The following is a 41,654-nucleotide window of genomic DNA, read 5'->3' as shown; positions in this document are numbered from 1 at the left end:
CGCGGGCAATGAGTCTGCTGTGACGTCGAATAGCGCAGCCATTACCACTGATATGACGGTGGCGGCACCGACCTTTGCTCTGGCGAGCGACTCAGGCAGTTCATCGTCTGACAATCTGACCAATGACGCGACGATGAATGTGACTCTGGCCTCCGACGTCGCCAGCTGGCAATACTCGCTGGATGGCGGTGTAAACTGGACCACCGGTACAGGTACCAGCTTTGAGCTGGCGGATGATAGCAATTACGCCATTGGCGATATTCAGGTACGCCAAACCGATACCGCGGGTAATGTCTCAGCGGTGGCTTCCAGCACTTCAGCCATCACAACCGATATGACCGCGTTAGCAGCGCCAGGACTTGCATTGGCGTCGGACAGCGGTAGTTCGTCTTCTGACAATATCACCAATGATGCTACCGTAAACGTCACTATTGATGGTGCGGCAGCGAGTTGGGAATACTCGCTGGATGGTGGCAGCAACTGGACTACCGGCACAGGTAGTAGCTTTGAACTGGCTAACGATACCAGCTACGCCATTGGCGACATTCAGGTTCGCCAAAGTGATAGCGCGGGTAACGCATCAACGGTGGCTTCAAACACCTCAGCCATCACAACCGATATGACTGCGTTAGCAGCGCCAGGGCTTGCACTGGCGTCGGACAGCGGTAGTTCGTCTTCTGACAATATCACCAATGATGCTACTGTAAACGTCACTATTGATGGTACGGCAGCGAGTTGGGAATACTCGCTGGATGGTGGCAGCAACTGGACTACCGGTACGGGCAGCAGTTTTGAACTGGCCAACGATACCAGCTACACAATTGGCGATATTCAGGTACGTCAGAGTGATACCGCAGGTAACGTGTCTACAGCGTCTAACACCTCGGCCATCACAACCGATATGACTGTATTGTCGGCGCCTGGTCTTGCGCTGGCCTCGGACAGCGGCAGCTCGTCATCAGACAATATCACCAATGATGCTACTGTAAACGTTACTATTGATGGTGCGGCAGCGAGTTGGGAATACTCGCTTGATGGTGGCAGCAACTGGACCACTGGTACGGGCAGTAGCTTTGAATTGGCGGACGATACCAGCTACGCTATTGGCGACATTCAGGTACGTCAGACTGATACCGCAGGTAACGTCTCCAACGTGGCAAGTAACGCGGCAGCCATCACAACAGATATGACCGTGTTGGCAGCGCCAGGTTTGGCACTGGCCTCGGACAGCGGCAGTTCGTCTTCTGACAATATCACCAGTGATGCTACCGTGAACGTCACTATTGATGGTGCGGCAGCGAGTTGGGAATACTCGCTTGATGGTGGCAGCAACTGGACTACCGGTACGGGCAGCAGTTTTGAACTGACTAACGATACCAGCTACGCCATTGGCGATATTCAGGTACGTCAGACCGATAATGCTGGTAATGTCTCCAACGTGGCAAGCAACACGGCGGCCATCACAACCGATATGACTGCGTTGGCAGCGCCGGGTCTGGCGTTGGCCTCGGACAGCGGTAGCTCGTCATCTGATAATCTTACCAATGATGCTACCATGAACGTCACCATTGATGGCGCGGCGGCATATTGGGAATACTCGCTGGATGGCGGCAGTAGCTGGACCAGTGGAATGTTAACCAGCTTTGAGTTAGCCAATGATACCAGCTATGCTATTGGCCAAATTCAGGTGCGCCAGACCGATTTCGCCGGTAATGTCTCCAGCGTGACTAGTAATACAGCGGCTATCACAACCGATATGACCGCATTGGTGGGGCCATACTTTGAACTGGCCACTGACTCAGGCAGCTCGTCCTCTGACAGTATCACTAACGATGCGACTATCAATGTTGTCCTGGATGGGGCTGCAGCCAGTTGGGAGTACTCTACCAATGGCGGCATTAGTTGGACCACCGGCACGGGCACCAGTTTTGAATTAGCTGAGGGAACCTATGCCATTGGTACTGTGCAGGTACGCCAATATGATACCGCGGGCAATGCATCGGAGGCAGATTCGAACACCTCGGCCATTACTATCGATTTGACTGCGTTATCGGCACCTAGCCTGACGTTGGCGTCAGACACAGGGGCTTCTTCCAGTGATAACGTCACCAACGATACAACAATTAATGTGACTATTGATGCTGCCGCGGTAAGCTGGGAATACTCGCTGGATGGCGGCAGTAACTGGACAACCGGTACAGGCACCAGCTTTGAGCTGGATGGTGATAGCACTTATGCCGTTGGTGACATTCAAGTTCGTCAAACCGATACGGCCGGCAATGTATCAACCGCAATGAGTTCTACTGCAGCAATTACTACTGTTAGCACCTTCAGTCCAACCATTACTGATGCAGCCTATGATACTGCCAATAACACACTTACGTTAACGGGTAGTGGCTTTAGCGATATTCTATTAACTACGGAAACCAGTAGTTCTGATGTTAGCGATCGCGTTGATATATCCAAATTGATATGGAATATCAATGCAGATGATAGCAACAATCAAAGTTTTACCGACAGCGATATTGAATCGGTCACAGTGAATTCCGACAGCACGTTAACTGTAACCTTTACTTCAACTGCTGCGGCTATTCTGGAAGGCACAACTGACTTTGATGCGTTTACAGGATCAGATAATGATTCAATAGAAATCAGTGCAGGCTTCTTAACCGACTCAGCCGGCAATGTGGCCACCACAGATGACTTCGATAACGGCGTTGACACCTCAATTGTGGTGTTTGATTTGGTGGGTGGAAGTAGCTCATCGCATTCCAACAGAACCTTTGACGCCAATGTTACTTATACGATTTATATTCTGGTAGACGAAGATACTTCAGCAGCTAAAACCGACAATAACAATAATTCCTCGAGTGATTGGGGTCAGTGGTTAAATGCTTCAGCATTAGGCAGTGACGATACTATACTTTTCGTATCTGATGGCGGAAATTATGTCCCAAATGCTTACGTGACCTATTATGGTGACGGTGAGCCTGATTATTTCTATGCGAACGGCAACTATATACGAGCATATGAAAGCAAGTGGTACGCTGTCTATTTGCGAGGCAGTGGTAACTACTATATGAGTGGTTATGGCAATGTTGATCTATGGACAGGTACATGGAGTGCTAACCCGGATCAAGGAATGACCCTGAATCAGGCCTTACCGGGTGTGGCGATATCCAGTGGCATAATGAGTTCGCAAGGGTTGGTGCCTTAAGGTTACACTCTCGGTACAAACATGATGTCAATAAACGTTAGCAAGTCACCCGAAGGTGACTTGCTTGTTACCTCTAAATATCATTTTAAACGAATGACCCCCCAATCGTTTCCGGATGAAATGATTGTGTGGGCGAATACCTCTGATGTTATAAACGGGTTAAATGTATCCCCTAATCGGGCATTGACCCGTTTTGATATTGTCAGACGGGTAAAAAAATTTACTCAACCTGGCTTTTACATGTGGGAAATAGTGACTCAGGATGCTAAGCCAGTCGGTTACGCCACCATTACTCCGAGCACTAAAAAAGAATTCTGTAGTTTAGAGCTGGTTATCGGGGAGCCTAATTACTATGGCAAGCAAATTCCGGAACACTGTGCCTTAGCGGTATTTGAGTTTATGTTTAACTTTACTGCTTGCCTTAAAATTACGGCCCGAATTGTCGCTTATAATACACCCTCAATTGCAGCCGCTATGCGTATGGGCATGACGATTGAATCATTCGATAGGCAGTCTCAGCCAGATCACCAGGGTGGCTGGTATGACACTGTGGTCGTAGGCATATTAAAATCAGAATGGCCTGCCATAAAGCAGCAGGGAATGGGCTTTCGCGCAACATCTCACAGGCTAAAAAATCCGGCCTCATTAATAAAAACGGAACTGCTAAATCTACCATGGCTGAAATAGCACAATTACAGAGTCTACTTGCGCAAGAACGGTGGCAGGAGTTATTTACTCAGGCTACCGCCAGCGCGAAGCATTCTGGTAATGCGAATGCCCTGGCCTACGCTAGTTTGGCCGCTACTTTCTTAGGTGAAATCTCTGATTGCTATTATTGGTTGCAACGTGCTCAGCAAGTGGTTACAGCGTTAAATAATGATGCCAAACTTGCCTTGGCTGGTGCCTGCTTGCGACTCAACAAGTTCTCTGCAACGGATAAGCTTCTTGATCAAATTGCGGAGAACTACGCTGCGACTAGCGACGATTGGCAGACGCGCAAAGCATATTGCTACCAGTATCGAGGTGAACTGAAACAGGCGGAATATCATTATCAGCAAGCTTTATTTATAGCGCCAGCGAAAGAGAATGTGTGGTACCAATATCTACATTTTCTGATAAAAAACCAGCGATTTATCGAGGCTGAAAGTGCTTTGGAAAAAGCACTTAGCCAAATTCACGGTAGTGATGATAGGCAGTGTATCACCCGCTCACCGCTATTAGTTGAAATTCAATTGGGACTTTGGTTAGCTGAACAGCGTTTTGGCGACGTTGAAGCCTGGCTTGCTGATTTGTACGAGGTAGATACTCAACAGTTTATTGCAGCGAGTTTGCACTATGTTCGGTTGCTTTCGAATGCGGCTAAAACTAACCAAGCTAATGAGTTTCTGAGTCTCCTGTTAGAGATGTTGCCGGATAACACTGCCATTCTGCTGTGTCGGTTAGATTTGTTGTCACAACAAAAAAAATGGCAGCAGGTTATTCATCAGGCAGAAAAGCTATTGCAATCTCAGCCGCAAAGCTGGCCAGCCATAAGAGCAAAAATGCAAGCGTATGTGGAACTTGCACAGAGCCGGACGAACAGTGATTTTATTAAACAGGAAATTGATCAATTCAGAACATTCCTGAATGATTCGTCGTTAAACAATCAGCAAACTAAAAATGGACTTTGTTTAGTTGCGCAAGCCTATGCTTCAATTGGCGATTACGCACAAGCGAAGGCACTGCTTTCAGATCTGTTAGCACAAGATAGTTACTTTTTGCCAGCCAGAAAGCAATTGGCGGAGGTGTTAACGCTGACAGGTGATTTAGACGACGCGCTTACCCAGCAGAAGTATATTGCCGAGCAAGACGAAACCAATATAGCATTGCAATGGCGAATTAAAGCACCGGACGATCCTTCAGAATTGGCGAAGGCAGAAAATGTCATTTTAGCTAAAGCCGAATCGTCACAACGTGCGGCAGAAATGTTTTTACTTGCTTCCGCTTGGGAAAAGCTGGGTGAATATGATCGTGCATTCAAGCTTGCTGATGCCGCCAATAAATATAACCGTCCGCTTTTACCTTATAAAGCCATGCAGCACCGAAATCAGGTGGAGCGAATTCGCGTTGCGTTTTGTTCATCGTTGTTTGAACATCGCTGTGATATCGGCTTGAAAAACGCCACGCCTGTTTTTGTGGTAGGGATGCCTAGGTCAGGCACAACACTGGTAGAACAAATTCTGGCGAGCCATAGCAAAATATATGGCGCTGGCGAACTGGATATCGTTTCTGAGCGGATTCATCGGTTAGAACGATGGGAACGCCATTCAGGCAGTGGACGACATTACCCCGATTGTGTCGACGATATTACGCCCAAAGTTGCTCATGCTTTGGCGCAGAGTATCATGCAGGAATTGGAACAACTGGCATCAATAGCAAAGCCCTGTGCCAAATTCGTAGTTGATAAGCTGCCACATAATTTTGAAAATATTGGCTTTATTAAATTGATTTTTCCCGATGCAAAAATTATCTCGGTGCGTCGCGATCCGCGAGATATAGCATTATCTAACTATTTTATCGACTTCCATGCCAAACACGGCGGTCTGGGATTTGCGTACGATCTTACCGATATTGGTGAACAGCTCGCCGATCACAATTTATTAATGCACCACTGGCACCAACTCTTTGGTGACGACATATTAGAAGTTCAATACGAAGATGTGGTTGCTGACACCAAAGGCATGGCGCGTAAAATGTTGGATTACATTGGTGTAGAATGGGAGCCGCAGGTACTGAGTTTTAACGAACTTGACCGTCCGGTAAAAACCGCCAGTGTGTTACAGGTTCGTCAGCCCATTTATAAAACATCCACGGCAAAGTGGAAGCGTTACCAGCGCTACTTAAAGCCGCTAATTAAGGGCACAAACGCTAAAATCAATCCTGAGCCAATCGTTGATATGGTAACGCTACCTATTCCCGGCATATTTACCGACGCATTTGACGCTTATAAAGACGATAAGCTGGACGATGCAGAATATGGTGCTAAAAAAATGCTGCATCACAACCCTCAGCACGCTGGGTGTTATTATTTGATAGGTGAGATTTATTTGCGAAAAGGACATATTCAAGAAGGCGTGGAGTCAATTGAGAGATCATTGCAGTTGGCGCCTTGGAAATATCGAGAGTGGGCAACTAATTTACCTCAAGCTTACAGAATGCTTGGTCACGAATCGAAAGCTGTTGACATAGAAAGTAAGCTGAAATCCAAAAGCGCTGAAACGAGTGAAGCTCCCAACCCAATAGAAGAAAGCCCACTTACAAATATAATGATCACGACTGCCATGGAAGTTGAGTTTTAACATGAAGAGTTTTTTTGTGAGTCTGTGGGCTTTTTGGGCCATAGCGGGATACGCCCAAGAAGTTGATTTTGTTAAAGCATTACAGGCAACCACAGAACGCCACCCAGCGCTTTACAGTAAAGATGCAAATATCGAAGCCAAGCGTTTTGGGTTGAGTGCGGCGAAGGCACAGCGTTATCCGTCGTTAACGGCCTCTTACGGTCAAGACAATAACCGCGAAGACACCGGAATACTTTCGATAAAGCAGCCTCTGTGGGCATTTGGACGCATAGACAGCAATATTGCCTTCGCGAAGCAGGACGTTTCTGTTGAATACAGCGACAAGTCTCGGTTGTTACGCACTCTGGTTGAAGAAACTGCGGTGGCTTATGCCAGAGTGTGGGGAATTCAACGTCAACAAAATATCATCGCACAGAATATTGCTACGCATCAGTCCTTACTTGGTCAGGTAAAGCGGCGGCAAAAAGGCCACTTAGCGTCGGAAGCTGATGTAGCATTGGCGACGTCTCGCTTGATCCAGGCAAAGGGCCAAAATATAAAACTACAAGGTGAAAAGCGCAGCGCTTTATTAAGTCTACAAACGCTGACTCAAATGCCAATTAGTCAAGTATTACCAATTCCTGAACCTTTTTTGCTTCTACCTGCAGAAGAAGACATTACCAGTCATGTACTGAACGACAGCGCAGAAGTGGACTACCGCAACCAACTTGTTCGATTGGCTGAAAAAGAGGTGGTACGCAAACAGTCTGACTATATGCCAACTTTATATGTGCAACTCAGTCACGATTTCAGTGACCGTAGTTTCTATGCTGACGAAACCCGTGTTTCTTTGTTAGTAGAAGGTGGTTTGGATGGCTTAGGCATTGTCACTCGCCGTCAAGAACAGGCCTCACAATCTCGCCTAACAGCGGCGAAAAGAGATGTGCAAGTGGCGCGGTTTGAATTACAGAATCAGTTAAATGACTTACTTGCAGGCCGTCAAACCCAGCGTTATGTGATCACGAGTTTGCAGCAAGCTATTGAAGAATTGAATGCCACGTTGGATTCCTATCAGCGGCAATACCAGTCGGGTCGAAAGGCGTGGATGGATGTACTGAATATTCAACGGGAATTAACCGAACAGCAATTGGCATCGGTACAAGCAGAAAACAGTTTAATTGAATATACCTTGCGTCTTGCCGCCCTAACCGGCCAACTTGATGTGTGGCCAATAACAACAACTCAGCAGTAGTTTAAGCATATTATGACGGTAACCAACCTTCCTCAAGGTTTATTGAGGGACTATTTTGCTTCAGCAGATATAAAAGTTTCGGCCAAAAAATTTGACTCACTGTATTCGACAATCTGTAGTCAACAAAGTGACCAGCCGTTAGTTTGTCTGAATTTATTGTTTCAGCAATTGGATATGCCTGGATATCGTGCGGCATTAATCCCTTGGCAGCGTATCGATAGACGACTTTTACCAGCCCCTATGTTTTACGATAACCAATGGTGGTTGGCAGAAAATGGTGACGACGACAGCGTTTTGTTGAAGCGAGAAGAACACTCAGCTCAGCTAACAATGGAAGATGCTGACAAGCACGGTATGGTGCTTTGGATTAGGCAGCCGAAGAGTAAATCTTCTGCGGATACCCAAGGAGCAACCGCGGGGCAGCTAATTCGCTCTGTTATTTTTCAAAATAAGGCGTGGATCGGCAACGTTGCCATTGCCACTATTGTGATCAACGTTTTTGCGATATTTACGTCTTTATTTGCGATGCAGGTTTATGACCGGGTTGTTCCTACTCTCGCCTACGCTACTTTGGCCACTTTAGTAGCCGGAATGGGTATCGTAATAGCGCTAGATTGGGTATTAAAACGCATTAGAGCGAAAATTATTGATAGCTTGGCTGCGGATGTCGACAGCAAGGTGAGCCAGCAAATTTTTGAACACCTGCTTACACTCAGGCTCGACCGGCAGCCCGGCAGCATAGGTACGTTAAACGCACAAGTGAACAGTATGGAGTCTGTGCGTCAGTTCTTTACCTCGGGCATTATTTTTGGGTTGATAGATTTGCCTTTCGCATTTTTCTTTATTGCTGTTATCAGTGTTATTGGTGGGGCGATAGGCTGGGTTTATGGGTTGTTTTTCCCCATAGCATTACTGCTTGGATTGGTTGTTCAGCTGTTACTGTCAAAATTGATCAGAGAGCGCACCAATCGTTCGAATGAACGTCAGGGGTTACTAATAGATAGCGTTCGCGGAGCAGAGACGATTCGTTCAAATAACGCAGGATGGCGCTTTTCTCAAGAGTGGCATCGCGTAACTCAGTCTATTGCGAATTACAGCGTACGACAAAAATCGCTCAGTCATTTTGCTTCATCAACAACAGCGAGCTTGTCTACCGTTGCTTACATTACGGCTATTGTTGTTGGTGTAACGTTAATTGAAGCGGGTGACATGACCATGGGGGCATTGATCGCATGCAGTATTTTGGGGAGTCGCGTACTGAATCCGGTAGCGCAGAGTGTAAATAACCTTATTCAATGGCAGTCGGTGTCACATTCATTGGAAATGGTGAATGAGTTATTGGCGAAAGAACCAGAACGCCGCCCCCAACAGTCGTTGTTGTTTCTGGAAAAGCCGATTACGACGTTGTCGTTAGAAAAAGTCCGGTTTTCTTATGAAAACTCGCCTACACATCAATTTAAAACGAATGGACTCAGCTTCAAAGCAGGTGAGCGTGTACTGTTATTAGGCCCCGTTGGTTGTGGAAAATCGACACTGTTGAAATTGTTGGCTGGTTTATATCGTCCGAGTGAAGGGGTAGTAAAGGTAGACAATATTGATTTGTGGGAAGTTGACCCACGCTTGCTGAATACACAAATTAGCTATTTACCTCAACAAGTGCATTTGTTTAAAGGCTCATTGAAAGAGAACTTATCGTTGTCTGGTACAGTAAGTGACAACCACATTATGGGAGTCGCAAACGAATTGGGGGTTGATTCCTTTGCCCAAAATCATCCTCTTGGTATGGATATGCCCCTTGCCGAAGGTGGAGAAGGGCTGTCTGGCGGGCAACGTCAGTTGGTTGCGCTTAATCGCGTAATTGCGTCACAACCGCGTATTTGGTTGCTCGATGAGCCTACATCTTCATTGGATTTAGACACTGAGAAGTCGGTGTGGCAAGTTATTCAAAAACACCTGCGGCCCGACGATATTTTGATTGTATCTACTCATCGACCTATGCAGGCAGCAAATGTCGCTACACGTATCTTAATGATTAAAGATGGGGAAGTGTTACGCGATGGTAGCCCCGCCGAACTGTTCCCCAATCAGTTTTCTCCCCTTCAGACTCAAAGTGTAAATAAACATGTTATCTAATTTGAATCGCCAAGAAGAAGCCGACAACTCACAACATGCTAAAACATTGCTTCGCTATCATCAGCGATCATTAAATATTGTGGTGTGGCCTATCGCCTTTGCTTTTGTTGCTTTTGTTTTATGGGCGTTGGAATTTGAAATTGACGAAGTGGCACAAGCGAGAGGTGAAGTGATCGCGAGTAGTCGTGTACAAGTCATTCAGTCGGTTGATGGTGGTGTTATTGCCGCATTAAATGTGCAGGAAGGAGATCGAGTGAAGCCCGGCCAAGTACTGGCAACACTTGAACAAACACGAGTAGGCGCGGCGGTTGGTGAAATTGAAGCACGATATAACGCACTAATGATTAAAGCCACTCGTCTGCGTGCTGAAGTAATGGGTAATGAAGAGCCAACATTTCCAGTGGCTGCTAAACAACAATTCCCTGAAATTGTTGAGGTTGAACTGGCGTTGTTTAAACAACGTCAAATTGGCTTAAAAGAAGAGCTTCGTACTCTTCGCGTATCGGTAGAGTTGGCTGAAGAAAACGCTCAAATCGTGAAAGATTTGGTGATGAGCGGTGATGTCAGTAGCGTTGAAGTTTTAAAATCAAAAGAGGCGGTGAATGCCGCAGAGGCAAAATTAGTTAATCGTCGCAATCAGTATCTAGAAGAAGCGCGCGCAGAACTGGCTAAAACTGAAGATGAACTAGGGCAAACTGAACAAGTATTGCGCCGTCGTCGCCAGGAACAAGCCGATAGTGTGTTTATTGCTAAAGTACCGGGTATTGTAAAAAATATTCGCGTGACTACCGTTGGGGGCGTACTTCGCGCAGGGGAAGAGCTGATGCAAATCATTCCCGTTGATGATGAGTTGATTGTTGAAGTAAAAGTGCCACCGCAGGATATCGCAAGAGTGCATCCTGGGTTAGAGGCGGATATTCGCCTAGACCCTTTCGATTACACAATTTACGGCGGTGTGAATGCTAAAGTCACTTACGTTAGTGCAGATACGCTTAAAGAAGATACGCCACAAGGCGAAGAGATTTATTATCGGGTGCATGTTGTTCCAACGGCGCTACCTATAAAAACGACAATAGGAATTCAGGTTGATATGTTACCGGGCATGACTGCTGAGGTGTCGATTAAAACAGGCCAGCGCAGTTTGATGGACTTCCTTTTGAAGCCCATCAAAAAGACCTTGTCTCAGGCTTTTGGCGAAAAATAACGGCTTAACTCACCAACTGTGCTGCAACCGCGCGATGTCGCGCCATGAGGGCTTGGGTATCCAAGCCCACAATTTGGCCTTCTCTCACTCGCCATTTTCCTCCCACCATGACTTGTTCGGCCTTTTCTGCCCCGCACAGCAGTAATGCGGAGATGGGGTCATGACTGCCGCTAAAGCGCAATTCATCGAGTTTGAAGAACGCGAGATCAGCTTGTTTCCCCGGCGCAATTTCACCAATGTCTGAACGGCCAATAAGGCTGGCAGAACCTTTGGTTGCCCATCCTAGCACCAATTCTGGAGTGATCGCTTTTGCACCGTATTTCAGACGTTGTAAATACAAGGCTTGTCGTGCTTCGTACATCATATTAGATGCATCATTCGAGGCAGAGCCGTCTACCCCCAAGCCAATAGGCGCACCCGCTTCAATGAGTTCGAGTGTGGGGCACATGCCTGATGCTAAGCGCATGTTCGATACAGGGCAGTGGCATATCCCTGTTCCCGCTTGACCCAGGCGTTTTATTTCGTCTTCATTAAAATGAATACCATGAGCTAACCAAGTTCGGTTGCTGAGCCAGCCAACACTTTCCAGATAGTCGACGGTACGCATACCGAACATCTTTAAACAAAAGTCTTCTTCATCGAGCGTTTCAGCCAAATGGGTGTGTAAGCGCACATCTTCGCGCTCGGCCATTTTTGCGCTGTCGATCATAATTTCTTGAGTGACAGAAAACGGTGAGCAGGGCGCCAAGGCAATCTGAATCCACGCTCCGTCACCTCGCTCGTGATAAGTATTAATGAGTCGCTGGCTGTCTTTGAGAATTTCGTCGCCGGTTTGCACGGTGTGGCGAGGAGGTAGCCCTCCTTCGTCTTCGCCCAAACTCATTGAGCCTCGAGTGAGTAGCGCGCGCATCCCCATGCGTTTGACGGAGTCAACTTGCACATCAATGGCGTCTTCCATGCCGGTTGGGAATAAATAGTGATGATCGGTTGTGGTGGTACAGCCAGAGAGTAACAACTCTGCTAAGGCGACATCACAAGCTAACGATAGTGCACTGGGCGTAAGTTTAGCCCAAACGGGGTAAAGTGTTTTTAACCATGGAAACAGAGGCTCATTCACCACAGGCGCCCATGCCCTTGTGAGCGTTTGGTAAAAGTGATGGTGAGTGTTCACTAGCCCCGGAAGCATAACCAAGTTTGATGCATCTTCAATGCTATCGACGGGTTCTTTAGGCTTTTGTCCGGCGGCGATGAGTTCGACTATCTTGCCTTGGTGAATAACGACACCGCCTCGTGCATCGAGGTTGTTGGCGGTAAATACAGCTTGAGGGTTTTTGATCCAGAGTCTTTCCGACATAACTTGGCTCCATTGCGTAAAAGAAAATGATGAAAGCCAGCTCAGTTATGTCCTGTCTGCTGATCCAGGAGTTGCGAGGTGCAACACTGTGTACTCTAGTTGATTTGCGAGGGAAAAAAAAGGGCTGGCTAAACCGACGACGGTTTTCGCTCAGCCCCCAAGCGTGGGTCTAAGGGTTAAAATGTGTAGCTAACAGAGGCGCGGAGCATACGGGGGCGGCCAACACCAATAAACTCGTTTGAATTTATGTTGTCGTATATATCTTCTAACACTTCGTCGGCCTCACCGTAGGTACCGAAGGTATCAAAGGCTTTATTGAATAGGTTTTCTATTCGTAAAGACGCTTGCCAGCCATTGCCGCTGTTATAACTTATGTAAGAGTCGACCAGACCATACCCTGAGAGTTGACGATTCTCATTGGCTTCGTCACCGCGAAAATACTGTGATGAGGTCACGGAAATGTCTGTGCCTATACGCCAATGGTCATTGAGCTGATAACTGACTAATAAAGCCGCTTGTTGTCTGGGCTGCCCGGGAATATCGTCACCGCGCTGTACTGCGCGATCTGGGCCTAACGGATTTTGTGGGCTAAAAGACGTAAATGGCGATTCGAACGTGGCCTTTAAATAACTCGCATTAATGCCAACAGACAGTGCGTTAAAGGTGTACTGCCATGCGAGCTCTACGCCTTGTCGACGGGTTTCGTCTACATTCACAAAGTACCCTTGAGAGGGCAGACCGCCAGCTTGTTGGAAGATGATGTCGTTGGCTACTTTTGAATGAAATACGCCCGCAGAGATGTTGCCGTAAGCCGTATACCAGTTGGCGTCGATCGATGCCGTTGTCACCTCCACTTGTTCTAGTGGCGGGTCGGCAACAAACCCGTTGGGCAAGCGGCAAGGGTCATCTTCATCGGCGCAGCTCAACTCAGCTGGGCTAGGTGTGCGGCTGGATTGAGCAATACCCATTTGTACATTCATCGATTCAGATTGATAAATCAGACCGGCTGAGCCGTTAAATTGAACAAAGGTATGATCGCCATTTAATGACCCTTCCCCTTCGTCAATTTGGTCCCGCATAAGAATGTGATCATGCGTGTATTGCGCCGCAAGTGACAGCTGCCATGCAGGGCTAAGCGCTATATTATCGGAAATGAAAACCGACTGATGACGGGTATCTACTTTTAAGCGAACCACGGCATCGTTGTCGTATAGACCTGTGCCAGATACCCCTCTGTCATCTGTCGCTGTGTCGTTTCTTAAAATGGCGAATTCGGTATCGCTGGAAAAATGTGTGTAGGAGTCGGACCAATCGATACCAAATTGCCAAGCATGCTGCAAAGAACCAGTGTTAGCTTCACCAGAAAGCTGAGCGGTAAGTCCGTAGCTACGGTTTTTGGTGCGGCTCGTATTAATGGTGCCGTCGAGCTCTTCTGCATCATCAGCCCATGCGTCTGGTAACGGTGCGCCTTCGGCAAGACCAACAAAGTGAACAGGATTCTCAGCGTCTTCTAACTCATCTTCTTCGTCGGTATCGCTATCCGTGTCGTTGTGTTCATCGTCATCATCATCGTCTTCTTCTTCTTCGAAACAAAGCGTGACGGCACCATTGAGATCACACGGCTCGTAATCACTGTCGTCGCCATTAAAGGTCACAATTTCATTGCTCCGCGAATAAAGGTTTAACGCCAATACCATGTCATTGTCGAGTGTTTGTTCATGGGACAAACTCATGAGGAATAGCTGGGTTTCTGTTTGGTCTGGTTGGGTGTAAACAGCGCTTCGGCCTTCATATGGAATTAAATCGACGGGGACTGCACCATTGCCAATCATGGTGTTGTTGTTACCTGCAATGGTGAAATGGGTTTCACTCAGGTTGGTTTTATGACTGATAACACCCAGCCCTTGTAATATGTCGGTGGGAGAGTGGTCGCGCCATCCATCTTCTTCGTAATAATTGACGTTGCCGTAGTAAGCCCAATTGTCTGAATGACCACCGGTCTCAATATTAACGCCTTGTTGGCCGTAGTTACCTGCGTTGAGATGGAGTTGTTGTTGGGTAAAGTTAAAGCCGTTTTTTGATTCAAGCAGCAAGGCACCGCCTAATGTGTTCCTACCATAGCCAGGTTGAGAGCCAGATACTAAAGAGACCGATGAAAATGCAGACGCGGGTAGTAAATCCCAATTAACGGTGTCGCCGAAGGGCTCATTAAATCGCGTATTGTTAAAAAACACAGAGAGACCTTGGGGTAAACCCAATAAAGGCGAAGCGGTAAAACCGCGATATTGCACGTCGGGTTGGAACGGGTTGTTTTGTACGTCATTAATACTGACATTGAGCAGCTTGTCATCCATGATGTCGGTGAGTGTATTGCCCTGACTTCTATCGAGAGCTTTACTGTCAAGCCTTTGATAACTCGCGCTTTCGATTTGGTCGCTGTTATCAGTGAGTGGCGTTGTGCCATACACAGTAACGGTTTCCATGTGTGCGTATTCGGCGTCATTGGCAAAAGCATGATGAACACTCAAGGCAACGGTGCTGAGAATAAATACTTGGGTTTGTAGTGTGTGGAGTGTGCGGCCCATTTTCCAACAACCTTTATGTTAATAAATTGTTTATGAAAATATAGGGGGCTTGCTTATCGAGGTGTATTCAACCTCTAGAGGGAATCGATGGTACTTTAGTACTACACATAAACGCTATTGTGTTTGTGGGCGTAAAAAAGGGAGCAACCGCTCCCTTTCCTATCTCAGACCAATGGCTTGGCTAGCTCTTTACTGCTTAACACCTTCAATGTGAAGTGTTAGCTCCACATGAGTAGAGGCGGGACCAAGGTTATAATCAATACCGAAGTCTTTCATTGCGATTGATGTTGTTCCGCTAAAACCTGCGCGGTAACCACCCCATGGGTCTTCGCCTTCGCCAATTTTTTCAGCGTCGATAACGATAGGTTTAGTCACGCCGTGTAACGTGAGATCGCCGTGTACGGCTAATTGACCATCGCCCTTGTCGATGACCTTGGTACTGACAAATTTTGCCTCTGGGAAGTCTTCGACAGCTAAGAACTCGTCGCCTTTGAGGTGTTTGTCTCGTTCAGCATGGTTTGAGTCTAGGCTTGTTGTGTCTATGGTAACGGTAATCTTACTTGCTTCAGGTTTGGCTGGATCGTAACTAAACTTACCACCAAAATCGTTGAAGCGCCCCGTAAGCCACGAGTAACCTAGATGTTGAATTTTAAAGTTTACAGAGGCGTGTGCGCCCTGAGTATCTATTACATAGTCAGCGGCATTGGCAGCCATAGCTGACACAGAAAGTAGTGCTGCTAGCGTTAAACGTTTCATGGAAGCTCCTTTATATTTAACGAGGTTTAATCATTTGAACCAAGGTGTTGTCTTTATCTAAGATGTGATGCTTTATCGCCGCTAGGCTATGTAATACGGCTAGCGCTATTAGGCTCCAAGCCGCGTATTCATGAATTTCACCGGCAATATCTTCTTGTCGAGGGAAAAACTCGCCAATGCTAGGCAAAGTAAACCAATTGAACACATCAATACCGCGCCCGTCTGCCGTCGAAATTAAGTATCCGCTAACGAACATGACTAAAAGTAAAACATAGATAGCGAGATGACCGACATGTGATAAGGCGATAATCATTTTTGTACCGTAGGCCGGCGGTCGAGATTTTATGGCGCGTAAGCCAATACGTAGCAGGGTGACAGCCGCTAAAAGTAAACCAATGCTTTTATGCCAGTGCGGAGCAACCCGATACCATTCACTGTAATAGGTCAGTTCAACCATCCATACACCAACAGCAAATAACCCCACCACACAGAGAGCGGTGAGCCAATGAATAACAATAATTGATAAAGGCCAACGGCTACGCGTGTTGTTTGCCATGACGAAATAAACCGAACTTTTCTGATTTCATACGTACAAAGTAATACATGGTGAGAAAAGGTTAAAGTCGATATATTCGAGCGTTTGATTCTATTTATTGGAATGAAACAAGGGTTAATCGAAATAATTTATCGGTACAATCGAATTTTTTGTCTCTAAAGCCAGTTGAAAATCCGTTCAGTAGGCGTAAATTAGAGATAAACGAGCATCAAAATATTTTTCTCGCTCGTATACTGAATATGAACATTACGTTACAGAGAGCCGTCTCAATGAGATATTTGTTGTTATTAGTCATTATGCTGAACCTGGTGCCCGCTAGCGCCAGTGAGCAAGATATGGCTGTTAGCATCAAATCTGGCCAGCGTGCGTTACTCGCGTTTGATTCAATTGCAACTGTTATTGAACAGGATGCAGTGGCTGACGAAGAGCAAGATGCACCAGACGGCATCACCACTTCAGTTACGCCGATTGGCGAAACCTACAATACCGAACTTTGCGTTCAACACATTGCTGTCGAGACTCAGCGAGTTTACAGCAGCGATACCATTCGTGGTCCGCCCTCTAACAACACCTTCTTAATCTAAACGTTTTTAATTGTTTTATTGATTGCCACACGCTGACGCAGCGGAGGCTAAGAAAGTGTTTTATGAGGAGTGCATCATGCATACTTTACCTTTATTCAAAACTGAATCTGTAGATAAATTAGTTTGGCCAGATGCTGAGGAATCAGTCAACCTTCGTTCACCTGCAATGAGCATATTCACTGATTTCAAAGAGCATATGCCTCTTGTGATTGACTGTCATGTGAAAGCCGTTGAGCTAGAGCGTTTGATGAAACAGTCACATGTGAAAATGAAGATTGTTTTGGATTACAACGCCCAGTTTTGTGGCATTGTGACATTGGCTGACCTTGATGAGCAGCATGTGCTTCAAAAAGTCGTACAGACAGGCGTGCCTCGTTCAGAGCTTACAGTGATGGACTTCATGCAGCCAAAATCTTCATTGCAATCTTTTGATTACCAACACCTTGCAGGTGCCACCGTCGGCGATATTGTCGAAACACTGAAAGACAATGGCAAAATGCATTGTTTGGTGATTGATAGAAACAACCATGAAATTCGTGGTGTGATAAGTGTGAGTGATATTGCTCGCGTACTTCGTGCTCCACTAGACATTCAAGCGCAGCCTTCATTCTCTGCCTTGTCTAGTGTGATTGCGGCGTAAAATCTCAAATCTGTTCCCTACCAGTTGAGTGTGATAGCCATTATGGCTATATGTTGTTTGGCGCTGTTTAACTTGGGTGGCAGCGCCCTTTTTCATACTATTGACTAATATTCTTATACCTATCTATCAACTACTTTTATAGTGGTTTGAGAGAGTGTAGAGGTTTTGTCATGGTTGAAGGACAAAATACTATTCATGGTGAGTTTTCCGTTAACATCAATCAAGATATTGTGGTTGTTGGCGCAAAAGGGCCATGGAATTTAGAATGTGTTGTTGAGTTCGGCAAAGAGTACGCTGCAAAAGCGAGCTCGTTGTTTGGTCAGAACTGGGCAGACATTGTCTTATACGGCGGCGAAAGCTTGTTCGTTCCCGATGCAGAAAGCCTGCTCAAATCTAAAATCGAAATTGCTATTCAGGCAGGGCTAACCCACGTAGCCATTGTCGTTGGTAAATCAACCGTGAAAACCATTGCACGCATGCAGATCAACCAGATTTATCGAGATTTGAATATTCATTATCAAATTTTCGACAGCGTTGAAGACGCCGCTACCTGGATTGGCGAGTTGGGCTTAAAGTTCGATAAAGGCATCGTAGAAAACGCCTTGAATACCATCGATGTACTGCAGATGGAAAGCTACTAACTGGTTATTTTATTTCGGCCGACTGCATCAGGCGAAGTGTTTCGTGTTTAACTTCGTCTAGCCCAGATTCCATCCACGGCTGTACAATAAACCAATAGGCGTATTTTTGCCCTAATACCAGACCGATAAGTTGGGTGTATTCCTCACCATCTTCTTGCCAGCTAAGTACTTTGAATGTTGAGTGACCGTGGTAATCATTAGTGAAGTTTTGCGCTTGTGAAATAGTTAAGTTTTGCTCGGGCACCATGGCTTGGTATTCTCGAATTAGCCCTTGCCAATATTGTTCAGAAGAATAACCCGATGGCTGTTCATCTACTGTCATCATGTACTCAAGTACATCGCCGTTCCAACCCAATAGTACTTCTTCGTTAGGATCGAATTCTTCGAAAATCTGAAATGTCACATCCATATCATCGCTTGGGCTAACAGTAACATGTTTACCAATTTTCCACTCGATTGCGTGGACGTGCGCGCTGCACAAAAACACCAACGCTAACCCGAATAACCACTTCATTTGAATTCCTTTTTCTCAATCACCTCACCACTGTATGTCTATCATGCCAGAATCGATGTTCTTGACAATTCTTTTCACAAATAAGGGGCTTTCGCCCCCTCTCTATTTATTGTGCTGACACCTTAATTTTTTCATGCCCTGTACTGGCTTGAAGCTCATCTTGGGTTAGGCGAAAATCGAGTTGTACCAGCAGAGCGGTTTGGCGTTGAGCTACACCGCCTTGAATACGTGGTTTGTATTGCCATTTTTTCAGAGCGTCGATTGCACTGGCGTCAAATGTGCCTTTGGGGAATGACTCGACAATTTTTATATTGTCTGTCGCGCCACTCTCAGTAATATCAAATTGTAAAACCACAGAGCCTTCAATGCCTTTTTTCGCTGCATCTTTCGGGTAAACGGGGTCAACACGCATGGTCGGTGCTGCTAGGTTTGCTTCTTGTTTTGGCGGCGGTGGTGGAACTAAATTGGCTAACGCGGTGTTGGCGGTTAATACACTGCCGAGCATTAACACGGCGACGCCAAGCATTTTGCTTTTGGCTACGGGCTGCTTGATTAAATTAATACGTTTTATCATTGTCGATTTATCTCCAAAGGTAGGGTACAGCGTGATGTTACGTAGTGAATGCTCAGCGCACTGCACAAGCGCCGTAGCATAGAGAACTTTTTCTGTTTTGGTTTTGTTTTGCAGCACCTTTGCATCGCAGGCTAACTCTTGGTTTATTCTGAATGCGCGCAAGGCCATCCACACCAAGGGGTTAAACCAAAATAGCAATGCTAAAACGAGCGCGAGTAAATTCCACAGGTGGTCGCGGTGTTGGTAGTGCACATACTCATGCTCCAAAATCATCGATTGCTGCAAGGCAGTAAATTGGCGCTCGAAGCCTATGGGTAACAGAATTCGCGGAGCGGCAAAGCCAAATAGCATGGGTGTAGTGGCAACACTCGATGTATAAGCGTTTTTATCGGCAAATTGAAAAGACGGTGTATGGGCAATCGAGGTAAACAATTTAAAATAATGGAATGCCACAAAAACAAAAATGATGGCGGCTCCTGTTCCCCACACAGTCAATAACAGATTTAATGAAGACACTTCCTTTACTGGGCTTACATTGACGATATAACGGGTGAAGCTTTCAGAGACAACCGGCAATAGGGTATGCGGTAGGTTATTGACTACTAAAACCAAAGGCACGAAAAGCCAGAGCTGATAAGCGAGCTTTGCGCCTAATTTTTCGGTCAGCATGCGCTCTGAAATCAAAGTTAAAATCAGTGTGATAGACAACACGGCCTGTTGTTGGATCAGCCAATCAATCATTGTCTTTTTCCCATTGTTGAATGAGTGCTTTGAGTTCTTCCACATCTTGTTTCGACAAGGCGTTTTGATTAGCAAAGCCCGCCACCATCGGGGCAATCTTGCCTTTGAAAAGACGACTTACAAAGCTGCTAGCTTCTTTCTTGGTGTATTCTTCACGAGCGATTAACGGGCTGTATAGGTATTGGCGTTGTTGTTTTTCAAACCCGAGTACTTCTTTCTTTACCAAGCGACCCAGCAGTGTTTTCACTGTTTTTTCGTGCCATTCTTTGCGTTGATTTAATCGTGCAATCACGTCGTTTGCCGTTGCGGGGAAGTCGTCCCAAATCACATCAAGAACGTCAAACTCTGCATTAGAAATATCGGGTCTTTGCTTTGTCACTTTGCTCACTCTTATATTGATTACAGTTGTAGTCTTTATTTAGATTACATATGTAATCATATATTGCAAGTGTTTATTTTTTCAACGTCGAAAGCGCAGGATGCCTGTGATGTGCGGTTCAGCTTTTTGGTGCTTTTGGGGGAAGGGAGAGGGCAAAATCAAGGCACCGATTAAGCCATTGTCGTAAGTCTTCTGTTTCTGCAATGCCTTCGCTATCAACAATAACAAAACCAGTTAGGGGTTTGCCCGTTATGTCCATTTCAGAGGTAAATGACTCTGTTAAAGCTTGTTCGTAGGCGTCAGCGCCTACTCTTGCCATCAAGTTTTCTCGAATAATACCGCAGCACATATTGCCAAATACCATAAAGCAAAGCCCCCCAAACATGCGCTTTTCGGTTAAATATGGGAGAGGGCCCAACACGTCTCGAATACGCTCGGCAAGCTCGAGATCAAAGGCCATTTGTCGGCCCCGTTGAAGCGCGTTGCTCCATGTCATCGATAAGAGCTACGCATTGGTCGACGGCAGTAATCGGGATCATATGCCCCCGATTTGGAATAAGGTGATGTACCGATGAAGGTAATTCAGACTTCAAAGCATTCATGTGGGTAGCAGGGTCTAAAATGGCATCATCTGCGCCATAAGCAATGCTAACAGGCACCTTAATCATGTGATATTGCAAGTACTGCTTATTAATACTGGGTTGCGACGTCAATATGTCTGCCGCCGCGCCAGCAAAGCTGCGGGTGTGCATTGAGTGAGCGCCGCCGTATGTTGTCGCGAAATCGACAGGCGTGGGATCGGGCGCAAAGATAGCAGTCATAATCTCAGCGCTTGTACGCATACGTACGGGTGTTGAAAATGTATGGGTAATAAAATATCGCAGCAAGGGGTTGGGAATATACAGTTTTCCCAATGGGCCTGGGGGCTTGTCTACAGGGGCAACTAATGGGCACAGCAAGGCAATCGCCCGACATACATGGGGGTATCGAGTGGCGAGATTGAGCGCAATGGCACCTCCCATGGAATGACCTACCAACAAGGCGTTATCAATACCTATTTTGGTCATCCATTCGTTGAGCATATCGGCTTGGGTATCAAAGTCAGCCGTCGTGCCTTTGTGTCGCAATGAATAACCACTGCCGGGGCGATCCACTGATATCACTCGATAAGTTTCGGCCAAGGTTTTTGCCAGTTTAGCAAAGTTTTGTAGATTACCAGACAAGCCGTGGATGAGTACGACTACTGGCCCATTCCCTTGTTCAGCCCAGTGAATTTCACCGCCTTTTACCGGTGTGATTTGCCCTATTGCGGGAAATTGTTTATCCAGCGTTTTGTTGGTTTTGGCGCTAAAAACGGCTGCTGCTAAGGGAATGAGTATCATCATTCCAACCACAATGACTATCCATAACATGGTGATTCTCCTGTTGTTACGTACAACACGTTTTCTTCAATAAGTGCGATGAATACCCGCACATTCCATATCAAAATTATTCAGGCTATACCGCTCTGCGATACATTATTTTCACTAGTTGAAAAAAGTGTCTTTGATTTCACGCCAACAATCAACACAAGAATTGAGGAGCCGAGGGTGAAAAGTCAACAATTTGAGCAATACGGTGAAGCGCTATCTTCACACGAGTATGCCATACCCACACCAAATGCGGGAGAAGTGATTATTGGGATCCATGCCTGCGGTGTGTGCCATAGTGACGTGCATGTTTGGGAGGGCTATTTCGACTTGGGCGGCGGCCATAAAGTTGATATGCGAGGTAGCCATCAATTGCCCTTTACCCTGGGTCACGAGATTGCCGGAGAAGTGGTTGCCGTGGGCGAAGGCGTCTCCCACGTAAAACCCGGTGAGCGTTATGTGGTTTATCCTTGGATTGGTTGTGGCACTTGCCCACTTTGTGCATCCGAGCAAGAACACTTGTGTCAGCGTCCTCGCTCTTTGGGCGTTGCCGTAGATGGTGGTTTCAGTAGTCATGTGGTGGTGCCAGATGAAAAATACTTGTTTCCATTAGGCGATTTGCCAGCAGAGCTTGCTTGTACCTACGCCTGTTCAGGTGTTACCGCATTCAGCGCAATTAATCGAGTGAAACCTGTTGTACAGCAACGTGAATTATTAATTGTAGGCGCTGGCGGCGTGGGACTATCGGGATTAGCAATGGCTAAAGCCCTACTCGACTGCACGATTATCGTAGCTGATATCGACCCAGAAAAACGTGAATTAGCGTTAAAAGAAGGGGCCGATGAAGTAATTGATCCGACTGACAGAGATGCCATTAAAGCGTTGCAAAAAGTGACCAAAGGTGGCGTTGCAGCCGCTGTCGATTTTGTTGGTTCAGACAAGAGCGCGGGCTTTGCGATGGGTTTGCTAAACAAAGGCGGCCACATGGTGGTGGTAGGGCTTTTTGGTGGTGCGATGCCGCTGTCTATTCCTATGTTACCACTCAAAGCACTGACAATTTCAGGCTCTTTTGTGGGCAGTTTGCAAGATATGAAAGCCATGATGGCACTGGTACACGAGGGCAAAATCAAGCCAATAAAAATCACTGAAAAGCCCATGTCTTGCGCCCATCAAACCCTCACCGATTTGCGCGACGGCAATATTGTCGGCCGTGTTGTACTAAAGCCTGAGTAAGGAGTCGAGCATGGACTTTTCCTACAGTGAGCGCGTAGAGGCGCTACGTGACCAACTACAACATTTTTTCGACCAATATATTTTGCCTCGCACCCAAGCCTATAGCAAAGAGGTAAAACAGGGGCAGTACCCTGTTTCTTTTATGGAAGACTTAAAAGCCCTTGCCCGAGAAGAAGGCTTGTGGAACTTGTTTCTACCGGGTCTGAAAGAGGATGAGCCGGGAACTAGGCTCACCAATTTAGAGTATGCGCCATTAGCTGAAATGATGGGGCAAGTGTCGTGGAGCGCCGAGGCCTTTAACTGTAATGCGCCCGATACGGGCAATATGGAATTGCTGCATATGTTTGCCACGCCTGAGCAGCGTGAGCAATGGTTGAACCCCTTGCTCGACGGCAAGATCCGCTCCTCCTTTGCGATGACGGAGCCTGATGTGGGCTCGTCTGACGCCACCAATATTCAAACTCTTATTCAAGATCGAGGTGACCATTACCTAGTGAATGGCCGCAAATGGTATATCTCCAATGCTGCTCACCCTAACTGCAAGCTGTTTATTCTCATGGGGAAAAGCGACCCAAACAACCCTAATGTGCATCGACAGCAGAGCATGATACTGATCCCGAAAGACACTCCGGGCGTTGAGGTGGTGCGTAATTTGTCGGTGATGAATCACACCAACCCCCACGGTCATTGCGAAGTGGTGTTCAAACAAGTACGCGTGCCCAAGTCGAATTTGCTCGGAGAGGAAGGTGCAGGCTTTGCTATGGCGCAGGCTCGCTTGGGCCCAGGGCGTATTCACCACTGTATGCGCAGCATAGGTCAAGCCGAACTGGCGTTGAAATTAATGATATCGCGAAGCCAAGAACGCAAAACCAACGGTAAATTTTTGTATCAACACGGTGCTGTCAGTGATTGGATTGCCCGTTCGCGTATTGAAATTGATCAGGCACGCTTGTTGGTATTGCGTGCGGCGTGGAAGATCGATCAAGTTGGTGCCAAAGGCGCTGCTGATGAAATTTCTCTGATCAAAGCCCAAATTCCAACTTTGCATACCACGGTTGTCGACCGCGCCATGCAAACCTTCGGGGCTATGGGTACAGGGCCTGATTTACCACTGGCAGATATGTGGACGCAAGGGCGCGCCTTGCGCTATGCCGATGGCCCTGATGAGGTGCACTTGCGCAAAATTGCGCGATTGGAGTTAAACAAAAGCCGTGAGCGTGGGGAGGATTTGTCTCCGTACTACTATCACGAAAATGAATTAATATGACTAAATATTGATTTGTTGATTTCGCATAGTGAAACAATATACTGATTTCAATGGTTTGTTTCGGGGGCGTTTCCCCCGCTATGCAGGATACAACAGCGATGAATATTAATTTTACCGAACAAGAGCTGGCGTTTCGTGATGAAGTGCGCGCCTTTTTTGACAATGAGCTGCCTGAAGCGGTTACCCTGCGCATTGAAAAAGGGCTGCGGATGGATAAAGACTCCCAGGTACTTTATCAACAAGCGCTACATGCCAAAGGCTGGGCAGGAGTTAACTGGCCGGTGGAATACGGCGGTACGGGGTGGTCTGCCACTCAGCGCTATATCTTCTTTAATGAAGCGGCGCGCGCAAAAGCGCCTCGAATCATACCTTTTGGCCTTAACATGGTGGGGCCAGTCATTTATTCCTTTGGTAATGAAGAACAGAAACAACGTTTTCTGCCCGATATTCTCGCCAGCAAAGTGTGGTGGTGCCAAGGTTATTCCGAACCCAACGCAGGCTCAGACCTCGCCGGATTGAAAACCCGCGCAGTACGTGACGGTGATCACTACGTCGTGAATGGGGTAAAAACCTGGACTACGTTAGGTCACTATGCCGAGTGGATTTTCTGCCTAGTAAGAACCAGCGACGAAGAGCGTAAACAGCAGGGGATCAGCTTTCTATTGATTGATATGGCGTCGCCGGGGATTACGGTAAAGCCGATTATCACCCTTGATGGTCGTCGCGAAGTCAATGAAGTGTTTTTTGAAGATGTACGCGTGCCAGTAGAAAACCTCGTTGGTGAAGAAGGCAAAGGCTGGACTTACGGCAAAGTGTTGCTTACTCATGAGCGAAGCAATATTGCCGGCGTGGCTTCCAGTAAACAGCGTTTGGCCGATATCAAAAAACTCATCGATACACCGCCAGCAGGCATTCCTAGCTTGAAACAAAATAGCGTTTTTATGCAGCGCGTGATGCAAACCGAAATTGAGCTTACCGCATTGGAATACACCGAGCTACGAGTCTTGTCGTCGGTGAGCACGGGCAAAGCACCTGGGCCTGAGTCCTCCATTCTGAAAATTAAAGGCACGGAAGTGCAGCAAGCGCTTGACGAGTTGCAACTCGAATTAGCGGGCATTTACGGCCTACCTTTTGTGCCTGACCAATACGACACCGATACTCCGGATGTGAGTATTGAACCGCGCTTTGCGCCGAATGCGGCACCGCACTACTACAACAACCGCAAAGTAACCATTTACGGCGGTACTAACGAAATTCAGAAAAACATTATCGCCAAGCAAGTGCTTGGTGTGTAGGAGGAGCAGACGATGGATTTTGCCTTTAACGATATTCAACAGATGCTCGAAGATAGCGCGAGCAAGTTTGTTCAAAATGATTATGGGTTTGAGACGCGCCAAAAGTTGGCTGAATCAGAACTTGGATACAGCAATGACAATTGGGCTTTGTTCGCTGAACTCGGTTGGCTGGCCTTGCCGTTCGAAGAACAGTACGGCGGCCTCGACGGCACACCGGTAGACATCATGGTACTGATGCAAACACTGGGTAAAGGCTTATTGCTCGAACCTTATGTTCCAACCGTGGTATTAGGTGGCAACCTGATCCAACGATTGGGCACAAACGAGCAAAAAGAAGCCCTGTTGCCTGCGATTGCTGGCGGCGAATTGAAGCTAGCTTTCGCGGGTTGTGAATCTCACAGTAATGATGTGGCAGATATTACCACGCACGTTGAATCAGCGGGTGATGGCTATGTTCTTTCGGGTAATAAACAAGTGGTACTACACGCTCAAAGTGCTGACAAATGGCTGGTTGCAGCTAAACAAAGCACTGGTGATGTTAGTGTGTTTTTGGTCGACCCCGCTGCGCCGGGTGTAACTATAAAAGCTTACCCCACCAACGATGGTGGTCGCGCCGCAGATATTGAATTTCATCGCGTGGAATTAGGCAACGATGCGCTGTTGGGAAGTACTGATGATGCTCAAGCTGCGATTAATGCGGTAGTGAATGACGGCATTATTGCGGTGTGTGCTGAAGCGGTAGGCTTAATGGAAAAACTGCAGGCCGCTACCGTGGAATACACCCGTGTGCGCAAGCAATTTGATGTGCCCATTGCGCGTTTTCAAGTGTTGCAGCACCGCATGGTCGATATGTTTGTTGAAGTAGAACAAGCCCGTTCTATGTTGTATTTCGGCGCCATTGCTCTGTCTGATACGACCCGCGAAGATCAAGCTAAAGCGCTGTCGATGCTAAAAGTGAAAATGGGCAGTGCGACGCGTTTAGTCGGCCAAACCGCGGTGCAATTACACGGTGGTATGGGCGTAACAGAAGAGCTAGACGTGGGCCACATGTTCAAACGGATCACCATGATCAACACCTTGTTTGGCTCTCACGATTGTCACTTAGACGCCTTAATTAAAGCCGAACAAGCCGCGTAGTAAGGGTTTGCTCAGTCCGCGCTTTTAAGGACGAAAGCGCGGCGTTTTCGCCCTTTTAATACTGACCTAAAGCCAATAAAAAAATAACCAGAGGTTGCCAATGACCAGAGAATGCATGGAGTTTGATGTAGTGATTGTGGGCGCTGGCCCTGCCGGTCTTAGTGCGGCTTATCACCTCAAGAAAAACGCCGACGACCAAGGCAAAGATATTGCCGTATGCGTGATAGAGAAAGGCTCAGAAGTGGGCGCGCACATATTATCCGGTGCCATCTTCGACCCCAAAGCCTTAAATGAATTAATTCCTGATTGGCAAGAAAAGGGTGCGCCCCTTAATACCGCGGTCACCAAAGATGAAGTCGTATTGTTGAAAAATGCGCAGGCCGCGACCCAAATCCCCAATTTTCTGATTCCCAAGCCCATGCACAACGAAGGTAACTACATCGTGAGTTTGGGCAATGTGTGCCGTTGGTTAGCTGAACAGGCTGAAGCCATTGGCGTTGAAATCTTCCCTGGTTTTGCCGCTGCTGATGTGTTGTACAACGACGATGGCAGTGTAAAAGGCGTACTTACCGGTGACATGGGCGTTGACCACGAAGGCAACCCGAAAGACGGTTATATGCCGGGTATGGAGCTGGTGGGTAAATACACTTTATTCGCTGAAGGGAGTCGCGGGCACTTGGGCAAACGCCTTATCGAGCAGTTTTCATTAGACGCTAACAGTGATCCTCAACACTATGGCATCGGCCTTAAAGAGTTATGGGACATCGACCCAGCGCTTCATCAACCCGGATTAGTGGTGCATGGTTCAGGCTGGCCCTTATCTGATGGCACTAGCGGTGGCTTCTTTTTATATCACGGCGACAATCACCAAGTGATGGTGGGTTTGATTATCGATTTGAATTATCAAAACCCTTATTTAAGCCCCTTTGATGAGCTACAGCAGCTCAAGCACCACCCTGACATTGCCAAATATCTCAATGGTGGCAAGCGCGTCGCCTACGGAGCCAGAGCCATTACCAAGGGCGGGTTAAACGCCTTGCCTAAAATGACATTCCCCGGTGGTTTACTGATCGGCTGTGATGCAGGCACATTAAACTTCGCTAAAATCAAAGGCTCTCATACGGCCATGAAGTCGGGCATGCTGGCGGCAGAATCCGTGCTTGAGGCACTGAATGCTGAACAGTCAAACACTGAGCTTCACGATTTCACTGCGCGCTTCGAAGGCAGTTGGCTATATGACGAACTCCGTCGCAGTCGTAATTACGGCCCAGCGATGCACAAGTTCGGCACCCTTGGTGGCGGCGCATTTAACTACATTGAGCAGAATTGGTTTAACGGCGCGCTGCCCATTCACCTTCGAGACAAAACTCAGGATTTTGCGCAGCTCCACAAAGCCGCTGACGCTAAACCAATTAACTACCCTAAACCCGATGGCAAGTTGAGTTTCGACAAACTGTCTTCGGTGTTTTTATCAAACACCAACCATGAAGAAGACCAGCCTTGTCATCTCACGTTAAAAGACGCCAGCATTCCTGTTGCGACAAACTTGCCGGATTACCAAGAGCCTGCTCAGCGTTATTGCCCTGCTGGGGTGTATGAAATAGTGGAAGAGGAAAGCGGGCCGAAACTACAGATAAATAGCCAGAACTGTGTGCACTGCAAAACCTGTGACATTAAAGACCCCAGTCAAAATATCACTTGGGTTGTTCCCGAGGGCGGTGGTGGCCCTAACTACCCGAATATGTAAGGCGTGATGATGAAAGACATAACACATATTGGCGTAGTGGGCGCAGGTGCAATGGGCAGAGGGATTGCCCAACTCGCAGTACAAAGTGGGTTAACGGTAACCTTGTTAGATCAAATGCCCGCCGCACTTGAGCAAGCACGAGAACAAATTCATGCCTAATGATATAGATACTGCTGTGAACCTTGGTTTGGGTTATCCCAAAGGCCCTTTGGCATGGGGCGATGAGTTAGGGCCGCAGCGCCTACTGAAATTACTTACCGGGTTGCTTGAGCAAACCGGCGACCCGCGATATCGGCCGTCACTGTGGTTAAAACGCCGCGCTTTGTTGGGCCTTTCACTCCTCGCACCCAATGCGTAAGCATGAATAATTAAAAGGAAACCGCTTATGTTAAACGCCTATATTTATGACGGCTTGCGCACTCCTATTGGTCGTTATGGTGGTGCTTTATCTTCCGTCCGACCTGATGATTTGTTGGCCACCTGTATGAGTACTTTATTGTCGCGTTCGCCTTTAGATCCTGCAAAGCTTGAAGACATTGTGATTGGTTGTACAAACCAAGCGGGTGAAGATGCGCGTAACGTGGCGAGACATGCCGCGCTTGTTGCAGGTATTCCGGTTAACGTGGCGGCGCAAACGCAAAACCGTTTGTGTGGTAGTGGCTTGTCGGCGTTAATTGAAGCCGCCCGAGCTGTAACCTGTAACGAAGGCGATTGGTTTATCGCAGGGGGCGTTGAGAGTATGTCTCGCGCGCCTTTTGTGATGGCGAAAGCTGAGCAAGCCTTCAGTCGGAGTCACACGGTATTCGACAGCACCATAGGTGCGCGCTTCCCCAATCCGCAAGTAGAGAGCTTATTTGGCGCTGATACCATGCCCCAAACTGCCGACAATGTGGCAAAACAGCTGGGCATTTCTCGCCAACACAGTGATGAGTTCGCGTATCGTTCACAACAAAAATACGCACAAGCAAAGGATGCGGGATTTTTTGAAGATGAAGTCATCGGCGTGCGCGTGCCGGTAGGTCGTAAAGGCGAAACTCTACTAGTCGAAGCGGATGAACATCCTCGACCTACCACCTCATTGGATAAGCTGGCGTCGCTCAAACCATTAAATCCAGAAGGTGTAGTGACTGCGGGTAATGCGTCGGGGGTGAATGACGCCGCAGCCAGTTTACTGTTGGGCTCAAAAGCTGCTGGAGAGCAATTCGGTATGGTGCCGCGAGGCAAGATTGTTTGCGCTGCGGTTGCTGGGGTAGAGCCAAGAGTGATGGGGCTTGGGCCGGTGGATGCCATACACAAAGTGCTTAAACGTACCGGCCTGAGTTTACATGATATCGACGTGATTGAAATTAACGAAGCCTTTGCCACCCAAGTGTTGGGCTGCTTGCATCAACTCGATATCGCTTTCGACGATAAGCGCGTGAACCCCAATGGTGGGGCGATTGCGGTTGGTCACCCGCTAGGTGCATCTGGCGCCCGCCTTGCGCTCACTGCATTACGACAGTTAGAAGCAACAGGCGGGCGGTATGCTTTAGTCAGCTTGTGTATTGGCTTAGGCCAAGGTGTGGCTGTGTTGATTGAGCGTAGCGCCTCTTAGTAAACTCAATCACAAATTACACCAAAGTAATTATCGTCATCACTAACTTGCATCAACGGGAATTGTTTAACTAATTCCTCATAATTCCATTCAGACGTGAGCTTTTTGTTGAAAAGTGCGCGCATATGATGAGGAGCTAGTTGAACACCTTCTGCTTGAAAGTATTCAATAAAACCTTGATTATCAGCGGGTGTGAAGTGCAGTACTTGACCACCATTTAAGTGAAACCTACCGAAGCCTTGAATGAAAAAATAAAGCGGATCAAGTTGAGGGTGTTCATCAATATTGAGAAGCTCTTTTACCGCTTGATATCGCTGAAAATTACCTGTTTTAGCGATGTCGTTCAGTATTCGGTAATCATTCTCGTCAGGCGTTAGAGGCATATGATTCATCCACACATCAGCTACCTCTGAAATAAGGAACTGCTTCTTTATTTCGAAGCTATCTGGCTGTGGTACCAAGCTGGCGTCAGACAATAGCGCCGTAATTTCTTCATTCGACAAACTGTTCGTATCCATCAAGCCTCTTGTCAACGCTAATATGACCACAGCTCTTTCATCTTTGGTCAGTTCTGGAATGTCCAGTTCTGATAGATTTAAGTCTTGGATTTCCGTGATATCGAATGAAATTTGCTTAGATAGGTCACTGACCACTTTCTTGACTTTCTGCATCCGGTTGAGTAGTGATGACGTATCTGGGGCAGTCATACAGTACTGATATTCGTAGGATTGTTTGATTTGAGAAACAAAATCCGATTCTTCATATGATTGCCACTCCGAGACAGGCTTTTGTCTAGATTCAAGCCACAATTCTCGACTTTGACATTGCTTGTATTGCGCCGAGCTCGTTTCAAAATCAGAAGTGCTATAAGGCAACGATAATTCAGAACTCGGTGGCTCTATGTCGTTGATAATTTGATATTGCACAGGTGTGTTGGTTTTTTCTAGCAGCTGAAGGCTTTGCTCTACTCTTAAACGACTCATATAGAATGGAAGTTTGAAAAAAACGAATGGTTCGCTACTTTGATTGAGATAAGCAACAAGTGATGCGATAGAAGGTGTTTGCTTGTTTCCATAGAGTTGCAGGTAGAGCGCATCCAATAATTGTTTTGCGAACTGATTGTCATACTCGTTTTCTTGCACAGTCAGAGATGGATAACGAGACATTAATGCGAGTGCGATTTCATTGCGCTCTAGTTTTACCGCAGACGTGATTATCGGCCCTATTGGCGATAGCTCGAGGTTTGATAATAAATCATCTGGGATAGATGCTAACACAGAGTCTATCTGCGCCAATATTGTTTCATCTGAAGCCTGGTCTTTAATCGATTGTTGAATACCTTTCAGATCAATAAAAGACCATACTCCACTGATTTTTTTAGAAAAGTCTGGTATTTCTTTGATATCACCAGCGGTTTTATCTCGAGTTTCAAAGTTTTCAAAAGATTCAGAAAAGTCTCTCGGTAAAGCAAATTGACGTAAACTAGCCAGGTGCTGTTTTACTGCTTCGTAGTATTTTACTCGTTGATACCACTTACGGGCGTCATACCAAGTGGTTTGTTGCCATAATGAATTGGCAATTTTATGTTTATCTTCCCCTAGAAAATAGGCTTGATTGGCAATGCGATTTGCATCATCAACTTTCGCTGACCACTGCCTCTGGACTTGTTGTTCGAGATCTAGGCATTCAGCATTAGTCAATGAATTAGTAGGTATTGGCGTCCAATCAAAGGAGGGTTTAGCTTCTGATGAGTTGGGATTAGCCGCATCAGTATTGCTTTTGGAGGAGGCATCATTTGCCTCTTTAACAGATAACACTGTAGACGACTCTTTGGGATCATAGACCAATAAAGCGACAATAGCGGCTAAGACTACTAAACCGATGAGTAGCGACGCACCCTTAAATACTCCCGACATTACAACACTTCCATTTGTTTAATGTGAACGAATAATCCTAACCTGATCAATGGTATAAATGCAAATTGACGTTTTTAGGTGAGGCTTTTATTCGAGCTGGAAAGGGGACTTTCTTTTCCTTTTGATGTCTGCTGGTGTACAAAACCAGCGAATATGTGTAGATTGAAAGTTATATTCCACTGTGTGAAACAGCTGTATTAAAAATCAACAATACAAACCACAACTGTTATGAATGATATTTTCGATTTACCCAGAAAAAAGCCCGAAGAAAAAGACCGTAAGTTTGTGGAAGCACTTGCCCGAGGCTTAGATGTACTGCGTGCATTTAGCCAACAAGGGGGAGTATTAGGCAATCAGGAAATTGCCAAGATCACAGGCCTGCCTAAACCGACGATTTCTCGTATGACCTATACCCTCAGCCAATTAGGGTATTTGTCTTATTCAACACAGCTGGAAAAGTATCAGCTTGATTCAGGCGTGCTAGCGCTGGGTTATGCTTACACGTCTAACCTGCAAGTACGGCGCATAGCAAAACCCATTATGGAAAAATTTGCTACACGAGCGAATTTATCAGTTGGGCTAACGATTCGTGAACGCTTGTCGATGTTGTACGTGGAGAATTGCCGTGGTGATGACTCTCAGGCTCTGCGCATGGAAGTGGGTTCAAGCCTGCCGATCGCCACTTCTGCTGCGGGTCGCGCCTATTTGGTCGGTTTGCCACAAGACGAACGCGACATTGTGCTGAAAGAAATTCAGGAACGCACTGAAGCGTCTCGTTGGGAAAGTATCAAAGCGGGTATTGATAAAGCCTTGGCGCAATATGAAGAGTTCGGCTTTGTCACGTCTTTAGGTGAATGGGATCGTGCCGTGAACAGTGTGGGTGTGCCACTGCAACTGCAAGATGGGCGTGTATTAGCTCTAAACTGTGGTGGCCCTGCTTACTTGGTAAGCGAAGAGCTTGCTAGTTCGACTCTGGGGCATCAGTTGGTGCATGTTGCCCGTGATATCGTGGCGACAGGGGTGTAAACCATCTCTAATAAGGGGCTACTCGCCCCTTATTGATTATTAGGAGCCTTCAAAGGCTTCCATGTCTTTGCGTTTGTCTATTTTGTGTTGATCTTCCGAACGCCCTTCGCGCCAATAGCTGCTGATATATAGTTTGTCTCTCGCCACATCGCGCTCTTGGGTGAAGTAGGTGCGCAAAGCTCGCATCGATGAGAATTCACACGCCGCCCACACTCCGGGTGTACCTTGTTGCCAAGGTACCGCTTTTACCACATCCACTAGATTCTGACCCTCATCTTCAATCGCATAGTGGATTTTCACGCCTTCTGGTTTGGTGTACTCAATGGCGTCGTCGGCGGTCAGCACCGACAAAACAACATGACCTTGGGTGTGTGCTGGCAAGGTTTCTAAATAGCTGGCAATTGCAGGTGTTGATGTCATATCACCGGCGAATAATACCCAGTCATATTCACTTGTCAGTGGTTTTGAACCGCCTGGACCACCTAATAGAATACTGTCACCCGGCTTAGCCGTTTGTGCCCAATGGGAAGCCGGGCCGGCCTCGGCACCTTCGCCGTGTAAAACCATATCCACCACGAGCGTGCGGGTCGCTTTGGTATACTCACGCACCGTATAAGTTCGCAATAGAATGGGGTTATCATCATCGGGTTTCGCGGTGAGTGGTTCGCCGTAATGATTAAACATAAATTTGATGTACGCACCAGGCTTTATGTCTGGGAAGTCTTCGAGGGCGTCACCACTCAGTGTCAGGCGTTGCATATTGGGTGAGCGTTGTTCTTTGCTGACAATGGTGACTAATCTAGGATTGATTTTACCTTTTGCGCCTCGTTGGGGCGCGGTGTTGACTTGATTCATAGTCTCACCTTTTTCTCTTTTCATTTAATATTCACGATAAATTTTAAATGATAATTATTATCAAATAAAATTCCTAAAATAAGATAATGAATCCCCAATTATTCTATTCAGTAGAATGTATTTGGTTTTTAATGAGACTATTTATCGATTCTATGGGATTAAATGTGTTTCTCACGATCAGACAACATACGGTTTCGTTGTTGAAGTAATGTCTCTAACCAGTCAATAAATACACTCAGGCGTTGATTGGTTTGCTTTCTTGAAGGGTATAGCAAAGAGACAGCCATAGGTGCAGCTTCATACTCGCTGAGAAAACTCACTAACTCTCCTGAGCGCAAATAAGGCTCGATACCAATAAGCGGAATTTGCGCGATGCCCAACCCGTGCAAGCATGCTTGTAAATAGTTGTCTGTGCCACTAACGGTTAAGTCACTCTTCATAGCGAGGCGCTTTTCTTGTCCGTGTTCTTCATACTCAAAATACGCAGTTTGGCTTTGCATATTCGGTAAATAATCGATGAGTTTATGGCGCGACAAACTGTCCAATGTGTCGGGGAGGCCATATTGGTCTACATAGCTCTGACTGACACAGTTGACAATGCGATAACGGGTTAAGGGTTTCATCAACAAATTACTGTCTTGCACTTGTCCGACTCTAACTACAGCGTCGACCCCCTCTTTGACAGGATCTATGCGGTAATCGGCGTGACTAATTTTGAGTTTGATATTGGGATATCGGTTAAACCAATCTGCTAGTGCTGGGATCACCAAAGTACTGGCGAAACGACTCGGCATATCAAGGCGTAGTTCTCCCGCTAACTTGGTTTGTTGATGCTGGTAATGGCTTTCCAATGCGTCGATTTCGGCCAGAATGTCGCGACTAGCCCGTAGGTAGTGTTCGCCATCAGAAGTAAGAGAAATACGCCGGGTACTGCGATGAAATAGGCGTATACCCAGCTGTTTTTCTAGCTGCTGTACCGCTTCAGATACGCTGGATTTAGGCAGGCCCAATTGCTCCGCAGCCCGGGTGAAACTGCCTGATTGCGCAACGGCGATAAAACGTGTCATTGCGGTAAACTTATCCATTGTGACTGCCTATTGTTCGTTAATTCCAAACAATCATAGCGGATTTGGCGTGTTTATCTAAGCTAATGTGTTCACTACTCTTGTTGTCGTGTTTTCAATCAGCAAAAAGTGAGACAAATCATGAATCAAGTAGTGTTAGTGACAGGGGGCAGTCGAGGCTTAGGGGCGAACACCGCATTGGCGTTGGCTAAACAAGGTTTTGATGTTGTTATTACTTATCAAGCCAACGAACAGGCGGCGTTGAAAGTGGTTGAGGAAATTCGCAATATCGGCCAAAAGGCCGAGGCAATGGTACTGGATGTGGGGATTGCTAATGCATTCGGCGCCTTTGCTCAAGAGCTACAAACTCTGTTAGCCACGCGTTTTGATACTACGCAGTTACACGGCTTGGTGAATAATGCAGGCATGGGTATGAATCATCTGGTTGCTGATATGGAGGAAGAGGTTTTTGATGAACTCTACCGAGTGCATGTAAAAGGCAGCTATTTTCTTACTCAAGCCTTGTTGCCCTTATTTTCCGAAGGCAGCAGTATTGTGAATATTTCGAGTGGTTTAGCGCGCTTCAGTTTTCCCGGATACAGCGCTTACGCCATGATGAAGGGGGCTGTAGAAGTGATGACGCGATATATGGCGAAAGAGTTTGGTAGCCAAGGCATTCGCGTGAACACCTTAGCGCCAGGCGCGATTGAAACCGATTTTAGAGGCGGTGAAGTGCGCGACAACAAGCAGGTTAATCAACTCATTGCGTCGGTGACTGCGCTAGGACGAGCAGGTGTACCTGATGACATTGGTGGCGCGATTGCGTTTTTAATGACCGACGCCTCGCGTTGGGTGAATGCACAGCGAATTGAAGCGTCGGGCGGTATGTTTGTTTAACGCACGTTCAAATATTGAGGGAGTGTAACGGTTCGCCGTCGCTCCCCACACTGGAACTGCGCAATCGGAAAGTACCTTCACCAAAGGCGAGTAGGTTGCCTTTATCATCAAACACTTCGCCGGTGGCGTTGTAAATACGACTGCCACGGGCTTTAACTTTACCTATAGCACGTAAAGTTCCGCTGGTGGCTTGCCCGGTAAATGTAGTGGTCAGTGATAGAGTGATGGCTTTTTTTATGCGATACGGATCTTCGCAAAAAGTGCCAGATTGAGCGCAGCAGATATCCAACAAGCTTGCTAATACACCGCCGTGAACTACGCCGCCTAAATTTAAATGATGAGGGGCAAGAGGCAGGATAATTTCTGTCATATCATGGGTCCAGGCGACTTTTTGGTAGCCCAGTAACGCATGGTAACCTGCCCGTTCTAACATCTCTGCAGCGGTTAGTGTTGAGTTATCCGTTGTTGGCATTCACACCTCCTAGCACCGCTTTGGTTTCGAGGAAGTCCTCTAAACCAAACTCGCCCCACTCCCTGCCATTACCAGACTGTTTATAACCACCAAAAGGCGCGAATAAGTCGGGTTTGGCGCCATTGATATGAACCATGCCGGTACGCATACGCGCCGCGACTTGATTGGCCCGCTCTACTGAAGCCGACGACACATAGCCAGACAAACCATAAGGGCTGTCATTGGCAATACGGATAGCGTCGTCTTCGTCTTGATAACTGAGAATGCACAATACTGGGCCAAAAATTTCTTCTTGGGCAATCTGCATTTTGTTGTCTACATCAACAAAGATAGTGGGTTTGACATAAAATCCTTCTTCTAAACCGTCGGGTTTCCCCAAACCGCCAGATAATAAGGTGGCACCTTCATCAATGCCTTGGGCAATCATCGACTGGATTTTTTCAAACTGACGTTGGTTGGCAACAGGCCCTATCTTGGTGTCGCGATTATCTGGGTGGCCAACGCCTGTTTGTGCTGCTTCTCCTACCTGTTTGGCAATCTCAATCACTTCAGCGTAGTGGGAACTAGGCACTAACATGCGGGTTGGCGCAGTGCAGGTTTGGCCTGAATTAGCAAACACAGATTGAATACCGCTTTTTACCGCGCGAGGTAAATCTGCATCGTCGAGTAAAATATTGGCAGATTTACCACCCAGCTCTAACGATACACGCTTAATTGTTGGAGCGGCCGATGTACTCACTTGCGCCCCTGCTTGGGTTGAACCTGTAAATGACACCATATCAACGTCTGGGTGAGAGCTTAGTGCATGACCAATTTTACTTCCCGACCCTTGAACTAAATTAAACACACCAGCAGGAACACCGGCTTCGTCCATAATACGAGCCAGTAACATGGCGCTCAGCGGTGACTCCTGACTAGGCTTGAGCACAATGGTACAGCCCGCAGCAAGTGCAGGAGCAACCTTACATACCACCTGATTCATGGGCCAGTTCCAAGGTGTGATCAAACCCACCACGCCGATGGGTTCTTTGCGAATAAGCGTAGAGCCTTTTGCGCTCTCGAACTCAAATTCGCTCAATACCTTAAGCGTTGATGAAAAATGCCCAATCCCCATGGCAGCTTGCACGTCTGAGGATAAGGTCACAGGCGCGCCCATTTCTAACGTAATAGCCTGTACCACTTCAGCGTAATACTTTTTGTAGGTGGCGATAATGTTTTCAAGCAATTTAATACGCGTGGATACGGGTGTGGCAGACCATGTCGGAAAAGCGTCCTTTGCAGCGGCGACAGCAAGATTAATATCGTTATCATTGCCCATGGCAATTACACCGTAAGGCTTTTCATTGGCTGGGTTAATTAACTCGCGTTGCTCGGTTGAACATGGCGTTTGCCATTTCCCGTTAATGTAAAACTCAGTGCATTGTGTATTCATAATAAGCCTTATAGTTGCGTTGAGGCTGGGCCGCTAGGACAGAGGATCACGCGTTGATGGGGCGCAGACTGATACAGAAGAGCGACGTCGCTCGCGCGTTTTTCAAGTACGGCGCGTTGATTAATATAGCGTTTATCTGAAATCTCGCCGGCGTCTGGATCAGGTGGCGTGGTTAATATCAGCATTCGGCTGATACGAGTCGATGCGCCAGCATGAGCGCCGTTGTAATCACCAATCTTTTGTTTTAGCAGACCTATCACATCGGCGTTTTCCGCCAGCTCTCGGATAGGCACTCCTAACAGTTTGGTTACCGCAGCTTCGTTGAGCCACACCATTGCGCCTAAGTATTCTTTATCTTGCCCCGTTATCACTGCGTCACTTACTAGAGGAGTCAGCGCCGACAGCAATGACACGCGTAATGCTGACGTATGCACCCATGTACCGTTAAGTAGTTTAAAGTCTTCACTCACTCTACCTGCGAAGCGTAGCCCTTTTTCAGGGGTTTGCTCATCAATCCACTTCACCGCATCGCCGGTACATAAAAAACCTTCATCGTCGAAGCTCTGTTTGGTTTTTTCCGGGTCGCCTAAATAGCCATTACACATTTGAGGGCCTTTAATGCGTAGCTCGAACTTTTCTCCCACAGGCGCCAGTTTTACCTGAGTGCCGGGAATCGGTAGACCAATCGACCCCATTTGTTCAGTAGACCAGTGAACAAAGGTCATAATGGCTGCACTTTCTGTTGAGCCTAATGCGTTGATCATGGTGATACGCTGGCCGGTTTGCTCGATGGCCATTTGTTGAAAGCGGTCAAAAGTAGACTGAGGCATATCTGAGCCGCCATAACTACACCATTCCAAGTGCTTAAAGAATTGGGTGCGCAGTTCTTCGTCCTGCTCCATCGCATCAAGTAATAGGGCATACACGGCGGGAACGGTGGAATAGCTGTTAATATTGACACGTTTAAGATTCGCCAGTGTCTTGGTAAAGAGACCGGGCACCGGTTTACCGTCATCAATGTACAAGGTACCTGCATTATGCATGACACGGTGAATGTTCTGGTTGCCGCCATAGGTATGATGCCACGGCATCCAGTCGAGCATAATCGGTGGGTTTTCAGATTCATCAACATGCACAACGGTGGTTAACGCTGCTTGGGTGTAACACAAGGCATGATGTGTGTTAACCACACCTTTGGGTTCGCCAGTGGAGCCTGAGGTAAACAATATCTTGGCTGCGTCGCAGGGTTGTAGTTCCTGTATGACGTGGTGAACCTGTGACGTTACCTGAGTGTTGAGCAATGCGGAAAATGGCACGTAATTACGGCATTCCGATGTACCGTCTACATAAACAACTTTCGCGTCGGTGAGTGGTAATGCATTCAACGCTCGTTGATACAGTGCCAACGACTGTACAAAGACGACACCGGGCTTCACCTTATCGAAAATACTCTTAATTTTTCCGCAGTCTTTACTGAGCAATGAATAATTCGGTGAAACGGGCGCTAAAGGTAGGCGCGATTTGTAACCTGCTAGCATAAGTAGCGCATGTTCAAGACTGTTTTCAGACAACACCATGATCGCGGTACCTGGCGCTAGCCCTTGATCGAGCAACCATTGAGCAATAGCATCCGATTGCTCATCTGCTTTAGCATAGGAAAGTTGATCCCATGCGCTGTCGTCGGCGTTGCGTCTCGCCATAAAAATACGCTCTGGGTAGCGCTCACTTGCTTCATGAAACATGGCAACGAGATTGGCGTGAACGGGCTGACACGGGTAACCACTTTCTACGAGAATATTTCCGTTTTCTAGTGGGCTAACAACCGCCTTTGCTGGCTCCCAAGGATTGGGGCGAAATGGGGGCAGAGTAGAAACTGGCATCCTAACCTCATGACGTTGAAATCGAACGAAGAAAGCGACAGGTTCTGTTACACCACATGTCGCTCGTATTTGATTTCATGCTGACATGAAAAAAGGTTTAATTGAAATCACAATCCGCTGTGCGAAACTATAAGTTAAATTTATGTTAGCAAAAGGCTATAGCTAGCAAAGTTAAAATTTCATGCCCGGCATATTGTGTGAGGCTGTATTTCCCCCATCCACAGCAATTGCTTGCCCTGTAACAAAACTGGCATCCTGGCTCGCCAAAAATGCAATAACCGCAGCAATTTCTTGAGGCTGGCCGGGGCGCAATAGCTCACAGCGTTCACCAAGTCGATGGGTCATATTCTTCTCTTTTGCTTTAGCGAAAAACGGTGCTGTCATATTGGTTTCGACTAATCCGGGGCAAACCGCATTCACGCGTATCTGGTATTTTCCTAGGTCGCACGCTGTGGTTTGGGTCAGGCTGATCACAGCGGCTTTTGAGGCACTGTATGCGTTGCCGCCTGCGCCTGAGCGAATACCTGCAATAGACGCTGTGTTTACTATCGCGCCACTTTGTTGGGCAATCATCACCTTGGCTGCGGCTTGTGTTCCATGCACCGTGCCCATTACATTCACTTGCCACACTTTTTGCCAGTCTTCTAAGCCTTGCTCTTGAACTGGGAAGCGATTACACACAACGCCAGCGTTGTTACACATCACATCGAGTTTTCCGTGTTGGTTAACGGTTTGCTCTACCAATGAAGATACTGCCTGTGGGTCAGTCACATCAACGACACTAGTAGTGAGGTGTTGGGCATAAGACGTATTTTCTATTTCGCTTTGAAGTTGCTGCAAACCCGGCTCATCTCTATCGGCTGCCACAACGCAAGCGCCTTCTTCCAGTAAGCGATGTACGGTGGCTTTACCAATGCCGTTGGCAGACCCTGTCACAATTGCCACTTTGTTGGTGAATCTTTTCATGTTCGCTCCTTTTAAGTCTTGCTGTTGCAAATGTAGAATTGTTTATTTATTCTGCAATGCGAAATGTGATTTCAAAATAATCAATAAGAGGTGTTGTATGCAACAAATTGCGTTAACTTCATTGCCCACTCTCGTCGGGGAGTCACTGGGTGTCAGTGACTGGTGGGAGATTGATCAGTCACTTATTAATCAATTCGCCGATGTGACCAACGACCACCAATGGATCCATCTCGATACTGAACGTGCAGAGAAAGAGTCGCCTTTTAAAACCACCATTGCCCACGGGTTTTTAACCTTGTCTTTGCTGCCGGGAATGACAGAACAAACGTATGCCATTACTGGTGCCAGTAGCCGTATTAACTATGGCTTAAATCAGCTACGTTTTCTTGCACCTGTTCCCGTAAACAGTCGTGTACGTGGGCATTTCACATTACAAGATGTCGACGTAGACCCTAAAAAAGGCGTGAAAGTCACCACCGATGTGTCTGTGGAAATCGAAGGCAATGACAAACCCGCACTAGTTGCGCAATCGCTAACATTACTCATTCCCTAAACTGCACAAATAAGCAAAAGCGCCAATAAGTTTGGCGCTTTAACTTAGGCGTTAAAAAGGTTTTAATAGAAGTGATAGCTCACTTCAACTCCCAAAACACGGCCTTTCGCTAATGGTGAGAAGGTACCGAAAGACAACTGAGTATCGCCACCGTGTTTCACGTCATTGAACAAGTTTTTACCAAACACAGAGAACACCCAAGAGTCATCACCCGCGCGGAAGTCGATGCCCGCGTTTAGGATCTTCTGGTCGTCGATATACCCTAAATTGTTGTCGGTATAATAGGTTTTATCTCGGTACGAATAGCTTGCACGAGATGTCATGTACCCCCAATCGCCCAACTCTAAATCGTGGGTTAAACCTACGCTGTAAGTCACTTCTGGCACGCGTGGGATATCCAGTTCTTCGTCTTCGTTGTCGATCATACCGTCGCCATTCAGGTCGTATAACACCTTGGTGTAATC

37 protein-coding genes (1 of these 37 running past the window's edge) are annotated in these 41,654 nt (G+C 47.0%); 20 read left to right on the top strand and 17 right to left on the bottom strand.

The window, feature by feature from the left end; genetic code table 11:
* The 6 genes from ACXAH6_RS03880 to ACXAH6_RS03855 all read left to right on the top strand — a co-directional run.
* Positions 1 to 3,217 (top strand): beta strand repeat-containing protein (locus ACXAH6_RS03880; RefSeq protein ID WP_474875323.1); only part of this gene is annotated, 3,217 nt, incomplete at its 5' end.
* Positions 3,218 to 3,238: 21 nt separating this feature from the next.
* The gene (locus ACXAH6_RS03875) at positions 3,239 to 3,904 is read left to right on the top strand and encodes a GNAT family N-acetyltransferase (RefSeq protein ID WP_474875322.1); all 666 of its coding nucleotides are present in this window, start codon (positions 3,239 to 3,241) and stop codon (positions 3,902 to 3,904) included.
* The gene (locus ACXAH6_RS03870; RefSeq protein ID WP_474875321.1) at positions 3,892 to 6,555 is read left to right on the top strand and encodes a tetratricopeptide repeat-containing sulfotransferase family protein; all 2,664 of its coding nucleotides are present in this window, start codon (positions 3,892 to 3,894) and stop codon (positions 6,553 to 6,555) included. The genes ACXAH6_RS03875 and ACXAH6_RS03870 overlap by 13 nt, the downstream gene beginning before the upstream one ends.
* Position 6,556: 1 nt before the next feature.
* Positions 6,557 to 7,786: a TolC family protein gene (locus tag ACXAH6_RS03865; protein WP_474875320.1), complete on the top strand. Its 1,230-nt coding sequence runs from the start codon at positions 6,557 to 6,559 to the stop codon at positions 7,784 to 7,786.
* 174 nt (positions 7,787 to 7,960) lie between these two features.
* Positions 7,961 to 9,919 (top strand): peptidase domain-containing ABC transporter, encoded by a 1,959-nt coding sequence (locus tag ACXAH6_RS03860; RefSeq protein ID WP_474875319.1) that lies wholly within the window; start codon positions 7,961 to 7,963, stop codon positions 9,917 to 9,919.
* Positions 9,909 to 11,123: a beta-barrel domain-containing protein gene (locus ACXAH6_RS03855; protein ID WP_474875318.1), complete on the top strand. Its 1,215-nt coding sequence runs from the start codon at positions 9,909 to 9,911 to the stop codon at positions 11,121 to 11,123. The genes ACXAH6_RS03860 and ACXAH6_RS03855 overlap by 11 nt, the downstream gene beginning before the upstream one ends.
* A gap of 4 nt (positions 11,124 to 11,127) precedes the next feature.
* Here ACXAH6_RS03855 and ACXAH6_RS03850 read toward each other — a convergent pair whose 3' ends face one another.
* The 4 genes from ACXAH6_RS03850 to ACXAH6_RS03835 all read right to left on the bottom strand — a co-directional run bounded on the left by ACXAH6_RS03850 (position 11,128) and on the right by ACXAH6_RS03835 (position 16,374).
* Complete coding sequence (locus ACXAH6_RS03850) at positions 11,128 to 12,477, bottom strand: 8-oxoguanine deaminase (RefSeq protein ID WP_474875317.1); 1,350 nt, start codon at positions 12,475 to 12,477, stop codon at positions 11,128 to 11,130.
* A 176-nt stretch (positions 12,478 to 12,653) separates the two neighbouring features.
* Complete coding sequence (locus tag ACXAH6_RS03845) at positions 12,654 to 15,062, bottom strand: TonB-dependent receptor (RefSeq protein ID WP_474875316.1); 2,409 nt, start codon at positions 15,060 to 15,062, stop codon at positions 12,654 to 12,656.
* 189 nt (positions 15,063 to 15,251) lie between these two features.
* A complete protein-coding gene (locus tag ACXAH6_RS03840) occupies positions 15,252 to 15,818 on the bottom strand; it encodes a YceI family protein (protein WP_474875315.1) in 567 nt (188 codons plus the stop codon).
* Positions 15,819 to 15,834: 16 nt separating this feature from the next.
* The gene (locus ACXAH6_RS03835) at positions 15,835 to 16,374 is read right to left on the bottom strand and encodes a cytochrome b (protein WP_474875314.1); all 540 of its coding nucleotides are present in this window, start codon (positions 16,372 to 16,374) and stop codon (positions 15,835 to 15,837) included.
* Between the two features lie 269 nt (positions 16,375 to 16,643).
* On the opposite strand from ACXAH6_RS03835, the gene ACXAH6_RS03830 reads away from it, so the two are divergent.
* From ACXAH6_RS03830 to ACXAH6_RS03820, 3 genes are all read left to right on the top strand, one after another.
* Entirely contained in the window at positions 16,644 to 16,958 is a 315-nt protein-coding gene (locus tag ACXAH6_RS03830; protein WP_474875313.1) for a hypothetical protein, read from the top strand.
* A gap of 76 nt (positions 16,959 to 17,034) precedes the next feature.
* On the top strand, positions 17,035 to 17,598 hold the full coding sequence (locus tag ACXAH6_RS03825; protein ID WP_474875312.1) for a CBS domain-containing protein: 564 nt from the start codon (positions 17,035 to 17,037) through the stop codon (positions 17,596 to 17,598).
* A 170-nt stretch (positions 17,599 to 17,768) separates the two neighbouring features.
* Positions 17,769 to 18,239, top strand: coding sequence for a hypothetical protein (locus ACXAH6_RS03820; protein WP_474875311.1), 471 nt, complete (start codon positions 17,769 to 17,771; stop codon positions 18,237 to 18,239).
* 4 nt (positions 18,240 to 18,243) lie between these two features.
* Here the strand turns inward: ACXAH6_RS03820 and ACXAH6_RS03815 are convergent, their stop codons facing one another.
* From ACXAH6_RS03815 to ACXAH6_RS03795, 5 genes are all read right to left on the bottom strand, one after another.
* Positions 18,244 to 18,753, bottom strand: a complete 510-nt coding sequence (locus ACXAH6_RS03815; protein ID WP_474875310.1) for a hypothetical protein — start codon at positions 18,751 to 18,753, stop codon at positions 18,244 to 18,246.
* 106 nt (positions 18,754 to 18,859) lie between these two features.
* The gene (locus ACXAH6_RS03810; RefSeq protein WP_474875309.1) at positions 18,860 to 20,068 is read right to left on the bottom strand and encodes a M56 family metallopeptidase; all 1,209 of its coding nucleotides are present in this window, start codon (positions 20,066 to 20,068) and stop codon (positions 18,860 to 18,862) included.
* The gene (locus tag ACXAH6_RS03805; protein WP_474875308.1) at positions 20,061 to 20,447 is read right to left on the bottom strand and encodes a BlaI/MecI/CopY family transcriptional regulator; all 387 of its coding nucleotides are present in this window, start codon (positions 20,445 to 20,447) and stop codon (positions 20,061 to 20,063) included. The genes ACXAH6_RS03810 and ACXAH6_RS03805 overlap by 8 nt, the downstream gene beginning before the upstream one ends.
* 118 nt (positions 20,448 to 20,565) lie before the next feature.
* A complete protein-coding gene (locus tag ACXAH6_RS03800; protein WP_474875307.1) occupies positions 20,566 to 20,907 on the bottom strand; it encodes a TfoX/Sxy family protein in 342 nt (113 codons plus the stop codon).
* On the bottom strand, positions 20,897 to 21,859 hold the full coding sequence (locus tag ACXAH6_RS03795; RefSeq protein ID WP_474875306.1) for an alpha/beta fold hydrolase: 963 nt from the start codon (positions 21,857 to 21,859) through the stop codon (positions 20,897 to 20,899). Before ACXAH6_RS03795 ends, ACXAH6_RS03800 begins: the two co-directional genes overlap by 11 nt.
* A 177-nt stretch (positions 21,860 to 22,036) precedes the next feature.
* Here ACXAH6_RS03795 and ACXAH6_RS03790 point away from each other — a divergent pair, with 177 nt between their 5' ends.
* The 8 genes from ACXAH6_RS03790 to ACXAH6_RS03755 all read left to right on the top strand — a co-directional run bounded on the left by ACXAH6_RS03790 (position 22,037) and on the right by ACXAH6_RS03755 (position 30,129).
* Complete coding sequence (locus ACXAH6_RS03790) at positions 22,037 to 23,089, top strand: alcohol dehydrogenase (RefSeq protein ID WP_474875305.1); 1,053 nt, start codon at positions 22,037 to 22,039, stop codon at positions 23,087 to 23,089.
* A gap of 10 nt (positions 23,090 to 23,099) precedes the next feature.
* A complete protein-coding gene (locus ACXAH6_RS03785; protein ID WP_474875304.1) occupies positions 23,100 to 24,356 on the top strand; it encodes an acyl-CoA dehydrogenase family protein in 1,257 nt (418 codons plus the stop codon).
* Between the two features lie 98 nt (positions 24,357 to 24,454).
* Positions 24,455 to 25,651, top strand: a complete 1,197-nt coding sequence (locus ACXAH6_RS03780; protein ID WP_474875303.1) for an acyl-CoA dehydrogenase family protein — start codon at positions 24,455 to 24,457, stop codon at positions 25,649 to 25,651.
* Between the two features lie 12 nt (positions 25,652 to 25,663).
* The gene (locus ACXAH6_RS03775; RefSeq protein ID WP_474875302.1) at positions 25,664 to 26,788 is read left to right on the top strand and encodes an acyl-CoA dehydrogenase family protein; all 1,125 of its coding nucleotides are present in this window, start codon (positions 25,664 to 25,666) and stop codon (positions 26,786 to 26,788) included.
* Between the two features lie 100 nt (positions 26,789 to 26,888).
* Positions 26,889 to 28,535, top strand: coding sequence for an electron transfer flavoprotein-ubiquinone oxidoreductase (locus tag ACXAH6_RS03770; RefSeq protein ID WP_474875301.1), 1,647 nt, complete (start codon positions 26,889 to 26,891; stop codon positions 28,533 to 28,535).
* 6 nt (positions 28,536 to 28,541) lie between these two features.
* On the top strand, positions 28,542 to 28,694 hold the full coding sequence (locus ACXAH6_RS03765) for a 3-hydroxyacyl-CoA dehydrogenase NAD-binding domain-containing protein (protein WP_474875300.1): 153 nt from the start codon (positions 28,542 to 28,544) through the stop codon (positions 28,692 to 28,694).
* Positions 28,687 to 28,893, top strand: coding sequence for a 3-hydroxyacyl-CoA dehydrogenase family protein (locus tag ACXAH6_RS03760; protein WP_474875299.1), 207 nt, complete (start codon positions 28,687 to 28,689; stop codon positions 28,891 to 28,893). Before ACXAH6_RS03765 ends, ACXAH6_RS03760 begins: the two co-directional genes overlap by 8 nt.
* 27 nt (positions 28,894 to 28,920) lie before the next feature.
* Positions 28,921 to 30,129, top strand: coding sequence for a 3-oxoadipyl-CoA thiolase (locus ACXAH6_RS03755; RefSeq protein WP_474875298.1), 1,209 nt, complete (start codon positions 28,921 to 28,923; stop codon positions 30,127 to 30,129).
* 5 nt (positions 30,130 to 30,134) lie between these two features.
* On the opposite strand, the gene ACXAH6_RS03750 is transcribed toward ACXAH6_RS03755, so the two are convergent.
* Positions 30,135 to 32,045 (bottom strand): hypothetical protein, encoded by a 1,911-nt coding sequence (locus tag ACXAH6_RS03750; RefSeq protein ID WP_474875297.1) that lies wholly within the window; start codon positions 32,043 to 32,045, stop codon positions 30,135 to 30,137.
* 228 nt (positions 32,046 to 32,273) lie between these two features.
* Here ACXAH6_RS03750 and ACXAH6_RS03745 point away from each other — a divergent pair, with 228 nt between their 5' ends.
* Complete coding sequence (locus ACXAH6_RS03745; protein ID WP_474875296.1) at positions 32,274 to 33,071, top strand: IclR family transcriptional regulator; 798 nt, start codon at positions 32,274 to 32,276, stop codon at positions 33,069 to 33,071.
* 39 nt (positions 33,072 to 33,110) lie between these two features.
* On the opposite strand, the gene ACXAH6_RS03740 is transcribed toward ACXAH6_RS03745, so the two are convergent.
* A complete protein-coding gene (locus tag ACXAH6_RS03740) occupies positions 33,111 to 33,926 on the bottom strand; it encodes a siderophore-interacting protein (protein ID WP_474875295.1) in 816 nt (271 codons plus the stop codon).
* Between the two features lie 158 nt (positions 33,927 to 34,084).
* Positions 34,085 to 35,011 (bottom strand): LysR family transcriptional regulator, encoded by a 927-nt coding sequence (locus ACXAH6_RS03735; protein WP_474875294.1) that lies wholly within the window; start codon positions 35,009 to 35,011, stop codon positions 34,085 to 34,087.
* A 120-nt stretch (positions 35,012 to 35,131) separates the two neighbouring features.
* On the opposite strand from ACXAH6_RS03735, the gene ACXAH6_RS03730 reads away from it, so the two are divergent.
* Entirely contained in the window at positions 35,132 to 35,887 is a 756-nt protein-coding gene (locus ACXAH6_RS03730; protein ID WP_474875293.1) for an SDR family NAD(P)-dependent oxidoreductase, read from the top strand.
* 7 nt (positions 35,888 to 35,894) lie between these two features.
* Here the strand turns inward: ACXAH6_RS03730 and ACXAH6_RS03725 are convergent, their stop codons facing one another.
* From ACXAH6_RS03725 to ACXAH6_RS03710, 4 genes are all read right to left on the bottom strand, one after another.
* Complete coding sequence (locus tag ACXAH6_RS03725; protein ID WP_474875292.1) at positions 35,895 to 36,359, bottom strand: PaaI family thioesterase; 465 nt, start codon at positions 36,357 to 36,359, stop codon at positions 35,895 to 35,897.
* The gene (locus tag ACXAH6_RS03720) at positions 36,343 to 37,791 is read right to left on the bottom strand and encodes an aldehyde dehydrogenase family protein (RefSeq protein WP_474875291.1); all 1,449 of its coding nucleotides are present in this window, start codon (positions 37,789 to 37,791) and stop codon (positions 36,343 to 36,345) included. Before ACXAH6_RS03720 ends, ACXAH6_RS03725 begins: the two co-directional genes overlap by 17 nt.
* An 8-nt stretch (positions 37,792 to 37,799) precedes the next feature.
* A complete protein-coding gene (locus tag ACXAH6_RS03715; protein WP_474875290.1) occupies positions 37,800 to 39,671 on the bottom strand; it encodes an AMP-binding protein in 1,872 nt (623 codons plus the stop codon).
* A 171-nt stretch (positions 39,672 to 39,842) separates the two neighbouring features.
* Positions 39,843 to 40,637, bottom strand: a complete 795-nt coding sequence (locus ACXAH6_RS03710) for an SDR family NAD(P)-dependent oxidoreductase (RefSeq protein WP_474875289.1) — start codon at positions 40,635 to 40,637, stop codon at positions 39,843 to 39,845.
* Between the two features lie 97 nt (positions 40,638 to 40,734).
* Between ACXAH6_RS03710 and ACXAH6_RS03705 the strand changes: the two genes are divergently transcribed.
* The gene (locus tag ACXAH6_RS03705) at positions 40,735 to 41,190 is read left to right on the top strand and encodes a MaoC family dehydratase (protein ID WP_474875288.1); all 456 of its coding nucleotides are present in this window, start codon (positions 40,735 to 40,737) and stop codon (positions 41,188 to 41,190) included.
* A gap of 62 nt (positions 41,191 to 41,252) precedes the next feature.
* Here ACXAH6_RS03705 and ACXAH6_RS03700 read toward each other — a convergent pair whose 3' ends face one another.
* Positions 41,253 to 41,654 carry the final stretch of a TonB-dependent receptor gene (locus ACXAH6_RS03700; RefSeq protein ID WP_474875287.1) on the bottom strand. 1,962 nt of this gene lie beyond the right edge of the window, so the window shows 402 of its 2,364 coding nt (coding positions 1,963-2,364); the start codon falls outside the window, past its right edge; its stop codon occupies positions 41,253 to 41,255.

Source organism: Alteromonas sp. ABE4_545 (assembly GCF_056161325.1).
The sequence above is the reverse complement of the archived record's forward strand: the minus strand, read 5'-3'. Positions and strand labels throughout refer to the sequence as shown.

Excerpts from the sequence above, each read along its gene's own strand:
- ACXAH6_RS03740 (WP_474875295.1), bottom strand. The coding sequence starts at position 33,926 with ATGAATCAAGTCAACACCGCGCCCCAACGAGGCGCAAAAGGTAAAATC.
- ACXAH6_RS03830 (WP_474875313.1), top strand. The coding sequence starts at position 16,644 with ATGAGATATTTGTTGTTATTAGTCATTATGCTGAACCTGGTGCCCGCT.
- ACXAH6_RS03775 (WP_474875302.1), top strand. The coding sequence starts at position 25,664 with ATGGATTTTGCCTTTAACGATATTCAACAGATGCTCGAAGATAGCGCG.
- ACXAH6_RS03860 (WP_474875319.1), top strand. The coding sequence starts at position 7,961 with ATGCCTGGATATCGTGCGGCATTAATCCCTTGGCAGCGTATCGATAGA.
- ACXAH6_RS03750 (WP_474875297.1), bottom strand. The coding sequence starts at position 32,045 with ATGTCGGGAGTATTTAAGGGTGCGTCGCTACTCATCGGTTTAGTAGTC.
- ACXAH6_RS03755 (WP_474875298.1), top strand. The coding sequence starts at position 28,921 with ATGTTAAACGCCTATATTTATGACGGCTTGCGCACTCCTATTGGTCGT.
- ACXAH6_RS03820 (WP_474875311.1), top strand. The coding sequence starts at position 17,769 with ATGGTTGAAGGACAAAATACTATTCATGGTGAGTTTTCCGTTAACATC.
- ACXAH6_RS03800 (WP_474875307.1), bottom strand. The coding sequence starts at position 20,907 with ATGGCCTTTGATCTCGAGCTTGCCGAGCGTATTCGAGACGTGTTGGGC.
- ACXAH6_RS03725 (WP_474875292.1), bottom strand. The coding sequence starts at position 36,359 with ATGCCAACAACGGATAACTCAACACTAACCGCTGCAGAGATGTTAGAA.
- ACXAH6_RS03720 (WP_474875291.1), bottom strand. The coding sequence starts at position 37,791 with ATGAATACACAATGCACTGAGTTTTACATTAACGGGAAATGGCAAACG.
- ACXAH6_RS03785 (WP_474875304.1), top strand. The coding sequence starts at position 23,100 with ATGGACTTTTCCTACAGTGAGCGCGTAGAGGCGCTACGTGACCAACTA.
- ACXAH6_RS03765 (WP_474875300.1), top strand. The coding sequence starts at position 28,542 with ATGATGAAAGACATAACACATATTGGCGTAGTGGGCGCAGGTGCAATG.
- ACXAH6_RS03815 (WP_474875310.1), bottom strand. The coding sequence starts at position 18,753 with ATGAAGTGGTTATTCGGGTTAGCGTTGGTGTTTTTGTGCAGCGCGCAC.
- ACXAH6_RS03865 (WP_474875320.1), top strand. The coding sequence starts at position 6,557 with ATGAAGAGTTTTTTTGTGAGTCTGTGGGCTTTTTGGGCCATAGCGGGA.
- ACXAH6_RS03735 (WP_474875294.1), bottom strand. The coding sequence starts at position 35,011 with ATGGATAAGTTTACCGCAATGACACGTTTTATCGCCGTTGCGCAATCA.
- ACXAH6_RS03845 (WP_474875316.1), bottom strand. The coding sequence starts at position 15,062 with ATGGGCCGCACACTCCACACACTACAAACCCAAGTATTTATTCTCAGC.
- ACXAH6_RS03715 (WP_474875290.1), bottom strand. The coding sequence starts at position 39,671 with ATGCCAGTTTCTACTCTGCCCCCATTTCGCCCCAATCCTTGGGAGCCA.
- ACXAH6_RS03705 (WP_474875288.1), top strand. The coding sequence starts at position 40,735 with ATGCAACAAATTGCGTTAACTTCATTGCCCACTCTCGTCGGGGAGTCA.
- ACXAH6_RS03855 (WP_474875318.1), top strand. The coding sequence starts at position 9,909 with ATGTTATCTAATTTGAATCGCCAAGAAGAAGCCGACAACTCACAACAT.
- ACXAH6_RS03710 (WP_474875289.1), bottom strand. The coding sequence starts at position 40,637 with ATGAAAAGATTCACCAACAAAGTGGCAATTGTGACAGGGTCTGCCAAC.
- ACXAH6_RS03770 (WP_474875301.1), top strand. The coding sequence starts at position 26,889 with ATGACCAGAGAATGCATGGAGTTTGATGTAGTGATTGTGGGCGCTGGC.
- ACXAH6_RS03745 (WP_474875296.1), top strand. The coding sequence starts at position 32,274 with ATGAATGATATTTTCGATTTACCCAGAAAAAAGCCCGAAGAAAAAGAC.
- ACXAH6_RS03730 (WP_474875293.1), top strand. The coding sequence starts at position 35,132 with ATGAATCAAGTAGTGTTAGTGACAGGGGGCAGTCGAGGCTTAGGGGCG.
- ACXAH6_RS03840 (WP_474875315.1), bottom strand. The coding sequence starts at position 15,818 with ATGAAACGTTTAACGCTAGCAGCACTACTTTCTGTGTCAGCTATGGCT.
- ACXAH6_RS03870 (WP_474875321.1), top strand. The coding sequence starts at position 3,892 with ATGGCTGAAATAGCACAATTACAGAGTCTACTTGCGCAAGAACGGTGG.
- ACXAH6_RS03850 (WP_474875317.1), bottom strand. The coding sequence starts at position 12,477 with ATGTCGGAAAGACTCTGGATCAAAAACCCTCAAGCTGTATTTACCGCC.
- ACXAH6_RS03795 (WP_474875306.1), bottom strand. The coding sequence starts at position 21,859 with ATGTTATGGATAGTCATTGTGGTTGGAATGATGATACTCATTCCCTTA.
- ACXAH6_RS03825 (WP_474875312.1), top strand. The coding sequence starts at position 17,035 with ATGCATACTTTACCTTTATTCAAAACTGAATCTGTAGATAAATTAGTT.
- ACXAH6_RS03810 (WP_474875309.1), bottom strand. The coding sequence starts at position 20,068 with ATGATTGATTGGCTGATCCAACAACAGGCCGTGTTGTCTATCACACTG.
- ACXAH6_RS03760 (WP_474875299.1), top strand. The coding sequence starts at position 28,687 with ATGCCTAATGATATAGATACTGCTGTGAACCTTGGTTTGGGTTATCCC.
- ACXAH6_RS03780 (WP_474875303.1), top strand. The coding sequence starts at position 24,455 with ATGAATATTAATTTTACCGAACAAGAGCTGGCGTTTCGTGATGAAGTG.
- ACXAH6_RS03835 (WP_474875314.1), bottom strand. The coding sequence starts at position 16,374 with ATGGCAAACAACACGCGTAGCCGTTGGCCTTTATCAATTATTGTTATT.
- ACXAH6_RS03875 (WP_474875322.1), top strand. The coding sequence starts at position 3,239 with ATGATGTCAATAAACGTTAGCAAGTCACCCGAAGGTGACTTGCTTGTT.